Raw genomic sequence first — 57,671 nt, forward strand, 5'->3', positions numbered from 1 at the left:
GGTTGATAGGTCCGAGGTGGAAGCGTGGTGACACGTGGAGCTGACGGATACTAATAGATCGAGGACTTAACTAATTAATACTGATGGAATGTTGATGTAGAGCTCTTATTTAGTTTTTAGGGTATAAATTTTTAAAACCTAAAATCAAGGATGTACTGTTTAAATACAAAACATCTAAAGGTCTGGTAGTATTAGCGGAGAGGACACACCTGTTCCCATGCCGAACACAGTAGTTAAGCTCTCCAGCGCCGATGGTAGTTGGGGCTTTGCCCCTGCAAGAGTAGGACGCCGCCAGGCAAATGATAAAAAGCCAGGATATGAATAATCATATCCTGGCTTTTTAATGCTTGGAGATAAGCCAAGTTTTCTGATTAAGGAAGTATAATAAAACTTAAGCTTTATTAAAACATTAAAAAGGTAAAAGAAGAGTGACCATCATTTTGTCAACAAATTGATGGTTATTTTTATTGGTACAATAGTATTTTTAATTCAGTGCTAGCCCGCATTTTGACCTACAGATTCGTGTGCAAAATAACTAGTTGTCGCTTAATGTTAGAACGTAGTCTGAATATTTCTGTTAAACTAAATATACCAGATATAGCAGGTTGGTTTAGGGAGTTCAACAAGCAATCTTTCAAGAAAAAAATATACGACAAAGGGGAGAACTATTGTGAAAAGTTATGCTGGATTTGGTAAAAGATTATTAGCAAGGCTTTTAGATGTTACCATTTTTTCAGTTTTAATTGGTGGTTTATTTTATGTTTTTACAGGTGATTACAGTATTGCTTGGAATAAAGGCTTGATTTGGGATTTTTTTTACACATTATACTTAATTGTAATCCCTGTGTTATGGGCCGGATATATTATGGGTAAACGAATTTGTGATATCAAATTAAAACGAACAGATGGTGGCAATATTAAACTTTCCAATACCTTTTTAAGAGAGATTGTAGGTTTTCACCTTATTGGTATTGTCACACTTGGAATATCCTTAGTAGTAAGTATTTTTATGGTAATATTACGAGAAGACAGAAGAGCAATTCACGATATGGTAGGTGGAACTTATGTAAGTGAAAATTAAAGTTTCATAACAGGGGTTAGTTTTGGAAGAATAAATGTTAGTTGCATTAGAAATCATATTATAATTTAGCATGTATTTCTCCCCTATTGTTGAAAAATCTATTTTTAAACGGCACGAGGGTCTGCTTCGACAGTTTGGCGGATCCTCATTCCGTTATTTCCTTCAAAACCCTTGTTTTAAGCTTGGGTTCGGATCCTCATTCCGCTATTTGTTATTTTTGCCTCAAATTTGACTGATTTTCAGCTATTAACGGAACGAGGATCCACCTTACCCTTCCGAGAGCATCTTTTCTGCTAATTAGCGGAATGAGGATTCATTTTAGCTGATTACAGATCCTCATTCCAATTCACAGTACTTCATTTCCTTACTAATATAATCCTACCAGTCTAAGTTACAAACATACCATAACCCCATAAAACCCTTAAAAAACAGAGACAACTCATTTTTAGCGTTACATATGAGATTTGAAATAACATAGCAATTACACAAACTTCTAACAAATATTAATCCTATACATGATTTAGTAGATGAGAGAGACAATATAGGTATAAACTTATTAGGAGCGTAATGATGCTTAAAACTAATATCATAATTACTGTAATTGTATGTATTTTACTTCTTCCCCAAGTAACCTCTGCAAGTGTCATTCATGTTGTGAAAAAAGGGGAAAGCTTATGGGGAATTTCAAATATATATGGAACATCGGTAGAGGAGATAGTAAACTCCAATGGTCTGCCATATAAAGATGTAATTACCCCTGGATTACCGTTATTAATTTCAGGTAATCAATATATTGTTCAAGCAGGTGAAGGTATTTGGGAAATTGCACAGCGTCATTCAACTTCAATTGAAAAGATAAAGTCCGCAAATGATCTAGAGAAAAATAATCTATACCCTAACCAAAAATTAACTATCCCTTCTACACCAAAAAAAGAAATATTTACTGGTGCTTTTATGGTGCCTGCAGGAAAAAAAGCAAGTAAATCATTATTAAAGCACTATAAAAAACTTATATCTACAGTCGGTTTTTTTGAATACCATCCCGATTCACAAGGGAATCTCAGCAAAATGCCCGGTGAGGCTACTGTGAAAACAGCATGGAAAAATAACTTAATTCCATATGCAACAATAACAAATTTAAGTTCTAACGGATTTGACGATGAATTAGCTCACCAAGTAATAGGTAACAAAGAAACCCGAGGGAAGCTGATTAATAATATTTATGCTGTTCTGCATGAAAATGATTATAAAGGAGCCATTATTGACTTTGAAGGAATTAAAAACAATGATCGTGAGAATTTTAATCAATTTATAAAGGAACTTACAGCTAAACTTCATCCGATTGGTATGAAAGTTAATGTGACGTTGCCACCAATGCAAGGGGACCGTTATCCGGACTATTATTCTGGTTATGATTATAAAACACTTGGAAAAACCGTGGATTCTATGTTTCTTATGACTTATGATTGGCATTGGTCTGGAGGTCCTGCCGGTGCCATCGCTCCCCTGGGAAAGGTAAGGGAAACAATCGAATATGCAATTTCTGCAGTTCCGCGTTCCAAAATCATTCTTGGGATTCCTATGTATGCATATGACTGGAATATTGATAATAAAGAGCAAAATGGGAGTGCATATGCCCAGGAAAATGCAATTAAATTAGCTCTTGATCATGGGTCAGTCATTCATTATAACAAGGAAACTCATCAGCCTTGGTTTAGATATAAAGATAAAAATGGCGATCGGCATGAAGTATGGTTTGAGGATGCGAGGTCAATTTTAGCAAAATACCGCCTTGTGAAAGACTATAATCTATATGGAATGGGTGGCTGGAAAATGGGTCTTTCCTTTCCACAAGCAGAACAACTGCTTAGGAAAGAGTTTAAGCTGAGACAGTAGAAATATATGATAAAGTAATCCAGGGACTATTTAAGTTTTGATAGTCCTTTTGTTGTTCCATTAACTCACATGAAACGTTTATTTTGTATTCTGCCGGGTATTAATCAAGCAGAATGTTTTAACAGGATAAGGTGATAATATGCTCATAACAATTGTTTCATGGATTGCGTTAATAATTGGGCTGATTTGTTCATTGATCATTGTCATTGATGTTATTAGACATCCACAGATGATGAAAATAATGAATGTGGTTTGGCCGATAAATGGGTGGTTTTTTGGCCCATTTGCATTATGGACCTATTTTAAATGGGGTAGGTTAAAAGCAAAGAATATAAAGGATAAAGACCATCGCGGAAGACCTGCAAGGGTATTTGTGTCCACTAGCCATTGTTCGGCCGGATGCACTGTTGGAGACGCAGCAGGTGTACCAATTGTAGCACTAACAGGAATGGCTGTTATTGGTTCTACCTTATTTGCTCATTTTGTTGTTGAATTTATATTGGCGTATATATTTGGGATTGTGTTTCAGTTTTATGCTATATATCCCATGAATAATGAGCAGGGAATAGCTAGATCAATTAAAGCTGCTATTAAGGCTGATACTCTGTCTTTAATAGCCTTTGAAATTGGGATGTTCGGGTGGATGGCAATTGTTCATTATGTGCTATTTGCTCAGCCGCCAAAACCAAATGAGGCATCCTATTGGTTCATGATGCAAATTGCAATGATTCTGGGATTCCTAACCAGTTATCCTGCTAATTGGATTCTTGTAAGAAAAGGAATTAAAGAGGAAATGTAGAATAGCCCTGGAAAGGTGAACATCCCAGACATCAGCATCCTGAATAATAATTGAGTGATAGGGTAGTTCACTATTAGCAAACCCTGTTTTATCTTATTTCCAATTTTGTTAATCCGATAAATAGAACAGCAATGATGAATAGAAGAGCAAAAGGATACTTGAAAAAAGAGTAAACGGTTTGGCCAGATTTTTTACGTATTTGATCTTCTGCCGTGTATAAAACCAGCAGCAAAATCATGGTCACGATAAGTGCCATAATTTTAATAGTGGTATCAGGTCTGGCCATTCCAAGCATATCCCCAAGCATTGCCCCCATCATACCTCCCATTAGTCCAGATATCATGCCATCGATGACAGCTGGCAATCCAACAGGTAATCCAGCAATGAACCCTACTAATAAGCTGAGCAGGACAGAGTAAATGGTTGAGCCAAATAGATCCCCCTGGTTGAAAACCCCTAGAATTGTTCCCATTAATATACCAACCATCATAGCAACTGACATGGAAATCATCATCCCGTTCATTTGAGATACCCATTTACGGTAGTAAGAAATATACGTGATAATTGCCAGTACTTGAATGAAACACGTTCCTATTATAAAAAATAATCCAATTGACATATGTTCAACTCCGATCGTAAAGTTGTCCAATAGTATTGTATTCATCGGCAGTCATCAATATGCAATACCATACGAGGGTATAAATGTAAAATGAAGTATGTTATATATATGTGGATATCTTTTATAATCATATTTATTTTGATAAAAATGTAACTGTTGACAATAATACGCAAGGGGGGTATATTGGAATTGAAGATTGAAAGGAAGTGAATAAATTGGGAGAATACATGCATGATCATCCGGTTACACCTCGAACAGAAGAGGAGAAACAGGCTGTTGCTAACCGGCTAAAGCGAATTGAAGGCCAAGTACGAGGTATTCAAAAAATGGTTGAAGAAGATCGATATTGTATAGATATATTGGTTCAAATTAGTGCTATTAATGCTGCTTTGAAAAAAGTAGGGTTTTCTATAGCAGAGCGTCATACAAAGCACTGTGTCAGTGACGCGATGCAATCTGGCAATGGAGATGAAGCAATTGATGAGCTGTTGGAGGTTTTGAAACAGTTTTCCAAGTAAAGGGGGAATTTTCATGAGTGAGTCAGAAGAATATCAACATACACAACTTGGGGTGACGGGCATGACTTGTGCGGCCTGTTCCAACAGAATTGAAAAAGTTTTAAATAAAATGGATGGTGTGGAAGCAAAGGTCAATTTAACAACCGAAAAAGCAACGGTTGACTATAATCCATCCACAACTTCCTATGATGATATATCTGCTAAGATTGAAAAGTTAGGCTATGGCGTTCAAACTGAAAAGGCTGAATTAGATGTTTATGGCATGACTTGTGCAGCCTGTTCTAATCGAATTGAAAAAGTGCTTAATAAACAAGGCGGTGTCAAGCTTGCCAGTGTAAACTTGGCTACCGAAAGTGCTGCTGTTGAATATAACCCAGGATTGATGGAAGAAGCTGATATCATTGGCAGGATTCAGAAACTTGGCTATGATGCTAAAATAAAAGCGAACCAGGAAGACAAAAAGACACAGAAGGAAGAGCAGTTAAATCAGATGAAAACAAAACTTATTGTTTCTGCTTTGCTTTCGGCACCGCTTTTAATAACGATGCTTGTTCATTTAGCTGGAATTAACGTACCAGCTATTCTGCTTAATCCGTGGTTCCAATTTGCATTAGCAACACCTGTCCAATTCGTTATTGGCTGGCAATTTTATGTTGGTGCTTACAAAAATTTGCGCAATGGTGGAGCAAATATGGATGTGTTGGTTGCCCTGGGTACAAGTGCCGCTTATTTTTACAGTTTATACGAAGCATTTAAAACAATTGGTAATCCAGGGTATATGCCGCATCTTTATTTTGAGACAAGTGCAATATTAATTACATTAATTCTATTTGGCAAATATCTGGAGACAAATGCGAAAAGTAAAACGACTGTTGCATTATCAAAATTGCTCGATCTGCAAGCAAAACAGGCACGTGTTATCCGTAATGGTGAAGAAGTGATGATTGCAGTTGAAGATGTGGCAGTCGGTGATCACTTAACTATAAAACCAGGTGAAAAATTTCCTGTCGACGGAATCGTTGTTAAAGGAAAGACATCAGTTGATGAATCAATGATTACAGGGGAATCTATCCCAATTGAAAAAGATGAACAATCAAATGTGATTGGTTCGACAATGAACAAAAATGGAACGGTTGAAATGGAAGCGACTAAAGTGGGTAAAGATACAGCTCTTGCATCGATTGTAAAAGCGGTAGAGGATGCTCAGGTTACAAAAGCGCCAATTCAGCGCCTTGCGGATGTTATTTCAGGCTATTTTGTTCCAATTGTTGTAGGCATCGCAGTTTTGACATTTGTAATTTGGATTTCATTTGTAACCCCAGGTGCATTTGAACCTGCATTAGTAGCAGCCATTGCAGTGCTTGTTATTGCATGTCCTTGTGCCTTAGGCCTTGCAACGCCGACTTCCATTATGGTAGGTACTGGTAAGTCTGCTGAATCTGGTATTTTGTTCAAAGGTGGCGAGCATTTGGAGCGAACACATCAGTTGGACACGATTATTTTGGATAAAACAGGAACGGTTACAAAAGGTAAACCGGAAGTAACCAATTTTACTGGTGATGAGGAAACACTAAAATTAGTTGCCAGTGCAGAAAAAGGTTCCGAACATCCTTTAGCAGAAGCAATTGTTGCGTATGCCACAGAAAAAAATGTGGATTTAACAGATACAAGAAGTTTTACCGCAGTACCCGGCCAAGGTATAAATGCTGTAATTTCCGACAATCAGATACTTGTAGGTAGCAGAAAATTGCTGACCGAAAATGGTGTTGATATTGCTCAATCTGAAGAAGAAATGACAGGTTATGAAACGGATGGTAAAACGGCTATGCTGATAGCTGTAAATGGTGAATATCGTGGAATTGTCGCGGTAGCAGATACAATTAAGGAAACAGCTGTTGAAGCTATTAGTCAATTGAAGGAGCAAGGTTTGGAAGTTATAATGTTGACAGGCGACAATGAACGAACTGCACAGGCAATTGCAAAACAGGTGGGTATCGATCAGGTTATCGCTCAAGTTTTACCTGAGGAAAAAGCGGATAAAGTAAAAGAAGTCCAGTTGCTTGGTAAAAAGGTAGCTATGGTTGGTGATGGTGTCAATGATGCACCTGCCTTGGCAATCGCTGATATTGGCATTGCAATTGGTACTGGTACAGAAGTTGCGATTGAGGCTGCAGACGTAACAATACTAGGCGGTGAATTGCTGCTGATACCAAAAGCAATTAAAATCAGTAAAGCTACAATCAAAAATATTCGGCAAAATCTATTCTGGGCGTTTGCCTACAATAGTGCTGGCATTCCAATAGCTGCCATCGGATTGTTGGCACCGTGGATTGCTGGTGGCGCTATGGCATTAAGTTCGGTCAGTGTTGTTTCTAACTCACTTCGATTGAAGCGAGTTAAGATATAGTTATAAAGTATTTTGGGGAAGGGGGGAAATAGTATGCAAATCACACTGGATGTTAAGGGTATGACATGTGGTCATTGTAAATCATCCGTTAAAGGTGCACTTGAAGAATTGGATGGCGTAACAAGTGTAGAAGTGGATTTAGGATCTGGTAAAGTCGATGTCACTTATGATGATGCACTTGTTAATGTGAAAGATATGCACGAAGCAATTGAAGATCAAGGCTATAATGTCGTAGCTTAAATATATATATGCAATTAGAGGCTTACATAAGGTAAGCCTCTTCCTTTATTTACTACGATTTTTGAATGTTTTCCTTTAATAGTTGCATACGTTGGTTAAATAGTGTTGGATATGATAAATAACCAAGCATGATGCTCGTGATAACAGCTGTAGTCAGAAGCAGGAATAATATGAGTAATTGAAATAATACTGCCTGAACAGGGTCAGCTCCTGCAATTATTTGCCCGCTCATCATCCCCGGAAGCTGTACAAGCCCAATTGTTTTTTGGCTTTCAATAGTAGGGATTGTACTCGCTTGAATAGATGTGATTAGTTGGGTATGAATCGCCTGTTTGGGTGTCCCGCCGAGCGATAGGATGAGTTCTGTTTCATCCTGATGTGTTTCAATTTCTGATGTAAAGCGATTAAGAAATAAAATTGACAGAACCATTGAATTTCCAATCACCATTCCACTAATTGGGATAACGTATTGTGGTGTAGGAGGCGTGATATTCAGACCAAGTAAAATACTCTGTGTCAGAACTTCAATAAACACAAAGGTTACGATTAACTTCCATGTGATGCCTGGAATAGACGCTCCTTTTTTCCTGGCATTTTGTGTGGCAGCTCCAATCATAAGCAGGATCATTAATAAAATATAGATGATGTTTTCGGTATTGAATACGAATTGAAGAACGTACCCAACAGCGAGCAATTGGATGATGGAACGAACCACTGCAACGGCAGTGTCCTTTTCCAAACCCAGATTTAATACTTTGGATAACACGAGTGGAATAATTACGAAAAGAAGTGCAATGGATAACGCAAGAAAGCTCATTCCACTTCACCCCTAACAAAGTTCTTCATTCTTTCATCAGTTGGATTTTTTAAAAAGTCACTTTCGCCAGTTTCTATTAATTCTCCGTCCATCATGGCCCATGTATAATCACCGATTGACATTGCCTGCTGCAGATTGTGTGTTATCCAGAAAATCGTCGTATCGTACGTATGATTAATTTTAGTAATAAGTTCTTCAATATCTTGTCTTGATACACTATCCAGCGAGGATGTGATTTCATCAAGCAGTAAAATCTTTGGCCTGTTTACAAGAGTTCGGGCAATTGATATTTTCTGTCGTTGTCCCCCTGATAAATCCTTGGTATTTCGCTGTAGTGAATCCTTATTCAATCCGACAAGATGCAGTAATTCCTTTGCACGATCCTCAGATAATTTCTCACCCTGCAGTTCTAAAGGAAGGGAAAGGTTTTTCATCACGCTTCCACTGGTCATTGCAGCGTTTTGCAGAGCAATTCCAACATTACGTCGTAAATTGACCGGATCATAGCTATCAATGGGTTTGCCTTTTATATAAATATCGCCTGAATCCGGTGACTGTAGACCATTGCACAATTTGAATAAAGTAGTTTTCCCCGACCCAGAAGGCCCTATTAGTGTTGTTATTTTCCCCTCAGGTATCGATCCTGTAATATTTTTCAGAATATGTATACCGTCAGCTGAGTAATTAACTTGCTTAAATAGCATGGCTTTGTTGTAGTCATTATTCATATGTAATTCACTTCCTTTGATGAACGAGCACTACAATTATTATAACCTAATTGGTGCAGTATACAATAACGATATACACTATTACCTAGCGTCTTTAGGCAGGTAAGAAAGTATAAATCCTTTCTTACTGCATAAAGCGCAACTAAGGCTTTAGCATTAAAACTTGAGATAAGCCAAATTTTCTAAGCATGACATGAATAGCTTATAACTGTTTTAAGGATACTAGTTAATTATCTGAAGTACAGTGATTCAATACAGTTTTCTATCATCACTATATTTAGTTTAGCCTCAGTTTTATCCCTTTCTTTCAGGGAAACTTTTAACTTTCGAATCTCTTCATTTAAATTATTATATTCTGTCTCATCACCATATAGCTGGTATTTCCATTCATTATCTTTATATAAACCCTGGATCAGATCTGCTTCATGCACAGCCTTATCCCATTTGGCCTGATTAATCAGGTTTTCAATTTCCGTTGCTTTTTGTGATATTGGCAGGTTTTGAATTGTTTCGTTTGAACATCCGAATAATATTGTGAAGCAAAGGAAAAGTATAGCTGCTACTTTTGGTATTTTCATAACTTGTACTCCTTGTATCTTTTTTAATTAACTTAACCATAATAATAAAAGATATGACATATTTGGTTTATGGAGGATCTACATGTCTGAGTATACAATAGTAATTGTTCGCACTTTATTTGCCTTCTTTTTTATTTTGTTATTGGCTAGACTACTTGGAAAAAAGCAAATTGCTCAACTGACATTCTTTGATTATGTTACAGGTATTTCCATAGGGAATATGGCTGCAGCATTAGCTATCGACACTACTATGCAGTCAATGGATGCGATAATAGGATTAATTTTATTTACGCTTTTGAGTACTCTGGTCGTTTTTGGTGCATTAAAGTCATTGAAGTTCAGAAAACTTGTAGAAGGAAGTCCAACAATATTAATTAGAAATGGGAATGTACTGGAAAAAAATTTATTTAAAGTGAAGATAACCTTTGATGACTTAATGCAGGGTTTACGAGAGAAGGATGTCTTTAAATTAGCGGATGTTGAAATGGCAACACTGGAGACAAGTGGTGTTATAACAGTGATGAAAAAGACAGAATATAATCCTTTAACACCAAAAGATATCGGTTTGCCGGTCGAATCGGAGCATACACCATCATTGGTAATTGTCGACGGAAGATTATTATCGAAGCGGCTGAATTATCTTGGTTATTCGGAGGAATGGCTTCTTGGTGAAATTCTAAAACAAGGTGCCGGGAATTTTAGTGACGTATTTTTAGCCCAAATTGATTCAAAGGGAAGTGTTTATGTTGATTTGTATAATGAGGAAGAAAAGAGACCACAAGTTAAGCAAAGGCCTCTTCTTGCAGCGCAATTAAGAAAAACACAGGCTGACCTGGAGGGGTTTGCGATTCAGACTAATGACCATAATGCTAAGCAAATGTATTACAATCAGTCTGTAGAACTCCAAAATCTAATCGATAAAATAAATCCATATCTTAAAGAGTAAATAGAACTGTAAATAAATCAGCCGTTACCGGAAGCAGGGCTTATGGTAACGGCTGAAATATTAATACGTTTGATCATATTGGTTAACTTCAAACAAATCAATTAATTCTATTTTAGGGTGTTTATCTGTGAACCAACGCAGTGCAAACTCATTTCTAAATAAAACAATAGGATTATCTTCCCGATCTCTGACGAGGATATTCCGCTCATCAAAGATTGATTCGTCAACTTGATCAACCTTAAGCCACCGGGGGATTCGCTCTCCAATTGACTCTAATTCTACTTCCACATTGTATTCATTTTGCATTCTGTATTTGAAGACATCATATTGCAATTCACCTACTGCCCCTAAGATGTAGGATTCAGTACGGTGTCTTTTAAATAATTGGATTGCACCTTCCTGTACAAGCTGTTCGAGGCCTTTCTTAAACTGCTTCGCCTTCATTACATTTTTGGCTGTTACCTTTTTGAACAGTTCTGGTGGGAATTGAGGCAGCTCGTCATATTCAAAGTGTTCTTTGCCTTCAATTAATGTGTCGCCAATTCGATAGGCATTTGGATCATATATCCCAATGATGTCCCCGGCATATGCTTCTTCAATTGTCCCTCTTGAGGATGCAACAAATTGCTGTGACTGTGCCAGTTTAATTGGCTTATTGGTTCTTGCCAGATTAACACTCATTCCGCGTTCAAATTTACCCGAGCATACACGTAAGAAAGCTATCCTGTCACGGTGGGCAGGATTCATATTTGCCTGTATTTTAAAAACAAATCCTGAAAAGTCCGGATTATCAGGCTGAATGAGTCCCTCTGTAGATTTTCTTGGCTTAGGTGAAGGTGCCATGGATACGAATGTATCAAAAAATGTTTCTACACCAAATGGTGCTAGGGCACTGCCAAAAAATACAGGGGTTTGTCTTCCTGATAAAACAGTGTCTAACGAGAAATCATCTCCCGCTTCATCCAATAATTCAAGCTCATCTTCTGTTGCTTTAAAAGTGGAATTAGATACGAGTTCCTGATGTTCAGGTTTATCCAATTCCTCATATGGTATATAGACCTCTTCCTCGTTACCCTTAAATTGGACAAATTGCTTTTTATGGCGATCAAAAACACCTAGAAATCGTTTGCCCATTCCTACTGGCCAGTTCATCGGGTAGGTCTCAATATCTAATACTTCTTCAATTTCTTCCAATAAATCAAATGGCTCTCTTCCTTCACGATCCAACTTATTGATAAAGGTGAAAATTGGGATACCACGCATACGGCATACTTTAAATAGTTTTTTGGTTTGTGCTTCAATCCCTTTTGTTGCATCAATAATCATGACAACACTGTCTACTGCAGTGAGTGTTCGGTACGTATCCTCACTGAAATCCTCGTGTCCAGGTGTATCTAAAATATTTACCTGAAATCCATCGTATGGAAAATTCATTACACTTGATGTTACCGAGATTCCACGTTGTTTTTCTATTTCCATCCAGTCTGATGTTGCAAATTTACCGGACTTTTTAGCTTTAACGGTTCCGGCTGAGCGAATTAAATTCCCAAACAAAAGTAACCTCTCTGTTAAAGTTGTTTTCCCAGCATCCGGGTGAGATATAATCGCAAACGTTTTTCGTTTATTAACTTCGTCGTTTAGACTCATAACAAAATCCCTTCCATTCTAAATTGTTCAATTATAGTTACGCTAGTTACGATAGGGGATTTTTGATTTACATCGGAATAATTCTCCTTTAAAATTCTCTCACTTATTGATTATACCATCAAAAGATAGCATGATTACAGCTTTAAAGTCAATGAACACAAAGGTTATTACGAATAGATATTTTTCCGGGTAGCTCACGTGTCCTCATTGAGGTTACGAAGATGCATTCTCTATTCAATTTACTTTAAAAAGTTACTCATCAGGTTTATAAATGGCTGAAACAATTTAATATGATTAAAAGAAGGAATTTTCGGATAGTAACTAGAAGAGAAATGGTAGCAGAGATAGAAATAAACTAGAAACATATGAGCTAAGCGATTCATGCGATTAAACTCATTATTTATTTGTAAGTTCGAGTAAATAAATTTAATAATAAAGGAGCTGGTTATTATGTTTTCTGCATTAACCCCACTTGATTGGAAACGGAGAGCGGTGAAATACTATTCAGAAAAAACTGCGGTCATCGACGGGGATAAGCAGTTTACGTATAGGGAATTTGGAGAGCGTACCGACAAGCTTTCTATGGCTTTACATGAAACAGGCATACGAGAAGGGGATCATGTTGCAGTAATGCTGCCCAACACGCACTATATGCTCGAGAGTTTTTATGGTATCTGTCAGCTTGGGGCTGCAATGGTTCCTTTAAATTATCGTTTAACTGCCGAAGACTTGAAATATATTATCAATCACAGTGATGCGAAAATGTTAATCGTTGATGAGGAGTTTTGTAGTCCGATTGAGGAAATTCAAGATAATCTTTCGTTGGAACAGATTGTCATTGTTTCTGTACCAGGGCATGAGACGACTTTAAAAGGTGTGGATTATGAGGCATTTCTTCTACATGTTTCAGAGAACACTGAACCTCCATTTGTTGAAGTTGATGAAAATCAGCTTCTAACGTTAAATTATACGAGCGGAACGACTTCGAAACCTAAAGGTGTGATGTTGACTCATCGAAGTAATTACATCAATGCAGCTAATTTCATGTACCATCTTGGTGTAAATCACGATGATGTTTATCTTCATACTTTACCGATGTTTCATGCAAATGGTTGGGGGGGCGTATGGGCCATTACGGCAGCTGGTGGAACTCATGTTTGTTTAAGGAAGGTCGATCCGCCTCAAATTCTCGACTTATTTGAAAAAGAAAATATCTCATTGTTATGTGGTGCCCCTACTGTTGTAAACATGCTGGTGAATGAACCAAAAGCAAAGGAAACAAACATTAAGACACACCCGCGTATGGCGACAGCTGGCGCGCCCCCAGCTGCGGCTCTTATTAACAAAGCGGAAGATATATTAGGGTTAAATATGATCCATGTTTACGGTTTGACGGAAACTTCACCTTTTATATTATATTGTGAATGGAAAAAAGAATTTGATTCAAAATCGGCTGATGAGCAAGCGACAATTAAGGCAAGACAGGGGATTGAGTTGGCTTTTAATGGAGAAACCAAGGTGGTCCATTCAGATGACGAAGAAGTTGCTTGGGATGGGAAAGAATTAGGAGAAATTATTACGCGTGGAAACGTTGTGATGGAGGGCTATTATAAGGATGAAGAAAAAACTGCTGCTGCAATTAAGGATGGATGGTTTTATACAGGAGATCTAGCGGTTACCCATCCGGATGGGTTTATCGAAATTCGGGATCGCGCTAAGGATCTGATTATCTCTGGTGGTGAAAATATTTCTTCCACGGAGGTAGAAGGTGTGTTATATAAAAATCCGGCTGTTATGGAGACTGCTGTTATCTCAATACCTGATGAGAAATGGGGCGAGGTTCCTAAAGCTATTGTAGTGTTGTATCCAAATACGAATGTGACTGAAGAGGAAATTATAAACCATTGCAGGTCTAATATGGCTCATTTTAAAGCACCAAAAGCAGTTGAATTTGTGGAAGCATTGCCGAAAACAGCAACAGGAAAATTGCAGAAATATCGCTTAAGAGAAATGTACTGGGAAGGGTCGAAGAAGGTGAATTAGTCGACGAAAAGTGAAAGAAAGAACACGCGCAGCTTCAAAGTTTGAAATCTAATGAGTTTATTTTAAAAAATGCAAGGCATTAACGGATGCCTAGGCATTTTTTGTTTGGCCGAAAGAGGCTGGGACATGAATAATAACAGGATAAGGTGTTTGGAACGTTCATTATCAATGTTTTATCTAGTACGTAATTGATATAAACTGCGAACTAACATGCTGAGTGCTATGACACCGCTTCGGAAATACACTCCGCGCACCAAGGGCGGCTGATGAGCCTCCTTGCTCCTACGTCGCTACGTAGTCTCATCTAGGCCTCAGCTCCCACAGGAATCTCCGTGTATTTCCTACGCTGTTGACTGAAGGAAGAGTCGCAATAGAAGAATTATGTGATAGCACTACACTAGTCCGGGTGAACGGAGGGCGGTGACTCCAGCGGGAACAGCACGTGTCCGAAGACCCCGCAGAGTGGTTTGCTCGAGGAGGCTAAGGCCGTGCCCGCGGAAAGCATCCGCCCGTAGAGAACCCGGACGGAGGGACGAGAATTTATAGATTTTATTACTGCATTTATTTCGCATTTTATATCTAATCTGCAACAAAAAATCCGAACTAATTCGAATTCATTTTCAAGAATTTGAATTATAGTTCGGATTTTACTTTGACTTAAATACTTTTGTCCCAGCTACTTTCTGCATAGTGCAACTAAGGCTTGACGATAAGCCAAGTTTTCTAAGCAGATAAGTACTATATAAGCGTAACTAAGTTTTATCAAAAGTAAAGCTTTGTGAAAAACCAAGGCTTCTAAAAAAATCGGACGTGACAAAAACGCTTTTTTAAAAATTTTTTTATTTTCTAGTTGTTACCATAACATGGAAATTAACGCAAAAATCCGTAACCGTTTTCTTTATCGAAGGAGCGCAATTTTAATAAGTAACCAAACATTATTTTGTATAAAAATAAATTAACTTAAATTATTCAAACTGTGACTAATACTCTGAAAACGGCTATGGACAAGGACTTTTCGAGGTGATATATTATGAAGAATTAATTTTTAGAGGAGGGTTTTTATGCTTAGTAATCCACTTATTGCTACAGTTCTTGTTTTTGCTTTAATTGCACTAGGAGAGTGGCTATCCATCATATCAAGAGCACGAGTGCCAATGCTGCTCACAGCTATGGTAGGCTTTTTGGTTTTAACGTGGACAGGTATTTTTCCTGAAGATATTTTGGAAAAATCTACGTTTGCAGCTTTAGGAGGAATCTTAATTGGTCCTGCTATCTTGCATATGGGTACATTAATTCCCTTCTCACTGCTTAAAAGCCAATTTAAAGCGGTAGTGATTGCATTAGGTGGTCTTGTTGTATCGGGTGTTTTGATATTAACAATTGTTCCACTAATTTTCGATTATGAAACAGCAGTGGCTGGAATTGGTCCAATTAGCGGTGGAGTGATTGCTTTGATCATCACTTCTGAAAAATTGACCGAACTGGGGCTGACAAGTCTAATTGTAATACCAGCTCTAATTGTTGCTTTTCAGGGAGTTATGGGAATGCCATTAGCTATGAATTTCATGAGAAAATATGCCATGAAAATTCAACATGAAATGGATGATGGAACATTCATTCCGATGGCTAATGAAACAAAATCCGATGAAAAAGATAATGCCAGTAAATCGAGTTCGCTAAAATCCAGTGCTACATTGAAATTATTCTTTATATTTGTTGGTGCAGCAGTCGGTATTGCACTTGGAGAAATTACGCCAATTCATTACAGTTTATGGTGTCTGGCAATTGGAATTACCGGGCTCAAGCTTGGCCTGTTTGAATCAAAAGCTCTTGAAAAATCGAATTCATTCACTGTTGTTATGATAGCTATTATTTTCGTTGTTATTGGGACAATGGCAGATGTAACACCAGGGGATGTATTAAGCAATTTACCTAGTATTCTGCTAATCTTGGTTATAGGAACATTTGGTATCTCTCTTGGCGGGTATATCACTGCCAGAATTGTGAAATGGCATCCATATAAAGCAATGCCAGTGGCTTTGACAGCGTTGTTTGGCTTTCCAGGCGATTATTTACTTTGTGAAGAGGTAAGCAGAAGTGTTGCCAGGGATAAGGAAGAAGAAAAAGTTATCTTTGATGAGCTGTTAACACCAATGTTAATTGGCGGATTTACTACAGTTACAGTAGCGTCCGTTGTTGTAGCAGGATTATTGGTTCAAACGTTATAGAGGGAGGATTTACCGATGACAAAAAAGATTATAAGAAATGGTTTATTAATTGATGGGAACGGTGGAGAACCGAAAAAGGATTGTGTAGTTGTAGTTGATGACAAGGAAATTATTTACGTCGGAGCAGAAGCCAGCTATTCTGCAACAGGAGATGAAACTGTCGTAGATGCTCAAGGCGGGACAATTCTTCCAGGTATAATTGATACACATGTGCATATGATGATGGAATTTTCACCAATTGCTGAACGATTGGAAACACCATTTTCTTTTATGTATTATAAAGCAGCTAAATATTTGGAGTCTACATTGGATGCAGGGGTTACTTCTGTACGTGATGCTCTTGGTACTGATCTTGGAGTGAAAAAAGCAGTAGAAGACGGACTTATTTCCGGTCCGAGATTACAATTAAGCATTAATGCCTTGACCGTTACTGGTGGTCATGGTGATGGCTATACTGTTTCTGGAAGTGTTCAAGATTTGCTGCCTTCTGATTATCCAGGAATGCCTAACGGTAAATGTGACGGAGCTGAGGAAGTACGGAAAAAAACACGTGAGATGCTGCGCGCAGGTGCAGAAGTCATCAAAGTTCATGCAACTGGTGGCGTGTTAAGTGCAACAGACCACCCAGAGTTCACTCAATTCTCACAAGAGGAGTTAGAAATAATTGTGGAGGAAGGACAATTCCGCAAAGGGGTTAAGGTAATGGCTCATGCGCAAGGTGCTGAGGGGATTAAGAATGCTGTAAGAGCAGGTATACATTCCATTGAGCATGGCATCTTTTTAGATGATGAGGCTATTGATTTAATGCTTGAAAACGGAACATATTTGGTTCCTACTTTACTTGCTCCTGTTGCTGTACTGGAAACGGCAAGTGAAAAGGGAATGCCTGACAGTGCTGTTCAAAAATCGAAAGAAGTTATAGAACAGCATAAAGAAAGCTTTACAAAAGCTTATAATGCGGGCGTGAAAATTGCAATGGGTACTGATGCTGGTGTTATGAAACATGGTACCAATTTACGTGAGTTAGGTTTAATGGCAGATGGTGGCATGACGCCAATGGAAACAATTGTTGCTTCAACCAAAACAGCTGCAGAATGTTTAGGCTGGGAAGCAAAAGTTGGAACATTGGAGGCTGGAAAATTTGCTGACATAATTGTTGTCAAAGGAAATCCGCTAGAGGATATCTATTCACTTGCTGATAATGAAACAGTGCAGGTTGTCCTTAAAGATGGCAAAGTAGAGAAAAATATACAGGATTAAATGCTGACTTTCACAATCAATGAGCATGGATACTATTCCATGCTTATTTTTGCAGGTAAAAAAGTATAACTATATAAGTGTAAGGAGCTGAAACAATGGATAGGAATTTATCATTAAAAGAAAAGCTGCTGAAACAATATAACGATAAACATAATAATGATGGTATTGTAGGAGAACGGTTAGCCAACAGATTAAATGAACTGTCACAAATTGGTTTAACGGATGATAATGGCTCGGATCGGCCGGGTTTTTCTAAGGAGGAGAAACAGGCAAAAGAATTGGTTGCAAGCTGGATGCAGGAAGCTGGTCTGGATGTACGAGAAGATGGGGCAGGAAATATAATTGGACGACTTGATGGAAGAAATAACGGACTCCCGGCGATTTTATGTGGTTCACATCTAGATAGCGTGCCGAATGGAGGCCATTTTGATGGACCGCTTGGGGTATTATCAGCGTTGGAAGTGGTTGAAGCTTGGAATAAAACTGGTTTTAAGCCTGAAAAACCTTATGAAGTAGTCATTTTTTCGGATGAAGAAGGATCACGTTTTAATGGTGGGCTAAACGGTAGTGAAGCATTAATCGGAAATAGTGACCTGGAGAAAAAATTAAAACTTGTTGATAAAGATGGACTTAGCTTTGAAGAAGTACTTAACAATGTAGAATTAACTATTGAAGGGTATTCTAATGCTAATCGCAATTTAGATGATATTGAAATGTTCGTTGAAGTGCATATTGAACAAGGGAAGAGGCTTGAAAACAGAGAATTACCCTGTGGAATTGTTACGGGTATTGCAGGTCCGTGCTGGCTGGAATTAACGTTTACAGGGGAGGCAGGACATGCAGGCAATACACCTATGAACGACCGGAAAGATGCATTGGTAGCAGCAAGTGAGTTTATATTTGAAGTCAATAAGCTGCCAGGTCAAATAAGTGATTCAGCAGTTGCAACGATCGGAAAGCAAATAGTTGAACCAAATGGTGTGAACGTGATTCCCGGAAAAGTAGTATTATATGTTGATATCCGGGATATCTTTCTGGAAACAAGGGATCAATTAGTAGATGAAGTATTATCTTTATCAAAAGAAATTTCCCAAAAACATCAAATTACTGTCGAGCATGAAGAGAAGTTGCGCGTAGAACCAGTTCCAATCGAGGAACAAACACAGAACATTCTTGAACAATCATTCCATGAAAGGGGAATTGAGCCATATAAATTACCAAGTGGAGCAGGGCATGACGCAATGATTATTGGAGATAAACTTCCCATTGCAATGCTGTTTGTACAAAGTAAAGATGGTATAAGCCACAATCCTGCAGAGTGGTCTGATTTAAATGATTGCGTACAAACCGTTCATGTATTGAAGAATTTTATAGAAAAACTCCAATAAGTAGCCAAAGCTCCAATTGATAATTTAAGTCTTTATATAAATTGAATCATTTATTTTAATAAAAGAATTAGTTTAAAATAAGTTTTTTTGATTACAATATGTAAAAGACTATATTGTTGATTTAACTAAAAAGGAGCTTCGATATGGATAAAATTCATCTAATCATTGAGAGACAGGAAGATCCTGATTCAAAGCCATATGATGAAGAATTTATGGTCCCATATAGCCCTAATATGAATATAATTTCAGCCTTAATGTATATTCAGCAAAACCCAGTTAACAAAGATGGAGAGAGCATTTTTCCAGTACAATGGGAAATGAGCTGTCTGGAAGAAGTTTGCGGTATTTGCTCAATGCTCATAAATGGTGTGCCACGGCAGGCGTGTTCTACTTTGGTTGATAAAATAGAACATCCCATACGATTGAAACCGATGCGGACATTCCCGGTTGTAAGGGATTTGATTATTGATAGAGAAGGTATGTTTGATTCACTCAAGAAAGTTAAGGCATGGATCCCTATTGATGGTACATACGATTTAGGTCCCGGCCCAAGAATGAGTGAGAACAAACGAGTAATGGCATATGAGCTATCGAAGTGTTTTACATGTGGTGTCTGTCTGGAGGCTTGTCCTAACGTGAACGATAAAAGTGAATTCCTAGGCCCATTTGTTTTTCCTCAAGTCAGGCTCAAAAATGCCCATCCTACCGGAGAAATGAATAAAGATGAGCGAGTTGAAAGCTTCATGGATGATGGTGGACTACAAGGATGTGGAAACTCCCAAAATTGTGTCCAGGTATGTCCAAAAGGAATTCCAATAACAACTTCCATAGGAGCAGTCAACAGAGAAGCTACGGTTCAATCGTTTAAAAGCTTCTTCGGTGCTGATTGATTAGGATTTCTAAGAATTGACAACCTTAATGGCGAAAGCCTTAGTTGCTCTTATGCAGTAAGAAAGCAATTATACTTTCTCATCTGCCAAAAAGAAAAACCTGTATCTAGAGTGATACAGGTTTTTTAGTGCCTTAAAATAGTTAGCGATTGTTTCGGTTATCACGGTTATTTCTGTTGTTATTATTGTTGTTGTCGTTGTTGTTATTGTCTAATTCATCAACAAATTCATTCTCATTAGCGAATTCAACATTGTCTGCGTCCTGGTTTCGGTTGTTATTGTTGTTACGGTTATTACGATTTCTGTCGTCATTATTTCCCATAACTAACCCTCCTATTTTTAGACATAAGGTAAAACGTAACTTCCTGTTGTACGAAGTGTAATTTCACCGCAAACCTTATTTTACCCATTTTGCGTAAATTAATGCTAATTTTTTTATTTCGGTTCAGATTAACCGGGCTAAACTGAATATAAAGATTTTCGATTGTATTTAAGTAAGCATAAAAAGCTTTCTTACCGCATAAGCGGCAATTTAGGCTTTCGCCATTAAAATTAGGTGGTAAGCCAGCTTTTCTAAAAGATCGTTATATTTTATAAGAATTAACAAACACTAATATTACAAATAAGGAAAGGATGTATTTTTCTATGGATCATATAAAAGCGTTAGGTATTAAATTTATTGCTATTTTTGTTACGGTGTTTTCACTATTTGGCATTTTTTATAATGCTACCCTGGGTAATCTGTTTTGGATAAGCTTACTAGTTACAGGGATATCATATTTGATTGGGGATTTATTTATACTTCGGAAATTTGGCAATGTCACTGCGTCGATCGCGGATTTTCCACTAGCATTCCTGTCATTATGGGTGTTGGGAAGTTTATTCTTAGCTGAAGGTATTCCTATCGTTACGATTTCGATAATGGCAGCTTTTTTCATTACCTGCTGCGAGCCTTTTATTCACGGGTATATAGAAAATCGTTTTGGTGAAGGGGATGAGCGAGAAGATTCACGTCCTTTGAATCAATTACAAACGGAAATCTCAGAGGAAACGAATGAACATACGATTGGCAATAATGAGGAAGATACTGATAAATAATACTTAAAAACCACCTGCTAGGATAAAAGTTTCTAGGCAAAGTGAACCCGAACTATGATTCAAAATTCTTGAAAAAGAATTCGAATTAGTTCGGATTCATTTTTATTACTGATTAGATATATACTGCGAACTAACTGCTAGAATAATTTCTATAAACTCTCACGCGCCATCCGGGATCGCTCCGAGCGGATGCTTTCCGCGGGCAACGCTTCAGCTTCCTCGGAAGCCAAAACCGCTTCCTGCGGGATCTTCAGCTGTTGCTTTTACCGCAGGAGTCACCGCCCACGGCAAGCGTAGTGTATTTCCGAAGCGGTGTCATAGCACTCAACCATTTTCCGTGTTAGTTCGCAGTTTATATCAACTATGTAGTAGATCCTGCCATTGAAAATGAAGGTTCTATCCTGTTATTATTCTTGTTTAAAGTAGAAGTTTTAGTTATATCATTTACCGAAATACTGATTGACTCGCAGCTGGCGATAAGCAAAAAATTTTCTATAGAATTCGTAAAAATAGGCTAATCACATGAACTAAGTGCGGATAGATGAATACCCTATAATGAATTCAGAAAACTGGGAGGAATCTTGATGCAATTTGATGCAAAGCTTAATGACTATCTTACTAACGCAAATTTATATTTTTTGTTAGCTAAAAAATATGAGTATGTAGATCCGCAGAAACATATGTACTTTTACCAGAAACATTTTTATTATGCTGAAATGGTTGATAAATTATATATGCAAATGGAAGGGAATATGGGAGAGCAATACAACGTAATGCCGAATAAATATAATACAATGTATTAACTTGTAAATAGGCCTGGCTGTTCAGGCCTATTTACATAAAATCGTCTTTCTTGTCAATGTATAGAGTACCATCCTGCTGGACCTCTGCATAAAAAATTTGCGAGAGGTCATTCACGTCAGCATTTTTAATTTGACTGTCCAACCAGTTTCTATCAAGATTTAATTTGGCTAAATTTTTAGTATTTATAACACTGTCAGATATTACTTCTGTTGCTATCGGAAACGTATTTGGTGTTGTGCTCAAAACATTCATATCACCTTTTGTTGCAGGTTGATTAATTTCTTTTTTCATGACAGATAGTTTTCCGCTTGTTTCAAAAATGGCATAGGAGACATCAGACATAGCGAATACATTTTTTTGTCGTAACAAAGCGTTAAGCGATTCAATATCGAGTCTTGTTTTACGAAGTGAGTTTTCCATAATTTTACCATCTTTGATAAGTATAACAGGATTTCCAGTAGTCACTTTTCGTGCGCCTTTTGATTTAATATCAATAAATCCCATAACAAGGGTAAATAAAGCCCATCCAACTAGAGCTAATATACCGTTTTGTATGCTTAAACTCTGACTTGTAGCAAGAGTTCCGGCAATGGTACCAATCGCAATTGCTGATACAAAATTAAAAAATGTCATTTGACTGATTTCTTTTCTGCCCATAATCCTTGCAAGGATAAAGAGGACAAAGAATGCTAATATGATTCGTAATAGTAATTCAGGTACGTCCATTTAGTTTACCTACTCTCGTTAAAATATTATTTACTTTTGGCAAGTGGGAATTGATCTAAGTAACCAAACTCTATCATCAAATTAAGTGTATCCTCTCCATATAATGAAATTTCGGCCATAAGACGGGAGAATTCAACACCAATATCCTTTCTCATAATTGTTCCTAGTGTTGTGCCATACCGGGATACAGTTGCTGATATGAAAACAGAAATTTTGTACAGCATTAAACGTTCTGAAAAAGGAGAGACAGTACTATCAGTAATTTCACTTTCCCACGTAGGAAGGTTTGGCAACTCGTCTGAACTTAATAATGACTGAAAAATGTCCATGTGCTTTTCTGTGATTTCCTGACCTCGTTTAAAATGTTCCCGCAGTTTTTTGGAAGTACATATTTGAATAAAACTTCTAAAAAATTCATGTATCAGTTCCATATTAACAAAGTTAGATTTTAACTGAGTAATTTCCGACGTGTTAAGTGGCCGTCGACCAGTAAGCCAATTACCTGCAAAGGATTGTTTCTGTACTTTTTCGATACTTCCAGGGACAGGCAGGTGGATTTTTGGCTCGAATAAGCCTTTTTTTTCCATTAGCATGACAAGCTGATTAACTAAGTTTGCTAATTTAGTTACAACAGTTAGATAGTAATTTCTTACATCAGAGCGTTTTGCTTCTGACAATGCAATTGTATAGACTGGACCAGCATCTTCTGACAAAATATATTTCACAAGCAATATAATATTATCATTATATAGTGCTGGTGCCTTAAAATTAAGATCCTCACTCGAAAAGCCTTGAGGCAGAGGATGACCGGACTGATCTAATAAATTCTTCGCTCCGCGTGTTTGAAAGGAAGCAAGGTCAACGGCTTTTTCAAGCCATTCGACTACTTCTGGGTCCTTTGCAGTTCCTATGAAGTAACTTGTCACCCCTACAGCCATTGAATTACCTAGATAGGAGTTCCAAAGATTGGTAATTTCCCCAGGTGTTAAGGCATTTGTATTTTCCAAAAAATATTCCCTCCTATATGGTGGTTATGATTAATTTCCCCGTTCATTGACATATTATTCGAATATACTAATTCACTATGCGTTTAAGAAATTTTCTGTTTAGGAATAATAGAATCAAAAGGAGAGGATATATTACCGCCGAATACCATAACTTCCACTCATTGTGATAAAAAATATCTACATTCAACAGTGCAACTTCATAACATAAGGCAAATATTGTTAGTACTATGATAAAAATTACTTTCGAGAGAAGACCTCGGAGATAAGAATATAAGTTTACAACTATTATATTTACTGCAGGATAAATACCAAAGGTGAATATCAAGGTTCCAGCATCCACCCCTTTATCAAAATAACCATAAAAATTATATTTAAGATCAAGGAAAGTATCTATGAGAAGATGAAGAACAATAGTAATTAAAATTGTGCCATAGATTTCTATCCATGAAATATTTTTAGGTATAACTATTGCTGCAAGGTTGAATACAGCAACTGACACAAGTAAAAACACCATTTTTTCACTTCCTTTATTTTCTGTAACTATATGCTTTGATAATTGTTATTGAGGACAGCAACGCCATAAGCTAAGTGCTCCCAAAGTAGCTTTTCAATTACTTCAACTTGATTTTTATTACAATGAATGATAAGAACAAGTTCAGTCGATTTGTTTTTCATTTTTATTTGCTGCTTTTGCTTCAATTTTTGAATTAAAAATTTTATCGATAAGCCTAAGATAAACCCACCAATTGCTCCTGAAATCCCCCATATAATTGGCCCCAATACCAAATGGAAGCCAATGCTTGCCCCAATAACGGCAAAAGCAGTAGCGAGGGCGCTTGCCATATCGAATAAGCTTATGCCGTCAGGCTTATGAAGTGTATCAAACAATTTCATTTTTTCGTTTCTGGTGTCGAGGGGGACTGCTAAAATATTCTCCCTAGGGATATCCTCTTGTTCCAGATAAGAAAGTGCTAGCTCCAAATAGACTGAATGATCAAAAGTGGCCATTATATACATTTCTTCACTTGCTCCTTTTAATAAGGTTTAAGGTTAAATTAAATTGTTTATTTTGGTATTTATTTTTTAGGAAAGTTCTCTGTTCACTATCGAATAATTTATTATTCTCCACAGTATTTACGTAGGCATCATAGATAGAGAAAAAATAAACAGAGGGTAAGAACATTAACCATTGGGGATTCAGTATAGCCTTGGCATAATAAATATCTCCTGAAACCAAAAGATGTACACCTTCAAGAACACGTGAAAAATAAACAATGATGGCTGTCCAGGATACTAAGAAAAAAGCTACAACAATTCGGTGGATGTATATCTGACCAGCTCCGGGCATGAAAAAAGACCACATAACAGCTAGCCAGGGTTTTCGTTTATCCAAATAATTAATCTCCATCGATGTAATTTGAAAGTTTATAAAGTTTGCATTTTCGTGATCAGCAAGTATATAGACTTTATTTAAATCGACCGATGTCCGGTAGCTATCCCATATTGCATAAATGTAAACAGGTATATATAAAAGTATCCACCTGGGTTCCAGTACCTCTTTGGCCATATCAAATTGCCCTCCAAAAGTATAAACCATGGATACATTTAAATTTGAATTAACATTAATAACAATTTCCCATATAAACAAGAGAAATCCTCTTAGATATTTGGATAGCAGAAGATGACCAAACCCGGGGAAAGCGGCAGACCACCAAGCTATTATATATGGGTTCCTTAAATGGATCTGAGTAGTACCTAAAGGGCTTATATATGCTTTGTATCGCCTGGCTCTATCTGTATTTTGATAACTCTGCAAAAAATCCCCTCATTTCCACCACATTAAAGGTTATTGTTTACCACTTATCTGGTTTATATTTATTATTTTGGCCTTGAATAGAAATAACGTTTTGAGCAAAACTATCTTTGTAAATTAAATCAAAGGAGTGTAGTATTATGGGTATTTTGTCAGGTAATCCAAAGAAACAGCCACTTCACTATGGAGAGGTATTTAGCATGTGGTCTTATTTGGTAGTAGCAAAAGGGAACTATGCTGCTTTTCAAACTTATATTAACCACACAGGAGACAAGGATTTAAGACAATTGTTAGAAGAATTAATTCAAGGTATAAAAAAAGAGACTGAAGATATCGAGGAGATTTTAAAAATGAATGGTATTGCAATTCCTCCTTCACCTCCAGAGCGCTCTTTAGCTGACCTGGAAGACATACCTTCAGGTGCCAAGTTTACTGATCAGGAAGTATGTGCAATGGCATCAGCAAGCCTTGCTTCAGGGTTAGTAGCTTGCAGTTCAATTATGGGCCAGTGTACCCGTGAAGATGTTGCAATGTTATTCGGACAGTACCATATGAACAAAAGTCAGGTAAGTGCAAAGGCGCTCCGATTAAATAAAGAAAAAGGCTGGTTGATGACACCACCGCTTCATACTGATATACCCAATCAGAGCTAGATTACAATAAAATGCAATGGAGGTGTGAATTTGCCAAATAAACGAAATAAAGTAAATCCAGAAGACAGCCGTAAAGTTGCTGAAAAAAATTATGAGACTACTGATTACCAAGGTCATACACAGATTGAAAAAGGTTTGGCCGAAACACATGAACAAGCTTCAGATGATTATTTTGAAGGAACAATTGACCAAAAACGTGAATAGAGATTCTTATCAAAAGTAAAGGAGAGTATTTCTATGCAATTAGCATCTCATGAGTTACATGACCTAAGTGAACTGATTGCGGGTTGTTATAACACTGTCAATAGTATGTCAAGTTATATTAATCAGGCACAGGATCCTGAACTAAAGGAGTTACTGCAACGGCATTTTCCACTCCATGTTGCGGACTACAATTTAAAAGTTGAATTTGTACAAAGTCAAACGACTCCAGACATTTCGAAATTTGTTCCTGATTCATTAAAGCGGGGATTAGAGTCTTATACCCAAGCACCTGTAAGTCAGTTTCCGCAAGCAACACCAAGGACGAATGTACAGCAGCACAATGATCGTGAAATTGCTACATCCTATTTGCTCGGTCAAAAAAGCTCAGCTAAAAATTACGCTATCTCTGCAGTTGAATGTTCAAATCCAGATTTACGCACATTTCTTGAAAATGCGTTCCTAAATAGTAATCGTCATGCTTATGAAATATGGCAATACATGACTAAAAAGGGTTACTATCCATTAATGGCTGCACCACAAAGTGCAATCCAAACGATAGCTAATATATATCAGCCAGTACAACAGTAAGAAGCTTGCAGTCACTTTTCATTTAGTTGGAAAGTGACTTTTTAGTTGATTCAGTTTTTTTCTGAAACTAATATGCCACCTTTTTAGCTTGGTAGACGATAATGGTAATGAACCTTTTCTTATTATTACTATCGATTCTCAACTGGCTTAGGTGGAACGGAAAGAGTTAATTGTTGTTTGAGAAATTTGCTCTTTTAAATGCTCGCTGTGATTTAGTGAAGATTTTTTGCTGCTTTCTCTTGCTCTAATGATAGTTGAGTGCACCAATTCATTCCAGCAGAATACTTCACTTTGACCACTCCGGGCACTAATGCGTCATCTGCTCAAAGGTCACTCGTCGATGTTATGAGAACCTGTCAAGTATTTTTCCATTATATATATCTTATTATAAAAATTTAGTCATTTAGATTAAGAGAACTACTGCTTATTCTCTTGTCGCTCCACTACTATGGTGTTAATATAAATTAAGATTAATACATATTTTTGAAATGTAAGTGGGGTGACTGGTAGTGATAACTGGAAAAATTTAGCGCATTATTATTGCCATCATATTGATTGTTTTACAGTTGTTTACTCCATTATTTGAAGATATCTATCATACTTGTTATTACTATATTCTAGCGATTTTCTCTCTTTTATTTGTAATCCCGAACCTGATCTGGGATAAAAATTATAAAAGATGGAGTAAGGCTCAGACCAATTCTATTCTAGTTGTGGTTTTCTGTAATAATTCTTGTCATAACGAATTTCGTTCTCATAACACGTTAAAATTCCGATTTAAAAAGCTGAGAACTAAATAAGATTCCAGAAGGACCATACAAGCATTCCATTTGTTAGCAATTCAAGATTTTTTTCTTTTGGGTTTCTTCCATATACAATAAATTGCACTATGAATGGTATTCCAGTCATCCATAAAAAAGAGAATGATCATTCCCGTAAAACATTTATACATAGTAAGGGTGATTACAATGAGAAAAGCTACATCAAAGACGGTCATGCACAGCTATCCTGGTATGGTTGCACTAGTTACGGTAACCTATAATGGAAAAAGTAATATAATGGCTGCTGGATGGCATTCCTATATTTCCTTTGACCCACCGATGTATGGGGTAGCAATTGGGAGAGAACGATATACGTTTAACCTGGTTAAGGATGCCGGTGAATTTGCGATTAATTTCGTTCCATATGAAAAAGCCGCGTTCATTCAAGAAACAGGGGTATATACAGGAGAGAATCTCGACAAATTTCATCATGGGAAAATATCATATGATAACGGAATGACTATCAATGCACCGATTCTTCATGATGCATATGTTGCCTATGAGTGTAAGACAGTTGATATTAATACATATGGTGATCATGATTGGTTTGTCGGCAATATTACTCAATGCTATAGTGATGATGATTTATTTTTGGAGAATGGACTCCCGGATTTCAATAAACTTGAAATTCCGCTTTACTTAGGGCGTTCTCAGTATGCGAGGCTAGATCATAAGAGTACTGTTAATACATATACGATAGATAATTAGAATTTCGAATTGGAAGGGGGGAATTAGATGGAAACATTCGGGCGCGGGTGTTTGTACATAATTATAGGAATTGTAGTACTGTTCTTTCTAGCAATGCTTACACAAAGTCATATTAACATTCCAATATTCCTGGTAATTCCACTAGTTATACTAGCTTTTTGGGTAGCAAGCAGAAAGTCCAATTAAGATATGCGTTCATTTTACCTACGAAAGTTGAATAAATAATAAATCTATCTTTCAATATCTTAACTATTTACATGTGCAAGAGGTGAACACTGTGAAAAGTAAACCAATATATGTTGAATTACCCATCGAATCAGAGATGGATAAGTTATGGGATGCAACGCAAACTCCAGATCTCCATGAACAGTGGGATCTTCGTTTTTCGTCAATTACTTATCTCCCTAAAAAAGAAAACCAGCCACAGAAATTCACATATAAGACAACTATTGGGCCTGGTCTATCAGTTGAAGGCTGGGGAAAAAGTGTTGGCAGTTTTCACGCGAAAGATGGGTCGAGAACATCTTCATTACATTTTGGAACGGACCAGGCAAGTTCGATTATTCGTGAAGGAAGAGGGTATTGGAAGTATATCCCTCAACCAGATTCCTCAATTACATTTTTGACACAATACAATTATGAACCCGGTCTTGGCAGGATTGGTAAATTAATTGATCATTTTATGTTTCGACCACTCATAGGGTGGATGACTGCGCTAAGTTTTGATGTATTGAAACGATGGCTGGAGCAAGGGGATACACCTTCATCACAGTATGCCAGGTTTTTTAGTAACTGGATTATTACGCTCCTATTTTCATTCATCTGGCTGTATCATGGGCTTGTTTCGAAAATAATTGGTATGCATCCAGCTGAGGTAGGTATGGTCCAAAGTGCCGTACCTATATCGTATATGCAGGCATCCTGGGTTGTTCTGATTGCTGGAATTATCGAAGTATTATTCGGGGTGGCCTGGCTGGTTTATTCGAAAAAAAGACAATTATTTCGGTTACAGATTATTATTTTTCCCCTGTTAACAGTGGGGGCAATTGTCGCACAGCCGAGCAGTGCTGTGAATCCGTTTAACCCGCTAACTTTTAACTTAGCATTACTTATTCTGTCTGTAGTGGGGTTTACGTCCAGTAAAAATATTCCTACGGCAAAAAAATGTAAACGAAAGAGATAGGGAGTTTAAGATGTCCATATATAAACATGTTATGCGGGATGATTTTTATCAGCTTCATCCCATGCTACAAAAAAGATATGAGATCCAAAAAGGAATATCCTTTACAGGGACAGGCATGATGGCACGAATGAAAGGTGGACCGAAATGGCTGTTTCCCTTATTTTGGGCAGGTGCGAAGTTTAAGTTACTGTTTCCGGAGCATGGAGAGAATATCCCCTTTAAGATTGTTAATACTTCAGCAACTGGGAGAAATGGTGAGGAGCAGATCCATTGGGAACGGATATTTTATTTTGGATCGAAGAAAAGATATTTTAACGCGTTGATGAGTTTAGACTCCGAACGGAATATTATAAAGGATTATCTAGGTGAACCGCATCTATTTTATTCAGATTTGTCACTTCATGTAACCGCTGATGGGGCTTTAAAAATCTCATCAAAGCGGCAGCGCTTGGTACAAGGTCGGCTGGAAATTCCATTGCCAACGTTATTTCAGGGTTTAGCGACAGTTACGGAGAAGTATGTCGAGGAAAATGATGCATACTCGATACATGTTATAGTTAGAAATCCGTTGATTGGTATACTGTTTTCGTATGAAGGAGAGTTTACAGCCGATGACATTTCGTAACATTGGGTTATGTAACATATTAATAGTACTCGTTATTGCTGTATTTGGTCCACATCCGTGGCATTTTCTGATGTTGACGGTAGCTCAATTAGTCTACGTTCCGCTTACACTTTACATGGTAATGAGAAGCGATAACGGGGATGTTCCAAGATATCTTCCTTATCTGGCAATTCCAGCGTTTTTTGCTGTTATATTTTTGCAAGTTACAAATAATACTGCATTAGATACGATATTTGCGGTAATATATTTTCTTTTTACGTTGCTTATTGCTGGGTACGGATTCAGTCGCTTTTTACATAGAGGTTTTATTCACTTGGAGGAATTTTTAATTGATATTGGTCTTATTTATATAGCAATCGGCGGGGCCTGGTTTGTTGCATATGAAGCCAATATTGATACTGGATTCTCTCCAATAATGACATGGCTGACAGGTATTCATTTTCATTATTCAGCCTTTCTGTTGCCTATCTTTACTGGATTGCTTGGCAGGTTATACAAATCACCATTATATAAATTGATAGGCATAGTTGTTATTGTTTCACCAATTATTGTAGCGTTAGGAATCACCTTTTCAACATTATTAGAACTGTTATCGGTAATTATTTATATTGTTGGCATTTATAGTTTAATCTACATATCTTTCAAAGCGTCTATTAATTGGCTGAATCGAGCTTCTTTTGCCGCGCTGGGTGTGGCAATCATCTTTTCATTAGTATACGCATTTGGTAATGTTACCGGCCTTTATACCGTAACAATTAATTTTATGCTGCTATTTCATGGGATAACTAATACCATTATGTTTGCAGCAGCAGGGATTATAGGCTGGTATGTTCAGCTTCCTTCTACCAGGGCGCAAAGGTTAAACTTTCCGGTTAGTCGGATAAGAGGGAAAGGAGCCATTGGTGAAGATATTTTAGCTGGCATAACAGACAGTAATGCCTACAAGGGGTTAGTAGATGACATGAGCGTGTATGAAGGTGATATTAATATGGATATATTATCACCAGCTATCATAGACTTTTACGAAAACACAAATCAGTACCGGTTGATTGCTGAAGTAAAATGGCGAGTATGGTTTAAGCCTTTTGCGGCAGTATATCGTTTGATTAGCAGATATGTTGGGCAAATTAACTTACCATTTTCCAGTAAAAAGGTCGAGATGAATGGGAATATTTTTTCGGTTAAGGATGAGGATGATGGGCGTAATGAAGTAAGGGCATGGATTCGAAAAATAAATGAGGAGACAACGTTCGTAGCATTGTATTCTACACATAAGGAACAGGATCAATCATATATGAACATTGCTTTACCACTACCTTTTGCTGCAATGATTGGCATGCTGGAACTAAACCAAGATGAGGAGGCACTACAACTTTCAAGTGCAAATAAGGCTAATAATTCAGGGATTTATTTAGCATTTGGTAAGTATTTATTTCGCTTACCTATTGAGGAAAAATTCTATGTTGAAGAGGCTGAGAAGGGAAATCTTAGGGCACAGCACAATATGTGGATTTTTTCATTGCCTTTTTTAAAAATTAATTATGATATTTATCATCAGGATTTGGAAAAACAATAAAAGCTGCAATCTAACGAAGGATTGCAGCTTTTATTAGCAGTTAAGGACGTAAAACGGAGGTACTCGCCATTTGATCAGTTATACAAAAATACTTTGAGGTTTTTGTTTTCATCAATTGTTGCCAGCAGTACGTCGTTTAGTTTTACATTATGGGTTGTTGTCAGTTCCTGAACCAGCCATTCTTCATCTTTATCAGTCTTTTGCAGAATTTCATAATCGATTTTACGTTCTTTAACGATTGTATGGGGATAATGGAACGGTTTTAAGGGCGGCGTCAGATTCGAATGTGTAAGTGGCTGGTATTGAGGATATAGAAATATCGATATAGACCCACCATGTTCCCACAATGCGAGTGCTACTTTTTCAACATCCTCTGTTTTTTCCTTTCGCAATTCGGATAAAAGCACGTCTATTGATATCCTTGCCTTCTTCAGGTTTTTATACTTTATTTTCCCGTATTCAATCAGAGGTATTGGGGGAGGATTGAAGATTTTTCGTATTGGACTCCACTTTAAACTCAATAATACTCCAGATAAATATAACGCTACTACAACACTCATTGTAATCATGGACCCTTTAAGTTCCAGCCCAGCATCTGATAATGGATGGGCAATAATGTTTCCTATTAATAATGCAACGACAAAATCAAGAAATCTCAATTGTGAAATTGATCGCTGGCCCATGATTTTTGCTATAACAATTAAAAATATAAATCCAACGACAGCTCTTAATGCCCATTGTATTTCGGTAAGTGATTCCTGACCACTGAAAAAATCCATTGCGCTCACACCTTCATACACATTTAACATAATTAGCATGCCTATTTTAGAACAGTATTATTTAGCAGATAAGAAAATAAAAATACTTTCTTACTGCATAAGTGCAACTAAGGCTTATCTATATTAAGGGTTGGCGATAAGTCAAGTTTTCTAATATTTTTTAGCAGTTAATTCAATTTCATCATTCAAAAATAAAGCAGCAATTCCAAACTCAAGGCTCATGCTGTTCCCGCGGGAGTCGCCACCCGCAGTCAAAAACATCGATAATAGTAGTTTGAATTCATAAACACGTAAACCAGTAGTCCACAAAATTGTTGGATAAATGATGAATAGAAGTAAATTGGCTTAGTTAAGAAACCATTATGGCTGGCGAATAGTAGCAACCATCTATTATTGATGGAATTTTAACTTGCGCAAATCCACGTATATGGTTAATTAATGAAATTCTATTGAATTCTGAACTAGGTAATAGTAACTGAAATTATAAATTTACTTATAGGTTAAGTTTGTATGACCTTTATTTACTAAAATATCTGCGTATACATAAGGATTCAACCGTTGATAAATAGGCGTTTTCAGTTTTTATATAAAATCACTTTCCCAAATACAGGAAAGTTTAGGTCAAAAGTTTTCATTATTCGACAATTTTTGCCTCTTTTTTCCCAAGCCTTTTATAAAGGTTTCCAACTCCTTTTTTTAGAATATATATATAAACCTAAAAAAGGAGGACTAGTTATGAAATTAAAATTTGTTAGTGGGGTGTTTATGGCGATACTGCTAGCTTTTCTGACATTAGGAAGTGCAGTTTCGGCTGATCAGAGTAAGGAAAGTAATTTAGAAAAAGTTCCATCTATTGAGCAATCAGATGAAGTAAGTTCACATGTGAAAGGAGAGGTGATCGTTAAATTTAAGACTGGTTTATCAGAAAGTGCTCAGAAAAGGGTGTTTGAGGGCATGAAGGCAGAAGTGAAGTCGGATAAAGATGCTGTTAAATCACCATTTAAAGTCCTGAAGGTTGGAAATGTTGAGGCTGTTGTTAAAGCACTTAATAAGAATCCTAACGTCGAATACGCAGAACCGAATTTCAAAATGAGTGCTACTTGGACTCCAAATGACCCGTACGCAAATCCTAGTTACCAATATGGAATATTTAATACGTATACTGACAATGCATGGGATGTTACCAGAGGAAATAGTGGACAGGAAATTGCTGTTTTAGACACGGGAGTAGATTATCGGCATGAAGATTTAAATGATAAGACAATTTTAGGGTATGATTTTGTTCAAAATGATTATAAACCGATGGATAGAAATGGTCATGGTACACATGTAGCTGGTACGGCAGCAGCAGAAACGAACAATGGAATTGGAATCGCTGGTATGGCACCAAATTCGTCAATTCTTGCTGTTAGAGTATTGGATGCAAGAGGAAGCGGATCATTGGCAGACATTGCAGATGGAATTATCTATGCTGCTGATTACGGTGCGGAGGTTATCAATCTATCACTCGGCTGTGATTGTGATACACAAACATTAGAAAATGCAGTTAATTATGCATGGAATAAGGGTACAGTGGTTGTTGCAGCTTCCGGAAATGATGGGGTTTCAACTACATTTGAGCCTGCTTCCTATGAAAATGTTATTGCTGTTGGGGCTGTAGATAGTAATAATCAAATTGCTAGTTTTTCAAATTATGGTGAATGGGTGGATGTGATGGCACCTGGTGTTGATATTGCATCAACATATTTGCGTGATGGTTATGTTTATATGTCAGGTACTTCAATGGCTTCACCACATGTTGCAGGTCTTGCTGCTTTATTGGCAGGCCAGGGCAGAAATAACGCCGAGATCCGGGCGGCTATTGAAAATACAGCTGATGACATGAATGGTTCTGGTTATTACTTTGAAGATGGATTAATTAATTCTTACGACGCAGTTAGTTATTAGTAGAATAGAAGGAAGCATCGCTCAATTATGCGGTGCTTTTTTCTTTGGTAGCAAGAAATTTTTTACTGCATAAGCCTGGTTTTCTAAAAATAAAGTAATGTGTATATAATTTTAGAGTCAAGTCCATCATTGGGAATAGGCTGTTCCTGGGTCAATTTTTTTGTAAGTTCTTTAAGATGAGAAAAAGGATTTTATACATAAATACAGAAATTATTATTAGGGCTGAAATGAGGTGATAGGAATGACGGTGAAAAATTATAGCTTCGGTATGCTTTTCCTATTCTTATTGATCTTCATGATAGGGTCTGTTGCAACAGATAAAAACAATGAAGCAGCAAATACAACAGAGGAGCGTAATACGATGGCAGAACAGATAGAAAACTATATAAAAAATGAACCGAATTTGAATGGAGCTATTACTGGAATAAGCATCCGTTCAGCATCGAGTGGGAAAAAATTGTATGATCATATGGGTGACATCCGTCTGCGACCTGCATCAAATATGAAACTTTTAACAGCAGCCGCAGCACTCGCCGTGTTAGGGGAGAATCACACCTTTTCAACGGAGATACTTACAAATGGATCGATAAATGGAGGTACATTGGCTGGGAACCTCTTTGTAAAGGGGAAAGGGGATCCAACATTACTTCCCTCTGATTTTGATAATTTTGCTAAAAAACTAAAGGAAAGTGGCGTTAATTTAATTAAGGGAGATATTGTAGCGGATGATACGTGGTACGATGATGTTCGACTGTCGCCAGACCTGATTTGGAGTGATGAGCATTGGTATTATGGTGCACAAATTTCAGCTTTAACTGCTTCGCCGGATACAGACTATGACGCAGGTACAGTTATCGTTAAGGTAAGCCCAGGTAATAAAGGGGAAAAACCTGATGTTACTGTCTCACCTGGGACTAACTATATAGAAGTGAAGAATACGGCTTTAACCAGCGAACCAAGCGTGGAAGAGGACTTGACGCTAAAGCGTGTACATGGTGAGAATACCATAACAATTGAGGGGACGATTCCAGTTGGGTCAGCTGCTATTAAAGAATGGATGACTGTATGGGAACCAACTGGATATGCGATGGAATTGTTCCAGCAATCACTTAAGAAAGAGGAGATATCCTGGACGGGCAAAGTCAAAATGGAAGCAGCTCCGAGTGATGCTGAAGTTCTTTATTCACATAAATCAATGCCACTTTCTGAAATGCTAGTACCGTTTATGAAATTAAGTAATAATACGATTGCGGAAATATTGGTTAAAGAAATGGGGAAAGTTATACATGGTGAAGGTAGTTGGGAGAAAGGGCTGGAAGTAATTGAAACGGAGTTAACAAAAATGGGAATGAACGCAGATTCCCTCATGCTTCGCGATGGTTCGGGGATTTCTCATGCAACCTTAATTCCCCCTAATGAGATTTCAAAATTACTCTATTTAGTACAGAATAAAAATTGGTATGATTCATATCTTCATTCACTGCCTGTTGCTGGAAAGGCTGACAGAATGATTGGCGGGACATTGAAAAACCGGATGGAAGATAAGAATGTCAAGGCGAAAACCGGAACGATATATGGTGTCAGTACGTTATCAGGGTTGGTAGAAAGCGAAAGCGGGGAAAAGCTTATCTTTTCAATCATGCTTAATAACTTGTTAGATGAGGAAGATGGTCCGAAAATTGAGGATAAAATTGTAGAAATTATTGCAAGCCAATAATAATAAAGGGAGTCTCCAACTATCTTGGAGGCTCCCTTATTAAATCTTGGTAATTAGCCAAGTATTATTGAGGTTTGTTTTGCTGTGCTTGCTGCGCCTGATTTGCTTGCTGACGTGCTTGTTGCAGCTGTTGTTGCGCTTGCTGAGCCTGTGGATCCTGTTGGCCGGCAGCACCAGCTTGGGATTGAGCATTTTGAAGCCCCTGTTCAGCCTGCTGTAATTGCTGCTGCGCCTGTTGCAACTGTTGAGGATCAGCACTAGCAGAAGCTTGCTGTACTGCTTGCTGAGCTTGTTGCGCCTGCTGTACAGCTTGTTGTAGCTGTTGCTGTTGTGGATTTTGTTGTGCCATAAATTAAAAACCTCCATTAAGTATATTGAGCTTTTTGTGCTCCGTACGTATTGTTTAGCAGGTTTAAGTAAATTATGTATTTTTTTACTAAAGAATTTTTTTGGGAGGTACAAATTATTATCTACTTTGAACTCTGACAGATGCATAATAAAGCCCATTCCTTTTCATACTACCTTGTAGCATGTTTTGACCGAGGATGTTTCGATGAAAAAGAAAGCGGCACAAAAGAAAAAACAACGAGACTTTGAAAGATTTTTAGCTGCATTAAAACAAAAAGAGGATTTTATTGATTATCAATTTGAGCATAATGATAATCTTATTTGTGTTGGTTATTTAAAATCAGCAATTGATACAAAAAAGTTAGAAAAATACATACTGCCGCAAATACAGCAAAATGACTATGCTGATTTAACTGAAATAATTAATGATGTTCCTATTACCAAATCACAGCTAATGGATGATCCTGATCAATTACATGAAAAGCTTATTCAAGGTTTTGTATTCATCTCTATGGAAAATGTGAGTCCTCAGTATTTACTTATACCTATCCCACTTGCTGAGACACGCCAAATTGGTATTCCGGAAGTAGAATTCAGTGTTGTAGGGCCAAAGGAAGCTTTTGTTGAAAATCTTGATACCAATTTAAATCTAGTACGGAAACGAATTGGTGTTCCTGAATTATCGATAGAAAAGATGAAAGTTGGTACCGTTACAAAAACTAAGGTTGCTGTCGTTTCAATTGAAGGTATAGCAGATAAAGAAAATGTTAGGACTGTAGTTCAGCGTATAAAAGATGTTCAAATTGACCAGGTAATAGATAGCTCTTATATCCAACAGGCGATTACCGATAATCAAAACTCGCCCTTTCCACAGCTATTGGACACCGAACGTCCTGACAGGATTGCTGCGGTGTTAACTGAAGGGAAAGTAGCAATCTTTGTTGATGGTTCACCACATGTGTTAATTGGTCCGACAACGCTGGTGGAGTTCTTCTCAGCCTTTGAGGATTATTTTTTAAATTGGACACTTGCATCGGCATTTCGTCTTATTCGTTTATTTGCGGTATTTTTCTCGATTTTAATTACGCCATTGTATGTTGCTGTACTTACTCATCATTTTGAACTAATACCTCAGACATTACTTGGTACTCTGGTTAGCTCCAGAACTCAAGTACCATTTCCTCCTATCTTGGAGGCTATCATTCTTGAGTTGACTATCGAGCTATTACGTGAGGCCGGGGCAAGATTACCCAGCAAGATTGGTCAGACAATTGGTATTGTGGGCGGTATTGTGATTGGAACAGCATCAGTGGAAGCAGGACTGACCAGTAATGTATTGCTGATTCTTGTTGCATTGGCAGCACTTGGCTCTTTCACAACGCCTGTCTACCAAATGGGTAACACGATTCGTCTTATCAGGTTCCCATTACTCCTCTTTGCCCATGTATACGGGATTCTTGGGGTTGGTATCTGTATTGCATATATCATGGTTCATTTGCTAAAGCTAACATCGTTGGGAAGGCCGTTTTTGGAACCAATGTTTCCTTTTCGAATGACGGATTTAAAAGATGCTTTTATTCGGTTACCTTTCGATAAACAGGGCAAGCGTCCTTTTGCAGTTCGACCCGAGAAAGTGTTGCGACCTACTAAACAAAACAAGGATAAGTAGAGGGATATGTGATGATTAAGGTAAAAGATCAAGTACCGCCACTAATGGTATTTTTTTTGATATCTGCTGCACAAATAGGTGTTGGAGTTCTTGGTTTTCAAAGCGTTATTAATAAGTATGCCGGGCATGATGCATGGATATCAATAATAATAGCAGGATTAGCATTCAGTATAATTATTTGGATTATGTATAAGATGCTGCAAAGTAATGAGACGGGGGAGATTGTTAGCGTTCACAAAATTACATATGGTAAATGGCTGGGTGGCTTTTTATCTTTTTTATTTTCTATGTATTTATTATTTCTGTCAGTAGTTGTCTTGCGAACATATATTGAAATAATTCAGGTTTGGATGTTCCCGCATGTGAAAGTATGGGCTTTATTATTACTGCTTCTACCACTAGTTTATTACATTATATCAGGTGAATTTAGAATAGTCGTTGGTGTCTGTTTTTTTGGTGTTATCTATCCATTCTTTTTGATTTTTACCTTATTTTATCCATTAAAATATTCTCACCTAACGAATATATTACCTATTCTTGATCATTCCTTAACTGAAATATTGCAGTCTTCAGCATTGGCTATTTTAAGTTTTATGGGTATTAGTACGTTACTTGTATTTTATCCATTTATACGTGAGTCCAGACAGTCACAAAAATTTGCACAAATCGGAAATCTGTATACGATTTTATTATATGTGTTTGTCTGCCTGGTCTCGTACGTATATTACAATCAGAATGAACTGGAAAATACTATATGGGCTACATTAGGTCTGTGGAAAATTATCGAGATGCCATTTCTAGCTCGTTTTGAATATGTCGGTATAGCAACACTGTTTTTTAGCATCCTGCCTAATGTTGCATTATATTTATGGGCAAGTACTAGAACGCTACACAATTTATTTGGTATTTCCCATAAAAAAACAGCTGTATTTCTACTCGTTATTGTCTATATTGCCTGTGTTATCATCGCTGGGAGAGAATTTATAGCCTCTATCAATGATGTATCAGGTAAAATAGGGGCGATGTTTTTATTTGGCTATATTCCAGCCTTATTTTTCATAAACTTTATTGTCAGAAGGGTGAAAAAAAGTGCCTCTTAAATATATTATCGCTTTTACACTAATATCAGTAAGTATAATTATAAATTTTAATATGCCTAAGAAGATTATCGATCAAATTCGAATGGCTACGGTTGCTGGGTATGATTATATAGATGAAGATACCATTCAAGGTACTGTTGTTTCACCAATGTTTTTGCAGCAAAACCAATTAAAAGATATGGTGTTTACAGATACATCTTCTATGATTTATGAAAACAGAGTGAAACTGAATGCGCAAGCTTCTGAACAGCTTTATAATGGCAAATTGGAAATTGCCCTTTTTAGCAAAGAGTTGGCAGAACATGGACTTAATAAGAATATTGATTATTTATTAAGAGATCCTTCAATCGGTTCCCGCTTGTATTTAGGGGTCGTTGAAGAATCGTCATATGAATTATTGAATGCTATTGATAGTAGCAAAGGAGCAGGGGTTTATTTGTCCGATTTGTTTGACCATAATGTTCAGCACGGAAACCTTCCTGAAACAAACTTAAAACAATTTTCCCAGAGTATAAAAAGTGATACATATGATCCGTTCTTGCCAATGTTAAGTTTGGAGAAAGGGATACCAAGTATAATAGCTTTAGCTTTCTTTAAGGATGATACACTAGTTGACAGTATTCCAATCGAGGATGGAAATATATTTAAAATGCTTTATCAAAATTTTAGTGATGGACAGTATAATCTGGTCACTGATACCTATAAGGCATCGGTTCAAAATATTGATACAACGAGGAAGTTCCAAGTTACAGATAGAAAAGGAAATTTGAAAGTTACAATAAATGTGAAGTTAACAGGGGTTGTCAGGGAATACACAAAAGAAAATTTAACCAAACGGATCCCCTCTTTTGAAAAAGATTTAGAAAAAGATTTTAAAAAGAAAGCAAATAAATTAATCAAACAATTTCAGGAGTTAAACATTGATCCACTCGGAATTAAAGAACATGTTCGGAGTAGTATTCGAGGTTATAATAAAAAACGGTTTAAGGAAGAATACCAGACACTTCCAATTAAAGTAAAAATCAGTTTTAAGGTTACGGAGTCTGGTACAAGACGGTAAATTAACTCATAAGTTACAGAAAATAGGACATCTTAAATCTTAGTAAATTATATAGAGGTGGATTAACTATGCGAGCCGTAACATATCAGGGCAAGTATTCAGTAAGTGTCGAAAATGTTGAGTTTCCACGAATTCAGGATTCAGAAGATGTCATTATAAAAGTCACATCAACAGCAATTTGTGGATCTGATTTACATTTGTATCAGGGAAATTTTCCACTGCCAATTGGTTATCAGATCGGTCATGAACCAATGGGCATTGTGGAAGAGGTCGGTAATGATGTAACAAAGGTTAAAAAAGGGGACCGCGTTGTCATTCCATTTACAGTTGCATGTGGTAGCTGTCCATATTGTGAGAATCATCAGGAATCCCAATGTGATAATGCGAATCCCCATTATGATTCAGGCGGTTATTTTGGATATTCAGAGAAATTCGGCGATTATCCAGGAGGACAGGCGGAATACCTCCGTGTACCATTCGGTAACTATACACCATTCTTAATTCCGAAAGACTGTGAGATGGACGATGACTCGCTGTTATTTTTATCAGATGTGTTACCAACTGCGTACTGGAGTGTGGAGAATGCTGGAGTTAAACATGGAGATACAGTTGTGGTATTGGGTTGTGGTCCGATCGGATTAATGACTCAAAAGTTTGCATGGCAAAAAGGTGCTTCACGCGTGATTGCAGTTGATCATATCCCATTTCGCCTCCAGCATTCGAAGAAAATAAATCGTACGGAAACATATAACTTTGTTGAATATGATGATATGGGTGAAGAATTAAAAGAGTTAACACATGGTGGAGCAGATGTCGTGATTGATTGTGTCGGTATGGATGGCAAAAAGTCTCCACTCGAATTTGTTGAACAAAAACTTAAACTGCAGGGCGGCACACTTGGACCAATCCAAATTGCGACTAAAGCAGTGAAAAAATGCGGGATTGTCCAGCTAACAGGAGTTTATGGCGGGCTGTATAATATGTTTCCGCTAGGGCCATTTTTCTCAAGGAACATCACGTTGAAGACAGGTCAGGCACATGCCAGATCTTATATGGATAAACTTTATCATCAGGTTGTTCAGGAGGAAATCGATCCTAAAGAGATCATAACGCACCATATGATGCTTGATGATGCTTCAGATGGGTATAAAATGTTTAACGGGAAAGAAGATGACTGCATTAAGGTTGTACTGCGGCCATGATATGTGAGTTAGAATGACTTTACCGGGATCGAGTATGGTTCAGCGGTGTCGAAATTTATCGAATGGCTGAAGTTCACAGAGGTTTCGCCGAGTTGTCACACATTTGGCTCAAGTTGACACAAATTCGGCTCAAGTTCACAATTTCCCCGCCGAAGTTCACAATTTTGGGTTAAAAATGGGAGTGATCGAGTATGGATGATCACTCTCATTTTTTGTCAGTGGCACGCTAATCCTAGTCCAAATATTTAGAACTTGCATTTCTAACATGATAAACTCATGAAAGTAAGGGAGGAATTATTTATGACAAAATTATCAGGAAAAACTGCTATTGTAACAGGCGCTAGCAGCGGAATTGGTGCTGCAATTGCAGAACAACTTGCAAGTGAAGGTGCTAATGTAGTATTAGCTGCACGACGCAAGGAAAAGCTGGAGGAGCTTGTAGAATCAATTAATAGAAAGGAAGAAGGAAAAGCGATTGCTGTTGAAACCGATGTTGCAAAACAATCAGAAGTTGACACCCTTGCAGAAAAAGCTTCCGAAACCTTTGGCGAAGTAGATATTTATGTTAACAACGCAGGGCTAATGCTAATGTCTACTATTCAAAAAGGACATGTTAATGAATGGGATCAGATGATTGATGTCAATATAAAAGGTGTCCTTTATGGGGTAAACTCGGTTTTACCTAAAATGGTAGAGCGCTCAACAGGCCATCTTGTCAATATTTCTTCAGTGGCAGGACATGAAGTTTCCAAAGTGAATGCGGTTTACAGTGCAACAAAATTTGCTGTACGTGCACTTTCAATGGGCTTGGAAAAAGAACTTGCAAGGACAGGTGTACGTGTAACAAACATTTCACCAGGAGCTGTAGACACTGATCTTGCTTCACATGGAACAGATGAAGATCTTAAAAAGAAAGCCTCCAATTCTGATCGGAAAAAGTTAGAAGCAAATGATATCGCACGTGCCGTAGTATACGCGGTTACACAACCGGATTATGTGAATGTTAATGAAGTGACAGTAAGACCGGTATAGTTAACATAAAGGGAATGCTGAAAGAATCAGCATTCTCTTTAATTTTAGTTCTTATCGAAAATTTTTTTGCTTTTTAATCATCGAAGTTTCTGTAATATCACATTTCAGACTTCAGTTCTTCCGTAATCTCTTGAACCAGATCTGGTCGGCCATGATATTGTGCAGGTGTGTTCTGAAGCAGTTCAATTTTCCATCCCTTTGGCTGCTTTGCCGCCACAATTGTCTGATAGGCATTTAATTCAGGATTCAGCTCTGTCTGGCCAGGTGGTACCATACCTACAATTGCGCGTAAGATTGCTGTATCCTCTCCGACAAAACGGACTTCTTTAACATTCGTTACAAATGGTGGGGTAGGGTGGTCGTGAAATATTGCGCTAAGTTGCGAAATCATTTCATCTTGCCCCGACATCAGACTGCCATCAAACCCAATCGACTCACCAGATTCGGTAAATTGCCCTGCCATATCATGGGCACTTCTAGTGTTCCATCCGTCAATCATTTTCTGGTAAAGCGCTTTGATTTCAGTTTTATCATGCATGATTATTCTCCTCCAATATCTTCAATCGAATTATACTTTTTTACTAAACCCAAATGCACAGTTTCCCATAAATAAAATGATACTATTGTCAGGTGGGGGCTCCAAACCGGCTGTTTGTCGACTAAAATTTTTCGGCGTTCTGACTTTTCAACTTCATAAAGCCATTTTGCTCCCCGCTGGATACCAATATCATCTATTGCCAGCACATTCATTCGGCCTAATGAAAAAATAAGGAACATTTCAGCTGTCCATTTTCCGATACCTTTAATACTTGTCAAAAGTTTAATAACCTTCTGATTATCAAGTTTGTGCAGCTTTTGTAAATCAACTTCGTTATGATAGACCTTTTCAGCCAGATCACGTAAATAGATAACTTTTCGTGCTGATAAACCGATTGAACGCAATTGTTGCTCAGATATTATAAGAATGGAGGCAGCTGTAATGTTATTTTCCATAAGTGATTCAAGCCTTGTATATATGGAGTTTGCTGCCTGTACTGAAATTTGCTGTCCAATCATTGAACGAACCATTGATGTAAAAAAGTCGAGACGCATTACAACTTCGATATTTCCAATAATTTGTACGAGTTTATTCATTTGCGGATCAGCATTGCATAATTCTTGTACAGATTTGTCACCTTGATAAATTTTAATCTTCTCCATAATCCACCTCCATATAATTATAGAATGATTTTTATTATTATTACAAAGAATACCGGTGTGAAACATAGATTTGTTAGCCTATTTACCAAAACTTTGATAATATAGAGGAAGTGGACATAAGGTTTTCCTGCGTTTTATATGATTTTTCGTATGAAATTGCTATTTTACTATTTGAGGAAGGTGGATATTATATGAGTAAACCAAAAATAGTCGTTCTTGGCGCTGGTTATGCTGGCATGATGACGACCAAACGATTAATGCAAAAACTAGGACCAGATGAAGCGGAGATAGTATTAATAAATAAACATAACTATCACTATCAAACAACCTGGCTTCATGAGGTTGCTGCTGGTACAAGAAATCAGAATCAGGCACGAATGATGATCAGTGATGTGATTAATCCAAATCGTGTAAGTCTGATTTATGATGAAGTTGTTGAAGTGAAAAAAGAAGAGAATCGTGTTGTATTAAAAAATAGTGAAGTTTCTTATGACTATCTTGTTATTTCACTCGGTTTTGAAACAAATACATTTGGAATTAAAGGAATGGAAAAGAATGCATTTTCCATTACAGACATCGAATCTAGCCGTATGATTCGCGAACATATTGAATATCAATTTGCCAAATACAGTACTTCAGATAAGAAGAATGAAAATGATTTAACAATTCTTGTTGGCGGTGGTGGCTTCACTGGCATCGAATTTGTTGGTGAACTTGCTGAACAAGTACCGAAGCTTTGCAAAAAATATGATATTGATCGCAGTAAAACACGTATCGTTAATGTCGAAGCAGCACCAAGAATTTTACCTGGCTTTAATGATGATTTAGTAGCATACGCTAAAGAGTCATTGGAAAGTCGTGGTGTTGAAATTCGCGAAGGTGCCAAAATCTCCGAGTGTAAGAAGAACAGCTTTGTAATTGGAGATGATGGGGAAGAGATTAAAGCTGGAACGATCGTATGGACAGGCGGTGTAACCGGTAATTCTATTCTCGGCAAATCAGGGTTTGAAATAACAAAAGGTAAAGTTACCGTTGAATCTGATCTTCGTGCACCAGGTGAAGAGAACATCTTCATTATTGGGGATTGTGCCTGGGTAATGAATAAAGAGGAAGGTCGTCCATACCCGCCAACTGCACAAGCTGCAATGCAACATGCTGATACATGTGCTGCAAACTTAAAAGGACTGCTTCGTAATGAACCATTAGAAAGCTTTACATTTGATGACAAAGGTACAGTAGCATCCCTTGGTGAAAGTGATGCAATGGGAACTGTGTTCTCTGAGCGCCTGCTTTATGGTACACCTGCTACTGCAATGAAAAAAGTGATTGATAACCGCTACCTGTTCTTACTTGGCGGACCTAAACTTATCTTGAAAAAAGGTAAATTACGCATGCTCTAAATAAATGAGGAGGGACATTTTATGAAAAATGGAACATTATATGTATTATTGATTGCAATTGCATCAATTATCGGGTACACGGTAGCAACACGTAACCTAGAGGATTCAAGAGATTTTAGATAAAACAAATCAAAAAACCATTCTGTTTAAGCAGCAGGGTGGTTTTTTTAGCTGTTAAGAAACTTGAAGTTTACCGGACACCAGAGACCTTATTTGGCAGAAATTCACGTAAATGGTGGTGTTTGCGGACACCAGGGATCTTATTATAAAAATCCAGTTAAATAACCATGATATATGTAAGAATAAGGGCTTATGTGTCCGGATAACTTCGAGAAGGTTACTTTTATCTAGAAATAGTGTCTCCTGTGTCCACTAAAATCAAGTTAGAGAGGTATTTTCATAATCCTTTCTTACTGCATAAGTTCAAATAAGGCTCATCTTATTGAGCTTGTCGATAAGTCGGCTTTTCTCAGATTAATTTATTAAATCAGTGATGGATATCACTGTTTACATAGTGTTAATGATTTATAGTGGAGTTATCAGAGGAGGTTTTTTCGTGAGTATTGAACTTATTATCTTACTAGCATTTCTTTTTATCGTTGCATTGGTTGGGACATTACTAGTATTTAAACAAGAGGAAAATAAGATGAAAAAATATGAAGAAGAAGGAGATAGTGTAGAAGATCAGTTGAGACGCTCACATGAATATGAGTCATCATCGTTAAAGTCAAATCTCCCCCTGCAACTTATCATTTACACGATTACGATTGTAATTTCGCTTGTGGTTTTTGCAATTTATCTTTCTTAATGACAACATAAAGGCAGTTATTAATTATTACATGTTTTTATTTATCTATCGAATACTAAGACAGGAGGTGGTTATTTGTTAACCGTTATCTTGTCTTTTTTATTAGTTTCGACTCCTCTAACGCTAACCAGTGATCAAAAACCTGTAGGGGAATTATTGAAGAGTGACTTTTCGTTAACCTATGTGGATAGGCTATTTGTAAATGATCAAAAGCTGGAACTCGAAATGGACGTTTTAAGTGAAAAAATATACAAAAAACCCATAAATGCAAAACTTGATGATGACGGTCAAATTGTCCAGGAAAAACCGGGGGTTATGCTTGACCGTATTAAATTTCGACAGTTGTTTCAGGATTATTTTTACGATGGGAGCAGGGAAGAAATAAGTCTTCCAAGACAAAAGGTTTATCCACGTGTTGATAGTGAGTTACTTGCAGAAATTCGTGAAAAGAAAATCGGCAGCTATATTACGTATTTTTAAAAGGATAATAAGGAGAGATCACATAACATTGTGCTTGCAACTGAAGCGATAAATAATTATGTTGTTTTTCCGGGAGAAAGGTTCTCCTTTAATAATATAGTTGGTAAAAGAACGAAAGATAGAGGGTACAAGCGAGCGCCTGTAATTGTAAAAGGGGAACTGGCAGAAGACATTGGCGGTGGAATATGCCAAGTTTCTTCAACATTATACAATGCGGTAGAACTTAAGGGTATTCAAATAATTGAACGATATTCACACAGTCGAAGCGTTCCATATGTACCGCCAGGACGTGATGCAACAGTTAGTTGGTATGGTCCTGACTTTGTCTTTAAGAATAATTACCGGCAGCCTATTCTGATTCGGGCATCAGCTGAAGAGGGGAAAATGATTATCAGGATTCTTTCCTCTGAATCACTATGAGTCTGTTCTGCATCCATCATGGTCACACTGATTGACGGGCACAAGCCTTCTATTTTTGGCGATTTTTTTGTATATAAATTCGCCTAATCCAATCCATTTGAATAAATACATGAAGGGCAACAGAATCCACATGAGCGGCAGCTTTCTGGACACTTCCATAATGGCATCAAACCCTTTATACCATTTATCCTGATGATATACATGCAGGCTTTCTTCCATTTCTTTAGGGTAATTGTCCAGCATACGGAATGACTTAAATGAAAGTTTGTTCCTCCAATCCATTTTATTCCAGAATAGTGATGAACTTGTGCACATTTTACAATAGCTGTCATAATAAATAATCATGCCAATAACACACACCCCTTTAGCTTTATTTTAACATGAATTTTGGTTAATATTTAATCAGGGAGGTGAGTTTTGGTTATAGATATTCTGAATTTAGAAGAACTATTCAACGATAATGTGTCAGATGAATATAAAGATGATTTGGTTCAGATTTTGGACGAGTTTAAGCGTGGACACTATCCGAACGTCTTGTCCAAGTCGAAAACATTACGCGAAAATAATGAATTACATACAGTTCTAGTTCAAAAGTTATGGATGGTTGAGGCGATTTGTCACGATGAAATTGGTGAAGGCAAGGCAGCATCCGAGATAATCGCTCAATTATATACGAATGAAGACAGCGATTTAATGTTACTCGGTGAACTCGCATTTATGTGTGACTATAAATTAGCACGCAGAATTATGACGGCTGCTATTAAACAAATGGAGGAAGAGAAAGAGGCCGATCGAATAAAACTTGCACGGGGCTATTTGGTATTGGCTGAAGTGGAAGAAAAGCTTGAAAAATTGGTTCGCTCTGTAAGGTATTTCCAAAAAGGCTGGGTTATTTTGAGGAAGATGATAACCGGGACCAGTATATGATTTTTTATATTCATTTTAAAATTGGGATACTGTATTCGATGCAAAATAAAGGAGATGAATCGATTTCATACCTCAAAAAAGTTATCGAAATGGCGGGTAATGATAACGAGGAGCTTAAAATTAAAAGCCTCGTAAGCATTGCTAAAACATACGGCAGTAAAGATCAAAATGAACAGGCTTATCCATACTTGGAAGAAGCATTACAGCTACTTGAGGATTCCTCATTAGTAAATACGATAGTACATGCTGAGGCATTAACAGAAATGGCATACTATTACTTTGACAAATCAAACCTTAATGAAGCTGTTCCTTATTGTATAGATGCAATTGAAACGTATAATAACCTGCAATTTCCGTCTCATCGACAGTTAGGTATGATTCATATGCAGTACGCTTATTGTCTCCAACATATGGAAGGAAGCAATCTTCTGGATGCATCCAAAAATTACGAAAGAGCAATTGAGCGCCTTGAACTGACAAAGGATCATCAGCTACTGGAAAATCCATTAGGTGATGTAATAGCATTTTTTAATTACATAAACAATACAAAGAAAAAAAGATACTATGAAAATAAATTTGTAGAGATGCCTAATAGTTAAAAGATTTCCTTGACAGTGTTCAGGATACACCGTATTATTATAGGTGATAATGATAATCTTTATCAATTAGTAAATTTGAAGTGGGTGAGAAAGATCGATCTGTTTGAAGTAATGCGTGGCCGGCGCACGATCCTTGATTACAAAGAACACAAGGTAGATAGAGATTTACTTAATAACTTATTTGACCATGCAGCATATGCTCCGAATCATCACTTAAAGGAACCATGGAGAATTAAAATTTACGAAGATGAAGCTCGATCTGCCTTTGGTGAAAAAATTGTGGATAGTTACATACGATTCGGATATTTAAACACACTTTCAGATGAAAAGTTAAAGAAAGCTCGACAAAAGTATGATCGATTTTTCAATTCCGTACCACACCATGCTCTTTTCTACATGGATAAAGAGGATGATGGCGGGTATCTGGATGATGAAAACTATGCTGCTGTGTGTGCATTAATCCAAAATTTTCAGTTAGCAGCCTGGTCGGAGGGAATAGGTACGATGTGGACAGCGAAACCGACACTTTTGGATGAAGAATTTATAAGAGATATTGGTTTATCGCCAACTGAACACCGGTTAATAGCTGTTGTTCAAATTGGGTATCCTAACAGAATCCCGCGTAATCGTGGACGGACACCTATAAGTAACTCCATCGAGTGGATTCAAACAGAATAAAGGAGCGATTCAAATGAAGAAATTAGCCATTTTTATGTTAATTTTAATAGTATCTATCTTAGCTGCTTGCAGTGGAAACAGTGATGACGATAATGCGAATGAAGATAATAGCTCAAATGATGAGCGTAAAGTAAAAATCCAGGATGCTTTAGGTGAACAAACAATTGAAGGGACACCTGAAAAAATAGTAGCACTAGAGTGGTCTTACGCAGAAAATCTGTTGGCACTGGGAGTTCAACCAGTTGGTGTTGCCGATTTGGATGGCTTTCATCAATGGGTAAATATCGATAAGGAATTTGATGAGAGTGTTAAAGATGTGGGAACACGCCAGGAACCAAATCTGGAAGCTATTTCCCGATTAAATCCAGACTTGATTATTGCGGTTAAATTCCGTCATGAACAGTACCTGGATAAATTAAAAGAAATTGCTCCAGTTGTTACGTTTGCTCCATATGGTGAAGAAGCTGTGCAGGACCATTATCAGAATATGGTTGACGAATTGAACACGGTTGCTAAAATAGTTAACAAAGAGGACGAAGCAGAGCAAGCGGTAACGGACCTGAATAACTTTATCGATGAACAAAAGCAGCGTGTAGCAGACGCAGGGCTGGAAGGCTCGAAATATGTTGCAACACAGGCGTTCACAGCACAAAATACGCCGACAATAAGATTGTTCACCGAGAATTCTATCGTTGCCAAATTAATGAGTAAACTTAGCTTTGAGAATGCTTATTCAACAGATAAGACAGAAGTATACGGGTATAGCGAAGTCACAGTGGAAGCACTGCAAAATTTTCAGGAGGATGATCTCCAATTCCTGTATATTGTACAGGAAGAAGATAATATTTTTGAAAATCAGCTTAAAGGAAATCCAGTATGGGAAAATTTAAGCTTTGTCAAAAATGGTAACACCCATCAATTACCAGGTGATACGTGGACATTTGGTGGTGTATTATCAGCAGAAGTTTTAACAAAACAGTTAGTCGATGCTATGGTAAAAGAGTGATTTGATGAATGAGGCATTACGAAAATCTATGATTGCGGTTCTCACCTTTGGGGGTGGAACCGCGCTTTTGTGCATATTAACCTTTATACATATAAATCAGGGAAGTGTATCCATTCCAACAGGTACAATTATTGATTCAATCTTTGCGCCGGAAGATACATTACAGCATCATACGATTCGTACGTTACGGCTGCCACGTGCGGTCATGGGCATTATTGCCGGGGGTGCGCTTGCAGTTGCTGGTGTTGTTCTGCAAACAGTGACCAAGAATCCATTATCATCTGCAAGTACATTAGGAATTCATTCCGGGACTTATTTTGCAGTAATCTTTAGTACGGTGTTCTTCCCAGCGGCATTACTGGGAAATGGAATTATTGTCGCGTTTCTAGGCGGTATTTTAACATTCTTCATTGTGTTCATATTATCAGGTGGTAACAGTGCCACGCCAGTACGCATGGTTTTAGCCGGAATGATTGTGACATTTCTGTTTTCCTCCTTGACAAGTTTATTGCAGATTTTTTATGAAAATGAAACAGCGGGTTTATTTTTATGGGGCTCTGGTACGCTTGTTCAAAATGACTGGAGCGGCGTGAATTTTTCTTTACCGTTTGTAGTAATTGGTTTAGTAGTTATTCTGGGATTTACATTCAAAATGGATACACTGACATTAGGTGATGATGTTGCTGTTGCACTGGGCCAAAACGTAAACGTCGTCAAGTTTGTATCGATTATTGCTGCTGTATTACTGACGTCGGTAACAGTAAGTGTTGTCGGGCCAATAGGATTTGTTGGACTGGTGGCTCCACATATTATAAAGTTAATTGGCTATCGAAAACATTTGCCATTAGTTATCGCCTCGTTTATCTGGGGAGGAAATGTACTGCTGTTTGCTGACGTATTGGCAAGGGTGATTGATCCATCATTTTCGGAACTGCCTGTTGGTGCTATAACTGCACTTATAGGGGCGCCGTGGCTGATTTACTTGGTCTTACGTATGAAGCGGTCAAAATATGGCGAAGAGAACTCAGCAGTTATGGCTGGAAAAGCAACTATGAGTATGTCGCTGAAGATTGTTATCCCTTTATTGATTAGTATTATTATCCTTACTATGATCGTAAGTTTGGCGTCTGGAAATTATGGGTTTGAACCGATACTGTTATGGAATACGTTTTTTGGTGAATCAAATGATTTCATGCTTGGTCTGATACTGGATTTACGTTTGCCTAGGGCACTCGTGGCGTTGCTTAGTGGAATGGTGCTTGCTGTTAGCGGGTTAATTTTTCAAGGTGTATTACGGAATCCATTAGCAGATCCATCCGTTATTGGAATTACTTCCGGAGCTGGCGTTGGCGCATTGCTTACAATGTATGTATTTGGCGTGTCTGCTGTTTGGGTTCCGATTGGAGCAATGGTTGGTTCATTTGTATTTTTTGTGTTTGTTATGATTTTGGCGGTTCGCGCACAATTTCAGCCTACCATTCTGGCCTTGCTTGGGATAGGTGTTTCTGCGTTTGGTTCAGCCATTATCCAGATATTAGTCGTTCAGGCTGATATGGGAGTTGCTTCTGCGCTTACGTGGCTATCTGGGACAACCTATGCCAGAGGGTGGTCGGAATTACTTGATTTCCTGATTTGGCCTGTAGTGATTTTGTTTCCGTTATTGTTAATACGAATTCGTGTGCTTGATACATTGTCCTTAGGTGATGATACTGCAAAAGGATTAGGATTAAATATAATGTCTGCCCGGTTTCAGTTAGCTCTAATTGCAACATTGTTGGCCGCATTCAGTGTGGCTGCTGTTGGGGCAATAGGATTTGTCGGCTTAATTGCACCACATGCGGCTCGATTACTTGTGGGGCCGTCGAACCAGCGCTTGCTGCCAGTTACAATTTTAATCGGTGGTGCGCTGCTAGTGATAGCCGATTTATTTAGCCGTACGTTATTAGCTCCAAATGAGATACCCTCAGGGATTCTTGTTGCGATAATTGGTGCACCATACTTCCTGTGGCTAATGAAGAAACGTGCTTGATGAGGTAGCTGTTAATTGTATAGAAAAGCAAAAGAGTGTGCTCCAATTGATAACGGGTTCCGTTACCTATCGCAAACATTTAAAATCTAAGCAAAAATGACTATCAAATCAATCTAGACTGATTTGTTAGTCATTTTTTATATATGAATGGGTTTTTATTGAAAATCACCTAAAATTTGCATAGAGATTTATAAGCTAATTAGTTAGGCTACAATAGCTGTTATGATTACATTTTCGTCTATAAATTATACGGAAATCAGCGTAAATGGGGATTTGTTTAGATTCGTCAATACTACAATTCATTTTAAATATGTGGAGTGTTGTATGGTCTTATTTATAGAAATAAAAATGAAATCAAGTAGGAGTAAAAATCTATTAGGGCTTTCTATTGCTTTGGTAGTAGCAGGCACAGCAGCCTTTTTAAGGACAGTAACTTAGCTTACCGTAATCGGGCGCACTTGTCGAACAATGCACCCTGTTTGTATTAGCCTAGATTGTGTGAAGTAAGGTTTATTAAAGAGTAAGTTGTTTATGAAGGAGAAATTTAATCTTTGTTGAATTATTATTTTAATTGAAGTGAGAAATTCGCTCATGGAATTATCAAGGTCCCAACTATTTGCTTTAGAGTATATTACAAACTATGCGAAGTACTACAATAATGAGGATCAGGAAACAATTCATATTCTTCATATGTCTAATTTATCGTATGAAATATGTAATGATGCCATCGCAAGGTTTAAAGGACTCACAAAGGTAGCACTGCATTTTCATCTGACCAAATCCGACTATGAAAAATGTTGCAGAGGCATTACTTGGGCGGGGAAAATTCAAGAGCCAGTTTGAGACATTCCTATCCAATTGAAAAGCCATTATTAGAACCATCAAGCAAGGTATTCAAACCGTAATCTTAACCAATATAGAGCAGTTAATATGTGAACTTTAAAAGTATTTGAATCAAGCTTTACTAAGGCATACTTTCTTCGGCGCGTCTTTTTTATGCTCTGGGTAAGGATGGGTAAGGTAGTAAAACTAATAAATCATTCAAATTTTTGCTCACTCCTAGAAAATAATATTAATTTTTCGAAAACTATTGACCTTATAGGTAAATTAAATTATAATGGTATTGACCTTAAAGGTAAATTACTTAAATGAAGGTGGTTATTATGCTTCCAAAAGTTTTGAATCTGGAACCCAAAAGAAAAGATGTTATTTTAAATGCAGCATTAAAGGAATTTGCAACGAAGGGGTTTGATGATGCCTCGACAAATGTTATTGCAAAAGAGTCCGGGATTTCAAAGGGGTTAATGTTCCACTATGTAAATAGCAAAAAGAATCTTTTTCTTTTCCTTTATGATTATTGCACTGACATGATTAATAAAGAGTATCTTGATTTAATGAATTTTAACGAACAAGATATTTTCGAGAAGTTGCGTCAATCATATCTTCTTCAGATTGAGTTGCTGCAAAAGCATCCTTGGATTTTCGATTTTATCAAAATTACTGCGACTACGCAGTCTGATGAAATTAATAAGGAGCTGGAAGGAAGAGTTAAAGAGAAACAATTATTATGCCAAGAAACTATGTTTGATAAAGTTGATGAATCTAAATTCAGAGAAGGACTTGACATTGAAAGAAGCAAGCAGCTAATTTTTTGGTCGAATATTGGTTTTACCAATCAAATATTAGAGGATATTAGAAACTCAGAAATTACTGAATTAGATTATGACAATATTCTTATAGAACTTGATGGTTACCTTAATGAACTCAGGAAAATCTTTTATAAATAAAAATTATTGATTGGAGGTATTGATATTACCATGAGAGATTATATAAATAAACACCAAGGTGATGCGCCGATTGGACGTTTTTATAACGTGGAAGAACGACACTTGTTACTCGACCGTGCTGGGACCGGGAGTCCAGCAGTAGTATTTTTACCGGCAGCCGGCATGGTTGGACTTGACTATCTGAATATTCATAATCAAATTAGTCAGCATACAACATCAGTGATCTATGATCGAGCGGGGACGGGTTGGAGCGATCAGGTTAAGCTGCCTCGAAGTGCCCTCGAGGTCACCGATGAATTGCGAAGTTTTTTATATACCGCTGGAGTACCAGCTCCCTATCTATTCGTCGGTCACTCGTTGGGTGGAATTTACGCACGCCGGTACGCTCAAAGGTTTCCAGATGAGGTAGCCGGAATGCTTCTGTTAGAACCGCCTCACGAGGACTTTCTCCCCCATACACCAAAGTTAAAGAAACGCTACTTACCTCAGCAGAGTTTTGCAATTGTTCGGACACTACTAACTTATAAGCGATCCTTTCGTGGATTATTCGATCAGATGTTTGCCGAGTGGCCGGAATCGATACGTGAACCGTTGATTGACTATCATCTCAGGACATTATCGAAAACGATTTCGGAGAAGAAGAACTTGAACAGCGAACTTTATAGCGAGGTACGTAAAGGAGGAGACTTGCCGGATATCCCGTTAATCGTGTATACAGCGATGGGAATCGACCCATTTACGACTCAGATCACGAGTAAATCATTTCTGCGCGAGACTAATGATCCATTCAATAATGTAAAAAACACGATTTATACAAAATTAGCTAATTCAGTTCCACGTGGGGAACATCGTATACTCGAAAATGCTGGTCATGCCACAATCCATACAGATTGTCCAGACGAAGTCATCGAAGCAATCTGGGACTTATTCGACTTAAGTACAACGCATGGAAAAACGAACAATAGAAATAAAGAGATGTGATTCCTCAACTAGAATACACTGTTTTTCGCTATATAAAAATGGGCTGAATGAACAGGAAGTCGAGGGATGATATAGATCGTCAAACATAAATTAAAAAGTTTGATAAGCAGGCAAAAAATACAATAAACGAAGAAGAAACGGTCAGGCCAATAGGTTTTGTCAACGAATTTTTCAAGAATCCAAAGGAAAGGTTTTGGAAGTTGCCATTGGTTCTGGACTTAATTATCCTTTCTACAGTAGAGATATTGAATTGACAGGATTGGATTTTAGTCATGAAATGGTGAAAACAGCTCAAAATGTGGTAAAAAGACTATCCTTTTAAAACGACATATATACAAAATGAGATAAGCCAAGTATTCTAATCAACAAAAAGCACCGCATTATGCGGTGCAATTTAATATACGTTTTAACCTACAATTTAGTATACAAATTAGAGTTTTCGATAGGCAACGGAACCCGTTACTCTTTTAATACTGTGAGGACCCTATACTTGCTTTTCTTTGATCCAATTTATCAGTCCTCCATGCAGTATAATATCTTTTTGGCGTGGTGTTAAATTATGTTCAACTGTAATATCTTCACCTTTATCAGCGAGTGTGGCAGTCAATTTATCACCTTCCATAAATTGACTGCGCAGATTTGAAAATTTCATCACTTCCCCTTGGGTAAGCCTATCGTAATCGGCATCATTGGTAAATTTCAATGGAAGAATACCGAAGTTTATAAGATTTTGCCAATGGATTCGAGCATAGTCTTTTACAATGGCAACACGTAATCCAAGATAACGCGGAGCTAATGCAGCGTGTTCACGACTGGAACCCTGACCATAGTTATAACCGCCGACTATCGCATGACCGCCGGCATTTTTACTTTCAATGCCCCGATTAACATAGGTTGAATCAACAGCTTCAAATGTAAAATTACTAATCTCAGGCAGGTTGCTGCGGTATGGAAGAACGCGTGCACCACCAGCAAGTATTTCATCCGTAGATATATTATCACCAACTTTAAGAAGGATTGGAACTTCCAGCTTATCCGGCAGACTCCCCATTTCAGGAATGGAAACGATGTTTGATCCTTTTACTAAATCTACTTCTTTTGCTTGTTCAAGTGGGAGTGGTCTGTCTAATAGATCCTCAACGTTCGGGTCACTTGGTTCACTTACTTTCGGATAAGCAAAATCCATCGTTCTTGGGTCGGTTATTTCACCTGTCAGCGCTGATACAGCAGCAGTCTCTGGGCCACATAAAAATACACTATCCTCACTCGTCCCTGATCTGCCAGGGAAATTCCGTGGCGTTGTCCGCAGGCTGTTTCTGCCTGAAGCAGGGGCTTGACCCATGCCAATACATCCATTACAGCCTGCCTGATGTAATCTGGCACCAGCCTGCAATAGACTGGCAATATGAAATTCTTTTACCAAATTTGTTAGCATTTGTCTTGATGTTGGATTGATATCGAAGGACATTCCATCCGCAATGCGTCGACCTTTTACAATTTCAGCCGCAACAGCAAAATCACGATAGCCTGGGTTTGCTGATGAACCAATATATGATTGATAGATTGGGGTTCCAGCAATATCACTAACTGGTACAACATTCCCCGGACTGGAAGGTTTGGCAATCAACGGTACCAGTTCTGATAAATTGATTTCATCATAACTATCGTAGGTGGCGTCGTTATCAGCAACCAGTTCTACCCAGTCATCTTCGCGGTCTTGCTGGTCTAAGAATCGTTTCACCTCATTGTCTGACGGAAATACTGTTGCAGTAGCACCTAATTCTGCTCCCATGTTTGCGATGACATGACGGTCCATAGCAGATAAATTATCCAGGCCTGGTCCATAATACTCAATTATCTTACCGACACCGCCCTTAACATCATAACGTCTGAGCATTTCTAATATTACGTCCTTTGCACTGACCCAATCTGGTAAGTCACCGGCCAATTTCACACCCATTACTTCAGGCATTTTAATATAAAACGGTTCACCAGTTATCGCCATGGCAACGTCAATTCCGCCAGCCCCCATGGCAAGCATCCCCATGCATCCATTAGCGCATGTGTGGCTATCTGAGCCAAGAAGTGTTTTGCCTGGGACAGCAAGTCGTTGCATATGAACAGGGTGACTCACCCCGTTTCCAGGTCGACTATAATACAGTCCGAACCGTTGTGCTGCACTTTCCAAAAATAAATGGTCATCCGGATTCTTGTTGTCTACCTGAATAAGGTTGTGGTCTACGTACTGTGCAGAAGCTTCTGTCTTGGCATAGTCCAATCCCATTGCTTCAAGCTCCAGCATGACCATGGTTCCAGTAGCGTCCTGTGTTAGTGTTTGATCTATGTCGAGACTAATTTCCGATCCTGGTTCCATCTTTCCTGATTTCAGATGCTTTTTAATTAGTTTTTGAGCTACATTTAAAGTCAATTTTAGTCCTCCTTTTTAAAGTTTCCAGTAAATTGTATCCATAGATGTGTTTACCTCAAAAGACGGTAAATAAAACAGGGGAGGTTTAGAGGTTGGAATTATATAGGAACAATTTTCGCTATAAGTTAGGAAGTCACAGGTATCACTCAATAAAAAAAGGATGCCACCTTTTTGGTGACATCC

Annotated in this window: 55 protein-coding genes, 1 rRNA gene and 2 pseudogenes; 41 read left to right on the forward strand and 17 right to left on the reverse strand. The window is 37.6% G+C overall.

From position 1 onward, the window contains the following. Nucleotides 1–181 precede the first annotated feature (181 nt). The 4 genes from rrf to ACTWQM_RS17070 all read left to right on the forward strand — a co-directional run bounded on the left by rrf (nt 182) and on the right by ACTWQM_RS17070 (nt 3,776). Nucleotides 182–297: ribosomal RNA gene (gene rrf / locus ACTWQM_RS17055) — 5S ribosomal RNA — on the forward strand. Between the two features lie 373 nt (nt 298–670). Next, entirely contained in the window at nt 671–1,081 is a 411-nt protein-coding gene (locus ACTWQM_RS17060; RefSeq protein WP_443259367.1) for an RDD family protein, read from the forward strand. Between the two features lie 570 nt (nt 1,082–1,651). Next, on the forward strand, nt 1,652–2,977 hold the full coding sequence (locus ACTWQM_RS17065) for a glycosyl hydrolase family 18 protein (RefSeq protein WP_443259368.1): 1,326 nt from the start codon (nt 1,652–1,654) through the stop codon (nt 2,975–2,977). Between the two features lie 139 nt (nt 2,978–3,116). Then, nucleotides 3,117–3,776, forward strand: coding sequence for a DUF4396 domain-containing protein (locus ACTWQM_RS17070; RefSeq protein ID WP_443259369.1), 660 nt, complete (start codon nt 3,117–3,119; stop codon nt 3,774–3,776). A gap of 88 nt (nt 3,777–3,864) precedes the next feature. Here the strand turns inward: ACTWQM_RS17070 and ACTWQM_RS17075 are convergent, their stop codons facing one another. Further along, nucleotides 3,865–4,440 (reverse strand): hypothetical protein, encoded by a 576-nt coding sequence (locus tag ACTWQM_RS17075; protein ID WP_443259370.1) that lies wholly within the window; start codon nt 4,438–4,440, stop codon nt 3,865–3,867. A gap of 182 nt (nt 4,441–4,622) precedes the next feature. Between ACTWQM_RS17075 and ACTWQM_RS17080 the strand changes: the two genes are divergently transcribed. From ACTWQM_RS17080 to copZ, 3 genes are read left to right on the forward strand one after another with little or no spacing between them, the layout of a single operon-like run. Next, nucleotides 4,623–4,913, forward strand: coding sequence for a metal-sensing transcriptional repressor (locus ACTWQM_RS17080; protein ID WP_443259458.1), 291 nt, complete (start codon nt 4,623–4,625; stop codon nt 4,911–4,913). A 13-nt stretch (nt 4,914–4,926) separates the two neighbouring features. Then, the gene (locus tag ACTWQM_RS17085) at nt 4,927–7,320 is read left to right on the forward strand and encodes a heavy metal translocating P-type ATPase (protein ID WP_443259371.1); all 2,394 of its coding nucleotides are present in this window, start codon (nt 4,927–4,929) and stop codon (nt 7,318–7,320) included. 33 nt (nt 7,321–7,353) lie between these two features. Continuing rightward, on the forward strand, nt 7,354–7,560 hold the full coding sequence (gene copZ, locus ACTWQM_RS17090; protein WP_443259372.1) for a copper chaperone CopZ: 207 nt from the start codon (nt 7,354–7,356) through the stop codon (nt 7,558–7,560). Nucleotides 7,561–7,612: 52 nt separating this feature from the next. Here copZ and ACTWQM_RS17095 read toward each other — a convergent pair whose 3' ends face one another. From ACTWQM_RS17095 to ACTWQM_RS17105, 3 genes are all read right to left on the reverse strand, one after another. Beyond that, complete coding sequence (locus ACTWQM_RS17095) at nt 7,613–8,377, reverse strand: ABC transporter permease (protein ID WP_443259373.1); 765 nt, start codon at nt 8,375–8,377, stop codon at nt 7,613–7,615. After that, nucleotides 8,374–9,105: an ABC transporter ATP-binding protein gene (locus tag ACTWQM_RS17100; RefSeq protein ID WP_443259374.1), complete on the reverse strand. Its 732-nt coding sequence runs from the start codon at nt 9,103–9,105 to the stop codon at nt 8,374–8,376. Before ACTWQM_RS17100 ends, ACTWQM_RS17095 begins: the two co-directional genes overlap by 4 nt. A 230-nt stretch (nt 9,106–9,335) precedes the next feature. Further along, nucleotides 9,336–9,683, reverse strand: a complete 348-nt coding sequence (locus tag ACTWQM_RS17105) for a DUF4363 family protein (RefSeq protein ID WP_443259375.1) — start codon at nt 9,681–9,683, stop codon at nt 9,336–9,338. An 82-nt stretch (nt 9,684–9,765) separates the two neighbouring features. Here ACTWQM_RS17105 and ACTWQM_RS17110 point away from each other — a divergent pair, with 82 nt between their 5' ends. Continuing rightward, nucleotides 9,766–10,629 (forward strand): DUF421 domain-containing protein, encoded by an 864-nt coding sequence (locus ACTWQM_RS17110; protein WP_443259376.1) that lies wholly within the window; start codon nt 9,766–9,768, stop codon nt 10,627–10,629. 60 nt (nt 10,630–10,689) lie between these two features. Here the strand turns inward: ACTWQM_RS17110 and ACTWQM_RS17115 are convergent, their stop codons facing one another. Further along, on the reverse strand, nt 10,690–12,276 hold the full coding sequence (locus ACTWQM_RS17115; RefSeq protein WP_443259377.1) for a peptide chain release factor 3: 1,587 nt from the start codon (nt 12,274–12,276) through the stop codon (nt 10,690–10,692). A 450-nt stretch (nt 12,277–12,726) separates the two neighbouring features. Between ACTWQM_RS17115 and ACTWQM_RS17120 the strand changes: the two genes are divergently transcribed. The 5 genes from ACTWQM_RS17120 to sdhB all read left to right on the forward strand — a co-directional run bounded on the left by ACTWQM_RS17120 (nt 12,727) and on the right by sdhB (nt 20,085). After that, nucleotides 12,727–14,319 (forward strand): long-chain-fatty-acid--CoA ligase, encoded by a 1,593-nt coding sequence (locus ACTWQM_RS17120; RefSeq protein ID WP_443259378.1) that lies wholly within the window; start codon nt 12,727–12,729, stop codon nt 14,317–14,319. A gap of 1,061 nt (nt 14,320–15,380) precedes the next feature. Beyond that, nucleotides 15,381–16,547, forward strand: coding sequence for a hypothetical protein (locus tag ACTWQM_RS17125; RefSeq protein WP_443259379.1), 1,167 nt, complete (start codon nt 15,381–15,383; stop codon nt 16,545–16,547). A 15-nt stretch (nt 16,548–16,562) separates the two neighbouring features. Beyond that, nucleotides 16,563–17,807, forward strand: a complete 1,245-nt coding sequence (locus ACTWQM_RS17130; protein ID WP_443259380.1) for an amidohydrolase family protein — start codon at nt 16,563–16,565, stop codon at nt 17,805–17,807. A gap of 95 nt (nt 17,808–17,902) precedes the next feature. Beyond that, nucleotides 17,903–19,195: a Zn-dependent hydrolase gene (locus tag ACTWQM_RS17135; protein ID WP_443259381.1), complete on the forward strand. Its 1,293-nt coding sequence runs from the start codon at nt 17,903–17,905 to the stop codon at nt 19,193–19,195. Between the two features lie 143 nt (nt 19,196–19,338). Beyond that, nucleotides 19,339–20,085, forward strand: a complete 747-nt coding sequence (sdhB, locus tag ACTWQM_RS17140) for a succinate dehydrogenase iron-sulfur subunit (protein WP_443259382.1) — start codon at nt 19,339–19,341, stop codon at nt 20,083–20,085. Between the two features lie 142 nt (nt 20,086–20,227). Here the strand turns inward: sdhB and ACTWQM_RS17145 are convergent, their stop codons facing one another. Continuing rightward, nucleotides 20,228–20,407, reverse strand: a complete 180-nt coding sequence (locus ACTWQM_RS17145) for a hypothetical protein (RefSeq protein WP_443259383.1) — start codon at nt 20,405–20,407, stop codon at nt 20,228–20,230. Between the two features lie 323 nt (nt 20,408–20,730). Between ACTWQM_RS17145 and ACTWQM_RS17150 the strand changes: the two genes are divergently transcribed. After that, the gene (locus ACTWQM_RS17150; protein ID WP_443259384.1) at nt 20,731–21,183 is read left to right on the forward strand and encodes a YndM family protein; all 453 of its coding nucleotides are present in this window, start codon (nt 20,731–20,733) and stop codon (nt 21,181–21,183) included. 584 nt (nt 21,184–21,767) lie between these two features. Beyond that, nucleotides 21,768–21,986 carry a hypothetical protein gene (locus ACTWQM_RS17155; RefSeq protein ID WP_443259385.1) on the forward strand — a complete coding sequence of 73 codons (219 nt, stop codon included), beginning with the start codon at nt 21,768–21,770 and terminating at the stop codon, nt 21,984–21,986. A gap of 31 nt (nt 21,987–22,017) precedes the next feature. Here ACTWQM_RS17155 and ACTWQM_RS17160 read toward each other — a convergent pair whose 3' ends face one another. The 5 genes from ACTWQM_RS17160 to ACTWQM_RS17180 all read right to left on the reverse strand — a co-directional run bounded on the left by ACTWQM_RS17160 (nt 22,018) and on the right by ACTWQM_RS17180 (nt 25,368). Further along, nucleotides 22,018–22,713 carry a YetF domain-containing protein gene (locus ACTWQM_RS17160; RefSeq protein ID WP_443259386.1) on the reverse strand — a complete coding sequence of 232 codons (696 nt, stop codon included), beginning with the start codon at nt 22,711–22,713 and terminating at the stop codon, nt 22,018–22,020. 26 nt (nt 22,714–22,739) lie between these two features. Continuing rightward, on the reverse strand, nt 22,740–23,720 hold the full coding sequence (locus ACTWQM_RS17165) for a DUF3231 family protein (RefSeq protein WP_443259387.1): 981 nt from the start codon (nt 23,718–23,720) through the stop codon (nt 22,740–22,742). 67 nt (nt 23,721–23,787) lie between these two features. Next, entirely contained in the window at nt 23,788–24,234 is a 447-nt protein-coding gene (locus tag ACTWQM_RS17170) for a CBO0543 family protein (protein ID WP_443259388.1), read from the reverse strand. 26 nt (nt 24,235–24,260) lie between these two features. Next, entirely contained in the window at nt 24,261–24,737 is a 477-nt protein-coding gene (locus tag ACTWQM_RS17175; protein ID WP_443259389.1) for a hypothetical protein, read from the reverse strand. A 4-nt stretch (nt 24,738–24,741) separates the two neighbouring features. Then, the gene (locus ACTWQM_RS17180) at nt 24,742–25,368 is read right to left on the reverse strand and encodes a hypothetical protein (RefSeq protein WP_443259390.1); all 627 of its coding nucleotides are present in this window, start codon (nt 25,366–25,368) and stop codon (nt 24,742–24,744) included. A 305-nt stretch (nt 25,369–25,673) separates the two neighbouring features. Between ACTWQM_RS17180 and ACTWQM_RS17185 the strand changes: the two genes are divergently transcribed. The 8 genes and pseudogenes from ACTWQM_RS17185 to ACTWQM_RS17220 all read left to right on the forward strand — a co-directional run bounded on the left by ACTWQM_RS17185 (nt 25,674) and on the right by ACTWQM_RS17220 (nt 31,891). Next, nucleotides 25,674–26,186, forward strand: a complete 513-nt coding sequence (locus ACTWQM_RS17185) for a DUF3231 family protein (RefSeq protein WP_443259391.1) — start codon at nt 25,674–25,676, stop codon at nt 26,184–26,186. A 45-nt stretch (nt 26,187–26,231) separates the two neighbouring features. Then, nucleotides 26,232–26,390, forward strand: a pseudogene (locus tag ACTWQM_RS17190) (YozQ family protein); the annotation flags it as partial. Nucleotides 26,391–26,423: 33 nt separating this feature from the next. Next, nucleotides 26,424–26,978 (forward strand): spore coat protein, encoded by a 555-nt coding sequence (locus ACTWQM_RS17195; protein ID WP_443259392.1) that lies wholly within the window; start codon nt 26,424–26,426, stop codon nt 26,976–26,978. Between the two features lie 968 nt (nt 26,979–27,946). Continuing rightward, on the forward strand, nt 27,947–28,507 hold the full coding sequence (locus ACTWQM_RS17200) for a flavin reductase family protein (protein ID WP_443259393.1): 561 nt from the start codon (nt 27,947–27,949) through the stop codon (nt 28,505–28,507). A gap of 27 nt (nt 28,508–28,534) precedes the next feature. After that, the gene (locus ACTWQM_RS17205; RefSeq protein WP_175476808.1) at nt 28,535–28,693 is read left to right on the forward strand and encodes a hypothetical protein; all 159 of its coding nucleotides are present in this window, start codon (nt 28,535–28,537) and stop codon (nt 28,691–28,693) included. Between the two features lie 91 nt (nt 28,694–28,784). Beyond that, nucleotides 28,785–29,690 carry a DoxX-like family protein gene (locus ACTWQM_RS17210; RefSeq protein ID WP_443259394.1) on the forward strand — a complete coding sequence of 302 codons (906 nt, stop codon included), beginning with the start codon at nt 28,785–28,787 and terminating at the stop codon, nt 29,688–29,690. A 10-nt stretch (nt 29,691–29,700) separates the two neighbouring features. Then, nucleotides 29,701–30,315 carry a DUF4166 domain-containing protein gene (locus tag ACTWQM_RS17215; protein ID WP_443259395.1) on the forward strand — a complete coding sequence of 205 codons (615 nt, stop codon included), beginning with the start codon at nt 29,701–29,703 and terminating at the stop codon, nt 30,313–30,315. Beyond that, entirely contained in the window at nt 30,302–31,891 is a 1,590-nt protein-coding gene (locus tag ACTWQM_RS17220; RefSeq protein WP_443259396.1) for a YndJ family protein, read from the forward strand. The genes ACTWQM_RS17215 and ACTWQM_RS17220 overlap by 14 nt, the downstream gene beginning before the upstream one ends. A 74-nt stretch (nt 31,892–31,965) precedes the next feature. On the opposite strand, the gene ACTWQM_RS17225 is transcribed toward ACTWQM_RS17220, so the two are convergent. After that, on the reverse strand, nt 31,966–32,670 hold the full coding sequence (locus tag ACTWQM_RS17225) for a DUF421 domain-containing protein (protein ID WP_443259397.1): 705 nt from the start codon (nt 32,668–32,670) through the stop codon (nt 31,966–31,968). A gap of 735 nt (nt 32,671–33,405) precedes the next feature. Between ACTWQM_RS17225 and ACTWQM_RS17230 the strand changes: the two genes are divergently transcribed. Both ACTWQM_RS17230 and dacB read left to right on the forward strand, forming a co-directional pair. Beyond that, nucleotides 33,406–34,617: a S8 family peptidase gene (locus ACTWQM_RS17230; protein ID WP_443259398.1), complete on the forward strand. Its 1,212-nt coding sequence runs from the start codon at nt 33,406–33,408 to the stop codon at nt 34,615–34,617. Between the two features lie 241 nt (nt 34,618–34,858). Then, nucleotides 34,859–36,334 (forward strand): D-alanyl-D-alanine carboxypeptidase/D-alanyl-D-alanine endopeptidase, encoded by a 1,476-nt coding sequence (gene dacB / locus ACTWQM_RS17235; protein ID WP_443259399.1) that lies wholly within the window; start codon nt 34,859–34,861, stop codon nt 36,332–36,334. 64 nt (nt 36,335–36,398) lie between these two features. Here the strand turns inward: dacB and ACTWQM_RS17240 are convergent, their stop codons facing one another. Further along, nucleotides 36,399–36,683, reverse strand: coding sequence for a hypothetical protein (locus ACTWQM_RS17240; protein ID WP_092493187.1), 285 nt, complete (start codon nt 36,681–36,683; stop codon nt 36,399–36,401). A gap of 204 nt (nt 36,684–36,887) precedes the next feature. On the opposite strand from ACTWQM_RS17240, the gene ACTWQM_RS17245 reads away from it, so the two are divergent. From ACTWQM_RS17245 to ACTWQM_RS17265, 5 genes are all read left to right on the forward strand, one after another. Then, nucleotides 36,888–38,351 (forward strand): spore germination protein, encoded by a 1,464-nt coding sequence (locus ACTWQM_RS17245; RefSeq protein ID WP_443259400.1) that lies wholly within the window; start codon nt 36,888–36,890, stop codon nt 38,349–38,351. Nucleotides 38,352–38,362: 11 nt separating this feature from the next. Further along, nucleotides 38,363–39,451: a GerAB/ArcD/ProY family transporter gene (locus ACTWQM_RS17250; protein ID WP_443259401.1), complete on the forward strand. Its 1,089-nt coding sequence runs from the start codon at nt 38,363–38,365 to the stop codon at nt 39,449–39,451. Between the two features lie 52 nt (nt 39,452–39,503). Further along, nucleotides 39,504–40,511 (forward strand): Ger(x)C family spore germination protein, encoded by a 1,008-nt coding sequence (locus tag ACTWQM_RS17255; protein ID WP_443259402.1) that lies wholly within the window; start codon nt 39,504–39,506, stop codon nt 40,509–40,511. A gap of 68 nt (nt 40,512–40,579) precedes the next feature. Further along, nucleotides 40,580–41,713, forward strand: a complete 1,134-nt coding sequence (locus tag ACTWQM_RS17260) for a zinc-dependent alcohol dehydrogenase (protein ID WP_443259403.1) — start codon at nt 40,580–40,582, stop codon at nt 41,711–41,713. Between the two features lie 300 nt (nt 41,714–42,013). After that, on the forward strand, nt 42,014–42,745 hold the full coding sequence (locus ACTWQM_RS17265; RefSeq protein ID WP_443259404.1) for an SDR family oxidoreductase: 732 nt from the start codon (nt 42,014–42,016) through the stop codon (nt 42,743–42,745). A gap of 97 nt (nt 42,746–42,842) precedes the next feature. Here the strand turns inward: ACTWQM_RS17265 and ACTWQM_RS17270 are convergent, their stop codons facing one another. Then, nucleotides 42,843–43,283 (reverse strand): SgcJ/EcaC family oxidoreductase, encoded by a 441-nt coding sequence (locus ACTWQM_RS17270; protein ID WP_443259405.1) that lies wholly within the window; start codon nt 43,281–43,283, stop codon nt 42,843–42,845. A 2-nt stretch (nt 43,284–43,285) separates the two neighbouring features. After that, nucleotides 43,286–43,945 carry a DNA-3-methyladenine glycosylase family protein gene (locus tag ACTWQM_RS17275; RefSeq protein WP_443259406.1) on the reverse strand — a complete coding sequence of 220 codons (660 nt, stop codon included), beginning with the start codon at nt 43,943–43,945 and terminating at the stop codon, nt 43,286–43,288. A 191-nt stretch (nt 43,946–44,136) separates the two neighbouring features. Here ACTWQM_RS17275 and ACTWQM_RS17280 point away from each other — a divergent pair, with 191 nt between their 5' ends. The 4 genes and pseudogenes from ACTWQM_RS17280 to ACTWQM_RS17295 form a co-directional block, all read left to right on the forward strand. Beyond that, on the forward strand, nt 44,137–45,345 hold the full coding sequence (locus tag ACTWQM_RS17280; RefSeq protein WP_443259407.1) for an NAD(P)/FAD-dependent oxidoreductase: 1,209 nt from the start codon (nt 44,137–44,139) through the stop codon (nt 45,343–45,345). Nucleotides 45,346–45,901: 556 nt separating this feature from the next. Beyond that, nucleotides 45,902–46,153 (forward strand): hypothetical protein, encoded by a 252-nt coding sequence (locus ACTWQM_RS17285; protein ID WP_443259408.1) that lies wholly within the window; start codon nt 45,902–45,904, stop codon nt 46,151–46,153. 75 nt (nt 46,154–46,228) lie between these two features. Further along, entirely contained in the window at nt 46,229–46,633 is a 405-nt protein-coding gene (locus ACTWQM_RS17290) for a hypothetical protein (protein ID WP_443259409.1), read from the forward strand. 24 nt (nt 46,634–46,657) lie between these two features. Beyond that, nucleotides 46,658–47,053 (forward strand): annotated as a pseudogene (locus ACTWQM_RS17295) (VanW family protein); the annotation flags it as partial. Here ACTWQM_RS17295 and ACTWQM_RS17300 read toward each other — a convergent pair. Beyond that, the gene (locus tag ACTWQM_RS17300; RefSeq protein WP_443259410.1) at nt 47,048–47,398 is read right to left on the reverse strand and encodes a DCC1-like thiol-disulfide oxidoreductase family protein; all 351 of its coding nucleotides are present in this window, start codon (nt 47,396–47,398) and stop codon (nt 47,048–47,050) included. The pseudogene ACTWQM_RS17295 and the gene ACTWQM_RS17300 sit on opposite strands and share 6 nt — an antisense overlap. A 72-nt stretch (nt 47,399–47,470) precedes the next feature. Here ACTWQM_RS17300 and ACTWQM_RS17305 point away from each other — a divergent pair, with 72 nt between their 5' ends. The 7 genes from ACTWQM_RS17305 to ACTWQM_RS17335 all read left to right on the forward strand — a co-directional run bounded on the left by ACTWQM_RS17305 (nt 47,471) and on the right by ACTWQM_RS17335 (nt 55,060). Beyond that, a complete protein-coding gene (locus ACTWQM_RS17305; RefSeq protein WP_443259411.1) occupies nt 47,471–47,980 on the forward strand; it encodes a hypothetical protein in 510 nt (169 codons plus the stop codon). A 38-nt stretch (nt 47,981–48,018) separates the two neighbouring features. After that, nucleotides 48,019–48,579, forward strand: coding sequence for a tetratricopeptide repeat protein (locus ACTWQM_RS17310; protein ID WP_443259412.1), 561 nt, complete (start codon nt 48,019–48,021; stop codon nt 48,577–48,579). A gap of 15 nt (nt 48,580–48,594) precedes the next feature. Next, nucleotides 48,595–49,257, forward strand: coding sequence for a nitroreductase family protein (locus tag ACTWQM_RS17315; RefSeq protein WP_443259413.1), 663 nt, complete (start codon nt 48,595–48,597; stop codon nt 49,255–49,257). Nucleotides 49,258–49,270: 13 nt separating this feature from the next. Continuing rightward, nucleotides 49,271–50,263, forward strand: coding sequence for an ABC transporter substrate-binding protein (locus ACTWQM_RS17320; protein ID WP_443259414.1), 993 nt, complete (start codon nt 49,271–49,273; stop codon nt 50,261–50,263). A 4-nt stretch (nt 50,264–50,267) separates the two neighbouring features. Next, nucleotides 50,268–52,292: an iron ABC transporter permease gene (locus ACTWQM_RS17325; protein WP_443259415.1), complete on the forward strand. Its 2,025-nt coding sequence runs from the start codon at nt 50,268–50,270 to the stop codon at nt 52,290–52,292. Between the two features lie 1,163 nt (nt 52,293–53,455). Continuing rightward, complete coding sequence (locus ACTWQM_RS17330; protein ID WP_443259416.1) at nt 53,456–54,079, forward strand: TetR/AcrR family transcriptional regulator; 624 nt, start codon at nt 53,456–53,458, stop codon at nt 54,077–54,079. 30 nt (nt 54,080–54,109) lie between these two features. After that, the gene (locus ACTWQM_RS17335; protein ID WP_443259417.1) at nt 54,110–55,060 is read left to right on the forward strand and encodes an alpha/beta fold hydrolase; all 951 of its coding nucleotides are present in this window, start codon (nt 54,110–54,112) and stop codon (nt 55,058–55,060) included. Nucleotides 55,061–55,544: 484 nt separating this feature from the next. On the opposite strand, the gene ACTWQM_RS17340 is transcribed toward ACTWQM_RS17335, so the two are convergent. Next, on the reverse strand, nt 55,545–57,488 hold the full coding sequence (locus ACTWQM_RS17340) for an aconitate hydratase (protein ID WP_443259418.1): 1,944 nt from the start codon (nt 57,486–57,488) through the stop codon (nt 55,545–55,547). Nucleotides 57,489–57,671: the final 183 nt, after the last annotated feature.

The organism is Virgibacillus sp. L01 (assembly GCF_052246775.1).
Lineage (GTDB): Bacteria > Bacillota > Bacilli > Bacillales > Amphibacillaceae > Lentibacillus.

Bases quoted from the DNA above. Each gene is read 5' to 3' on its own strand.
- ACTWQM_RS17110 (WP_443259376.1), top strand. From the start codon at position 9,766: ATGTCTGAGTATACAATAGTAATTGTTCGCACTTTATTTGCCTTCTTT.
- ACTWQM_RS17160 (WP_443259386.1), bottom strand. From the start codon at position 22,713: ATGGACGTACCTGAATTACTATTACGAATCATATTAGCATTCTTTGTC.
- ACTWQM_RS17255 (WP_443259402.1), top strand. From the start codon at position 39,504: ATGCCTAAGAAGATTATCGATCAAATTCGAATGGCTACGGTTGCTGGG.
- ACTWQM_RS17105 (WP_443259375.1), bottom strand. From the start codon at position 9,683: ATGAAAATACCAAAAGTAGCAGCTATACTTTTCCTTTGCTTCACAATA.
- ACTWQM_RS17215 (WP_443259395.1), top strand. From the start codon at position 29,701: ATGTCCATATATAAACATGTTATGCGGGATGATTTTTATCAGCTTCAT.
- ACTWQM_RS17310 (WP_443259412.1), top strand. From the start codon at position 48,019: ATGCAAAATAAAGGAGATGAATCGATTTCATACCTCAAAAAAGTTATC.
- sdhB (WP_443259382.1), top strand. From the start codon at position 19,339: ATGGATAAAATTCATCTAATCATTGAGAGACAGGAAGATCCTGATTCA.
- ACTWQM_RS17115 (WP_443259377.1), bottom strand. From the start codon at position 12,276: ATGAGTCTAAACGACGAAGTTAATAAACGAAAAACGTTTGCGATTATA.
- ACTWQM_RS17205 (WP_175476808.1), top strand. From the start codon at position 28,535: ATGGAAACATTCGGGCGCGGGTGTTTGTACATAATTATAGGAATTGTA.
- ACTWQM_RS17270 (WP_443259405.1), bottom strand. From the start codon at position 43,283: ATGCATGATAAAACTGAAATCAAAGCGCTTTACCAGAAAATGATTGAC.
- ACTWQM_RS17170 (WP_443259388.1), bottom strand. From the start codon at position 24,234: ATGGTGTTTTTACTTGTGTCAGTTGCTGTATTCAACCTTGCAGCAATA.
- ACTWQM_RS17320 (WP_443259414.1), top strand. From the start codon at position 49,271: ATGAAGAAATTAGCCATTTTTATGTTAATTTTAATAGTATCTATCTTA.
- ACTWQM_RS17070 (WP_443259369.1), top strand. From the start codon at position 3,117: ATGCTCATAACAATTGTTTCATGGATTGCGTTAATAATTGGGCTGATT.
- ACTWQM_RS17240 (WP_092493187.1), bottom strand. From the start codon at position 36,683: ATGGCACAACAAAATCCACAACAGCAACAGCTACAACAAGCTGTACAG.
- ACTWQM_RS17245 (WP_443259400.1), top strand. From the start codon at position 36,888: ATGAAAAAGAAAGCGGCACAAAAGAAAAAACAACGAGACTTTGAAAGA.
- ACTWQM_RS17230 (WP_443259398.1), top strand. From the start codon at position 33,406: ATGAAATTAAAATTTGTTAGTGGGGTGTTTATGGCGATACTGCTAGCT.
- ACTWQM_RS17265 (WP_443259404.1), top strand. From the start codon at position 42,014: ATGACAAAATTATCAGGAAAAACTGCTATTGTAACAGGCGCTAGCAGC.
- ACTWQM_RS17125 (WP_443259379.1), top strand. From the start codon at position 15,381: ATGCTTAGTAATCCACTTATTGCTACAGTTCTTGTTTTTGCTTTAATT.
- ACTWQM_RS17220 (WP_443259396.1), top strand. From the start codon at position 30,302: ATGACATTTCGTAACATTGGGTTATGTAACATATTAATAGTACTCGTT.
- ACTWQM_RS17080 (WP_443259458.1), top strand. From the start codon at position 4,623: ATGCATGATCATCCGGTTACACCTCGAACAGAAGAGGAGAAACAGGCT.
- ACTWQM_RS17185 (WP_443259391.1), top strand. From the start codon at position 25,674: ATGGGTATTTTGTCAGGTAATCCAAAGAAACAGCCACTTCACTATGGA.
- ACTWQM_RS17330 (WP_443259416.1), top strand. From the start codon at position 53,456: ATGCTTCCAAAAGTTTTGAATCTGGAACCCAAAAGAAAAGATGTTATT.
- copZ (WP_443259372.1), top strand. From the start codon at position 7,354: ATGCAAATCACACTGGATGTTAAGGGTATGACATGTGGTCATTGTAAA.
- ACTWQM_RS17260 (WP_443259403.1), top strand. From the start codon at position 40,580: ATGCGAGCCGTAACATATCAGGGCAAGTATTCAGTAAGTGTCGAAAAT.
- ACTWQM_RS17300 (WP_443259410.1), bottom strand. From the start codon at position 47,398: ATGATTATTTATTATGACAGCTATTGTAAAATGTGCACAAGTTCATCA.
- ACTWQM_RS17065 (WP_443259368.1), top strand. From the start codon at position 1,652: ATGCTTAAAACTAATATCATAATTACTGTAATTGTATGTATTTTACTT.
- dacB (WP_443259399.1), top strand. From the start codon at position 34,859: ATGACGGTGAAAAATTATAGCTTCGGTATGCTTTTCCTATTCTTATTG.
- ACTWQM_RS17195 (WP_443259392.1), top strand. From the start codon at position 26,424: ATGCAATTAGCATCTCATGAGTTACATGACCTAAGTGAACTGATTGCG.
- ACTWQM_RS17145 (WP_443259383.1), bottom strand. From the start codon at position 20,407: ATGGGAAATAATGACGACAGAAATCGTAATAACCGTAACAACAATAAC.
- ACTWQM_RS17155 (WP_443259385.1), top strand. From the start codon at position 21,768: ATGCAATTTGATGCAAAGCTTAATGACTATCTTACTAACGCAAATTTA.
- ACTWQM_RS17325 (WP_443259415.1), top strand. From the start codon at position 50,268: ATGAATGAGGCATTACGAAAATCTATGATTGCGGTTCTCACCTTTGGG.
- ACTWQM_RS17150 (WP_443259384.1), top strand. From the start codon at position 20,731: ATGGATCATATAAAAGCGTTAGGTATTAAATTTATTGCTATTTTTGTT.
- ACTWQM_RS17225 (WP_443259397.1), bottom strand. From the start codon at position 32,670: ATGGATTTTTTCAGTGGTCAGGAATCACTTACCGAAATACAATGGGCA.
- ACTWQM_RS17095 (WP_443259373.1), bottom strand. From the start codon at position 8,377: ATGAGCTTTCTTGCGTTATCCATTGCACTTCTTTTCGTAATTATTCCA.
- ACTWQM_RS17250 (WP_443259401.1), top strand. From the start codon at position 38,363: ATGATTAAGGTAAAAGATCAAGTACCGCCACTAATGGTATTTTTTTTG.
- ACTWQM_RS17275 (WP_443259406.1), bottom strand. From the start codon at position 43,945: ATGGAGAAGATTAAAATTTATCAAGGTGACAAATCTGTACAAGAATTA.
- ACTWQM_RS17075 (WP_443259370.1), bottom strand. From the start codon at position 4,440: ATGAATACAATACTATTGGACAACTTTACGATCGGAGTTGAACATATG.
- ACTWQM_RS17200 (WP_443259393.1), top strand. From the start codon at position 27,947: ATGAGAAAAGCTACATCAAAGACGGTCATGCACAGCTATCCTGGTATG.
- ACTWQM_RS17280 (WP_443259407.1), top strand. From the start codon at position 44,137: ATGAGTAAACCAAAAATAGTCGTTCTTGGCGCTGGTTATGCTGGCATG.
- ACTWQM_RS17335 (WP_443259417.1), top strand. From the start codon at position 54,110: ATGAGAGATTATATAAATAAACACCAAGGTGATGCGCCGATTGGACGT.
- ACTWQM_RS17100 (WP_443259374.1), bottom strand. From the start codon at position 9,105: ATGAATAATGACTACAACAAAGCCATGCTATTTAAGCAAGTTAATTAC.
- ACTWQM_RS17120 (WP_443259378.1), top strand. From the start codon at position 12,727: ATGTTTTCTGCATTAACCCCACTTGATTGGAAACGGAGAGCGGTGAAA.
- ACTWQM_RS17085 (WP_443259371.1), top strand. From the start codon at position 4,927: ATGAGTGAGTCAGAAGAATATCAACATACACAACTTGGGGTGACGGGC.
- ACTWQM_RS17135 (WP_443259381.1), top strand. From the start codon at position 17,903: ATGGATAGGAATTTATCATTAAAAGAAAAGCTGCTGAAACAATATAAC.
- ACTWQM_RS17175 (WP_443259389.1), bottom strand. From the start codon at position 24,737: ATGTATATAATGGCCACTTTTGATCATTCAGTCTATTTGGAGCTAGCA.
- ACTWQM_RS17130 (WP_443259380.1), top strand. From the start codon at position 16,563: ATGACAAAAAAGATTATAAGAAATGGTTTATTAATTGATGGGAACGGT.